General features: G+C 69.8%; 50 protein-coding genes (2 of these 50 cut by a window edge). 23 read left to right on the top strand and 27 right to left on the bottom strand.

All coding sequences use genetic code 11. The features are described from left to right. A protein-coding gene (locus tag TSO352_RS14925; protein ID WP_109108082.1) for a LysR family transcriptional regulator crosses the window boundary here: on the top strand, positions 1–630 show its 3' portion. It extends 240 nt beyond the left edge of the window; the window shows 630 of its 870 coding nt (coding positions 241–870); the start codon falls outside the window, past its left edge; the stop codon is at positions 628–630. A gap of 7 nt (positions 631–637) precedes the next feature. On the opposite strand, the gene TSO352_RS14920 is transcribed toward TSO352_RS14925, so the two are convergent. Both TSO352_RS14920 and TSO352_RS14915 read right to left on the bottom strand, forming a co-directional pair. Next, a complete protein-coding gene (locus tag TSO352_RS14920) occupies positions 638–2,317 on the bottom strand; it encodes a cache domain-containing protein (RefSeq protein WP_109108081.1) in 1,680 nt (559 codons plus the stop codon). 181 nt (positions 2,318–2,498) lie between these two features. Continuing rightward, complete coding sequence (locus tag TSO352_RS14915; RefSeq protein WP_109108080.1) at positions 2,499–3,104, bottom strand: gamma-glutamylcyclotransferase; 606 nt, start codon at positions 3,102–3,104, stop codon at positions 2,499–2,501. 195 nt (positions 3,105–3,299) lie between these two features. Between TSO352_RS14915 and TSO352_RS14910 the strand changes: the two genes are divergently transcribed. Both TSO352_RS14910 and TSO352_RS14905 read left to right on the top strand, forming a co-directional pair. Further along, entirely contained in the window at positions 3,300–4,286 is a 987-nt protein-coding gene (locus TSO352_RS14910; protein WP_247872110.1) for a DUF2125 domain-containing protein, read from the top strand. A 165-nt stretch (positions 4,287–4,451) separates the two neighbouring features. Next, entirely contained in the window at positions 4,452–5,219 is a 768-nt protein-coding gene (locus TSO352_RS14905; protein WP_109108078.1) for a class II glutamine amidotransferase, read from the top strand. Positions 5,220–5,345: 126 nt separating this feature from the next. Here TSO352_RS14905 and TSO352_RS14900 read toward each other — a convergent pair whose 3' ends face one another. From TSO352_RS14900 to TSO352_RS14885, 4 genes are all read right to left on the bottom strand, one after another. After that, the gene (locus TSO352_RS14900; protein WP_109108077.1) at positions 5,346–6,563 is read right to left on the bottom strand and encodes an ATP-binding protein; all 1,218 of its coding nucleotides are present in this window, start codon (positions 6,561–6,563) and stop codon (positions 5,346–5,348) included. A gap of 88 nt (positions 6,564–6,651) precedes the next feature. Beyond that, positions 6,652–7,101, bottom strand: coding sequence for a DNA polymerase III subunit chi (locus tag TSO352_RS14895; RefSeq protein ID WP_109108076.1), 450 nt, complete (start codon positions 7,099–7,101; stop codon positions 6,652–6,654). A 72-nt stretch (positions 7,102–7,173) separates the two neighbouring features. Further along, on the bottom strand, positions 7,174–8,682 hold the full coding sequence (locus tag TSO352_RS14890) for a leucyl aminopeptidase (protein ID WP_109108075.1): 1,509 nt from the start codon (positions 8,680–8,682) through the stop codon (positions 7,174–7,176). A gap of 288 nt (positions 8,683–8,970) precedes the next feature. Beyond that, a complete protein-coding gene (locus TSO352_RS14885) occupies positions 8,971–10,371 on the bottom strand; it encodes an RsmB/NOP family class I SAM-dependent RNA methyltransferase (RefSeq protein ID WP_109108074.1) in 1,401 nt (466 codons plus the stop codon). A gap of 446 nt (positions 10,372–10,817) precedes the next feature. On the opposite strand from TSO352_RS14885, the gene TSO352_RS14880 reads away from it, so the two are divergent. The 3 genes from TSO352_RS14880 to TSO352_RS14870 are packed head-to-tail and all read left to right on the top strand — an operon-like array spanning position 10,818 to position 13,302. Continuing rightward, positions 10,818–11,930 carry a murein transglycosylase A gene (locus TSO352_RS14880; protein WP_247872109.1) on the top strand — a complete coding sequence of 371 codons (1,113 nt, stop codon included), beginning with the start codon at positions 10,818–10,820 and terminating at the stop codon, positions 11,928–11,930. 4 nt (positions 11,931–11,934) lie between these two features. Then, entirely contained in the window at positions 11,935–12,486 is a 552-nt protein-coding gene (locus tag TSO352_RS14875; RefSeq protein WP_109108072.1) for a GNAT family N-acetyltransferase, read from the top strand. A 51-nt stretch (positions 12,487–12,537) separates the two neighbouring features. After that, positions 12,538–13,302: an RNA methyltransferase gene (locus TSO352_RS14870; protein WP_109108071.1), complete on the top strand. Its 765-nt coding sequence runs from the start codon at positions 12,538–12,540 to the stop codon at positions 13,300–13,302. A 160-nt stretch (positions 13,303–13,462) separates the two neighbouring features. On the opposite strand, the gene TSO352_RS14865 is transcribed toward TSO352_RS14870, so the two are convergent. Beyond that, complete coding sequence (locus TSO352_RS14865) at positions 13,463–16,021, bottom strand: HWE histidine kinase domain-containing protein (protein ID WP_109108070.1); 2,559 nt, start codon at positions 16,019–16,021, stop codon at positions 13,463–13,465. 384 nt (positions 16,022–16,405) lie between these two features. On the opposite strand from TSO352_RS14865, the gene TSO352_RS14860 reads away from it, so the two are divergent. Together TSO352_RS14860 and TSO352_RS14855 are read left to right on the top strand one after the other, a co-directional pair. Beyond that, positions 16,406–17,005: an NUDIX domain-containing protein gene (locus tag TSO352_RS14860; RefSeq protein WP_109108069.1), complete on the top strand. Its 600-nt coding sequence runs from the start codon at positions 16,406–16,408 to the stop codon at positions 17,003–17,005. 47 nt (positions 17,006–17,052) lie between these two features. Further along, positions 17,053–17,946, top strand: a complete 894-nt coding sequence (locus TSO352_RS14855; protein ID WP_109108068.1) for a LysR family transcriptional regulator — start codon at positions 17,053–17,055, stop codon at positions 17,944–17,946. 3 nt (positions 17,947–17,949) lie between these two features. Here TSO352_RS14855 and recN read toward each other — a convergent pair whose 3' ends face one another. The 11 genes from recN to TSO352_RS14800 all read right to left on the bottom strand — a co-directional run bounded on the left by recN (position 17,950) and on the right by TSO352_RS14800 (position 31,913). Further along, positions 17,950–19,626 (bottom strand): DNA repair protein RecN, encoded by a 1,677-nt coding sequence (gene recN / locus TSO352_RS14850; RefSeq protein ID WP_109108067.1) that lies wholly within the window; start codon positions 19,624–19,626, stop codon positions 17,950–17,952. A gap of 8 nt (positions 19,627–19,634) precedes the next feature. Continuing rightward, a complete protein-coding gene (locus TSO352_RS14845; protein ID WP_109108066.1) occupies positions 19,635–20,450 on the bottom strand; it encodes an outer membrane protein assembly factor BamD in 816 nt (271 codons plus the stop codon). Positions 20,451–20,586: 136 nt separating this feature from the next. Continuing rightward, the gene (locus TSO352_RS14840; protein WP_109108065.1) at positions 20,587–21,318 is read right to left on the bottom strand and encodes a protein phosphatase CheZ; all 732 of its coding nucleotides are present in this window, start codon (positions 21,316–21,318) and stop codon (positions 20,587–20,589) included. A gap of 175 nt (positions 21,319–21,493) precedes the next feature. Beyond that, positions 21,494–22,531: a protein phosphatase CheZ gene (locus TSO352_RS14835; RefSeq protein WP_109108064.1), complete on the bottom strand. Its 1,038-nt coding sequence runs from the start codon at positions 22,529–22,531 to the stop codon at positions 21,494–21,496. Between the two features lie 102 nt (positions 22,532–22,633). Next, positions 22,634–22,999, bottom strand: a complete 366-nt coding sequence (locus TSO352_RS14830) for a chemotaxis response regulator CheY (RefSeq protein ID WP_109108063.1) — start codon at positions 22,997–22,999, stop codon at positions 22,634–22,636. Positions 23,000–23,263: 264 nt separating this feature from the next. Further along, complete coding sequence (locus TSO352_RS14825; protein WP_109108062.1) at positions 23,264–25,318, bottom strand: aminopeptidase P family protein; 2,055 nt, start codon at positions 25,316–25,318, stop codon at positions 23,264–23,266. Positions 25,319–25,434: 116 nt separating this feature from the next. After that, entirely contained in the window at positions 25,435–25,905 is a 471-nt protein-coding gene (locus TSO352_RS14820) for a TerB family tellurite resistance protein (RefSeq protein ID WP_109108061.1), read from the bottom strand. 65 nt (positions 25,906–25,970) lie between these two features. Continuing rightward, positions 25,971–26,861 carry a 50S ribosomal protein L11 methyltransferase gene (locus TSO352_RS14815; protein WP_109108060.1) on the bottom strand — a complete coding sequence of 297 codons (891 nt, stop codon included), beginning with the start codon at positions 26,859–26,861 and terminating at the stop codon, positions 25,971–25,973. A 158-nt stretch (positions 26,862–27,019) separates the two neighbouring features. Then, on the bottom strand, positions 27,020–28,093 hold the full coding sequence (locus TSO352_RS14810) for a hypothetical protein (protein ID WP_109108059.1): 1,074 nt from the start codon (positions 28,091–28,093) through the stop codon (positions 27,020–27,022). Positions 28,094–28,212: 119 nt separating this feature from the next. Beyond that, a complete protein-coding gene (locus tag TSO352_RS14805; RefSeq protein WP_109108058.1) occupies positions 28,213–29,430 on the bottom strand; it encodes a hypothetical protein in 1,218 nt (405 codons plus the stop codon). 110 nt (positions 29,431–29,540) lie between these two features. After that, entirely contained in the window at positions 29,541–31,913 is a 2,373-nt protein-coding gene (locus tag TSO352_RS14800) for a UvrD-helicase domain-containing protein (RefSeq protein WP_109108057.1), read from the bottom strand. Between the two features lie 645 nt (positions 31,914–32,558). Here TSO352_RS14800 and TSO352_RS14795 point away from each other — a divergent pair. Then, complete coding sequence (locus tag TSO352_RS14795) at positions 32,559–33,248, top strand: response regulator transcription factor (RefSeq protein WP_109108056.1); 690 nt, start codon at positions 32,559–32,561, stop codon at positions 33,246–33,248. A 110-nt stretch (positions 33,249–33,358) separates the two neighbouring features. Here TSO352_RS14795 and TSO352_RS14790 read toward each other — a convergent pair whose 3' ends face one another. Next, positions 33,359–34,738 (bottom strand): ATP-binding protein, encoded by a 1,380-nt coding sequence (locus TSO352_RS14790; RefSeq protein ID WP_109108055.1) that lies wholly within the window; start codon positions 34,736–34,738, stop codon positions 33,359–33,361. Then, the gene (locus tag TSO352_RS14785; protein ID WP_109108054.1) at positions 34,735–35,436 is read right to left on the bottom strand and encodes a response regulator; all 702 of its coding nucleotides are present in this window, start codon (positions 35,434–35,436) and stop codon (positions 34,735–34,737) included. The genes TSO352_RS14790 and TSO352_RS14785 overlap by 4 nt, the downstream gene beginning before the upstream one ends. A gap of 191 nt (positions 35,437–35,627) precedes the next feature. On the opposite strand from TSO352_RS14785, the gene TSO352_RS14780 reads away from it, so the two are divergent. Then, positions 35,628–35,954, top strand: coding sequence for a hypothetical protein (locus tag TSO352_RS14780; RefSeq protein ID WP_109108053.1), 327 nt, complete (start codon positions 35,628–35,630; stop codon positions 35,952–35,954). A 4-nt stretch (positions 35,955–35,958) separates the two neighbouring features. On the opposite strand, the gene TSO352_RS14775 is transcribed toward TSO352_RS14780, so the two are convergent. Continuing rightward, complete coding sequence (locus TSO352_RS14775; RefSeq protein WP_109108052.1) at positions 35,959–36,471, bottom strand: MarR family transcriptional regulator; 513 nt, start codon at positions 36,469–36,471, stop codon at positions 35,959–35,961. A 322-nt stretch (positions 36,472–36,793) separates the two neighbouring features. After that, positions 36,794–37,750 carry an iron exporter MbfA gene (gene mbfA / locus TSO352_RS14770; protein WP_109108051.1) on the bottom strand — a complete coding sequence of 319 codons (957 nt, stop codon included), beginning with the start codon at positions 37,748–37,750 and terminating at the stop codon, positions 36,794–36,796. Positions 37,751–38,094: 344 nt separating this feature from the next. Between mbfA and tpiA the strand changes: the two genes are divergently transcribed. The 6 genes from tpiA (at position 38,095) to kdsA (ending at position 45,011) form a co-directional block, all read left to right on the top strand. Then, entirely contained in the window at positions 38,095–38,850 is a 756-nt protein-coding gene (gene tpiA, locus TSO352_RS14765; protein ID WP_109108050.1) for a triose-phosphate isomerase, read from the top strand. A gap of 108 nt (positions 38,851–38,958) precedes the next feature. Further along, positions 38,959–39,300, top strand: a complete 342-nt coding sequence (gene secG / locus TSO352_RS14760) for a preprotein translocase subunit SecG (RefSeq protein ID WP_109108049.1) — start codon at positions 38,959–38,961, stop codon at positions 39,298–39,300. A 200-nt stretch (positions 39,301–39,500) separates the two neighbouring features. Further along, on the top strand, positions 39,501–41,132 hold the full coding sequence (locus TSO352_RS14755; RefSeq protein WP_109108048.1) for a CTP synthase: 1,632 nt from the start codon (positions 39,501–39,503) through the stop codon (positions 41,130–41,132). A 287-nt stretch (positions 41,133–41,419) separates the two neighbouring features. Beyond that, positions 41,420–43,249 carry an autotransporter domain-containing protein gene (locus TSO352_RS14750; RefSeq protein ID WP_109108047.1) on the top strand — a complete coding sequence of 610 codons (1,830 nt, stop codon included), beginning with the start codon at positions 41,420–41,422 and terminating at the stop codon, positions 43,247–43,249. A gap of 72 nt (positions 43,250–43,321) precedes the next feature. Further along, positions 43,322–44,017 (top strand): dienelactone hydrolase family protein, encoded by a 696-nt coding sequence (locus tag TSO352_RS14745; RefSeq protein WP_109108046.1) that lies wholly within the window; start codon positions 43,322–43,324, stop codon positions 44,015–44,017. Positions 44,018–44,183: 166 nt separating this feature from the next. Beyond that, complete coding sequence (gene kdsA, locus TSO352_RS14740; RefSeq protein WP_109108045.1) at positions 44,184–45,011, top strand: 3-deoxy-8-phosphooctulonate synthase; 828 nt, start codon at positions 44,184–44,186, stop codon at positions 45,009–45,011. A 221-nt stretch (positions 45,012–45,232) separates the two neighbouring features. Here the strand turns inward: kdsA and TSO352_RS14735 are convergent, their stop codons facing one another. The 3 genes from TSO352_RS14735 to map are packed head-to-tail and all read right to left on the bottom strand — an operon-like array spanning position 45,233 to position 47,108. Beyond that, entirely contained in the window at positions 45,233–45,688 is a 456-nt protein-coding gene (locus TSO352_RS14735; RefSeq protein ID WP_109108044.1) for a cupin domain-containing protein, read from the bottom strand. Then, positions 45,685–46,281: an NUDIX hydrolase gene (locus TSO352_RS14730; protein WP_109108043.1), complete on the bottom strand. Its 597-nt coding sequence runs from the start codon at positions 46,279–46,281 to the stop codon at positions 45,685–45,687. Before TSO352_RS14730 ends, TSO352_RS14735 begins: the two co-directional genes overlap by 4 nt. Further along, positions 46,278–47,108 carry a type I methionyl aminopeptidase gene (gene map, locus TSO352_RS14725; protein WP_109108042.1) on the bottom strand — a complete coding sequence of 277 codons (831 nt, stop codon included), beginning with the start codon at positions 47,106–47,108 and terminating at the stop codon, positions 46,278–46,280. Before map ends, TSO352_RS14730 begins: the two co-directional genes overlap by 4 nt. A 168-nt stretch (positions 47,109–47,276) precedes the next feature. On the opposite strand from map, the gene radA reads away from it, so the two are divergent. From radA to TSO352_RS14705, 4 genes are all read left to right on the top strand, one after another. Then, complete coding sequence (gene radA / locus TSO352_RS14720; RefSeq protein WP_109108041.1) at positions 47,277–48,722, top strand: DNA repair protein RadA; 1,446 nt, start codon at positions 47,277–47,279, stop codon at positions 48,720–48,722. 26 nt (positions 48,723–48,748) lie between these two features. Further along, positions 48,749–49,435, top strand: coding sequence for a CvpA family protein (locus TSO352_RS14715; protein WP_109108040.1), 687 nt, complete (start codon positions 48,749–48,751; stop codon positions 49,433–49,435). A 93-nt stretch (positions 49,436–49,528) separates the two neighbouring features. After that, positions 49,529–50,977 carry an amidophosphoribosyltransferase gene (purF, locus tag TSO352_RS14710; protein WP_109108039.1) on the top strand — a complete coding sequence of 483 codons (1,449 nt, stop codon included), beginning with the start codon at positions 49,529–49,531 and terminating at the stop codon, positions 50,975–50,977. 79 nt (positions 50,978–51,056) lie between these two features. Then, positions 51,057–51,764 (top strand): SDR family NAD(P)-dependent oxidoreductase, encoded by a 708-nt coding sequence (locus TSO352_RS14705; protein ID WP_109108038.1) that lies wholly within the window; start codon positions 51,057–51,059, stop codon positions 51,762–51,764. Positions 51,765–51,867: 103 nt separating this feature from the next. Here the strand turns inward: TSO352_RS14705 and TSO352_RS14700 are convergent, their stop codons facing one another. Next, positions 51,868–54,714: a [protein-PII] uridylyltransferase gene (locus TSO352_RS14700; RefSeq protein WP_109108037.1), complete on the bottom strand. Its 2,847-nt coding sequence runs from the start codon at positions 54,712–54,714 to the stop codon at positions 51,868–51,870. A gap of 246 nt (positions 54,715–54,960) precedes the next feature. Between TSO352_RS14700 and TSO352_RS14695 the strand changes: the two genes are divergently transcribed. Both TSO352_RS14695 and TSO352_RS14690 read left to right on the top strand, forming a co-directional pair. Next, a complete protein-coding gene (locus TSO352_RS14695; RefSeq protein ID WP_247872108.1) occupies positions 54,961–55,338 on the top strand; it encodes a hypothetical protein in 378 nt (125 codons plus the stop codon). Positions 55,339–55,537: 199 nt separating this feature from the next. After that, positions 55,538–55,867, top strand: a complete 330-nt coding sequence (locus tag TSO352_RS14690; protein WP_109108036.1) for a hypothetical protein — start codon at positions 55,538–55,540, stop codon at positions 55,865–55,867. Positions 55,868–55,877: 10 nt separating this feature from the next. Here TSO352_RS14690 and TSO352_RS14685 read toward each other — a convergent pair whose 3' ends face one another. After that, entirely contained in the window at positions 55,878–56,384 is a 507-nt protein-coding gene (locus TSO352_RS14685) for a hypothetical protein (protein WP_109108339.1), read from the bottom strand. Between the two features lie 297 nt (positions 56,385–56,681). On the opposite strand from TSO352_RS14685, the gene mutS reads away from it, so the two are divergent. Then, a protein-coding gene (gene mutS, locus TSO352_RS14680) for a DNA mismatch repair protein MutS (RefSeq protein ID WP_109108338.1) crosses the window boundary here: on the top strand, positions 56,682–56,964 show its start. It continues 2,420 nt past the right edge of the window; 283 of the gene's 2,703 nt are visible here — the first part of the coding sequence; it begins with the start codon at positions 56,682–56,684; its stop codon lies beyond the right edge, outside the window.

Here is a 56,964-nt window from a genome sequence, read left to right as displayed (position 1 = left end):
CACGCCCGCGGCCAGCCGGGGGAGCCGGCCGGCACGGTGCGGCTGTCGGCGCCGCCGGCCCTCGCCAGCCATTTCCTGGCGCCCCGGCTGGCCCGCCTGCGCCGCAGCATGCCGAAACTGGTGGTCGAGCTGATCGGCGACATCCGCGCCGTCAGCCTGACCCGGCGCGAGGCCGACCTCGCCCTGCGCCTGAGCCGGCCGGAGGATGACGGGCTGATCGCCCGCCGGATCGGGGCAATGGGCTACGGCCTCTACGCCGCGCGGGACTATCTGGACGGCCACGCGCCGGCGGACTGGGAGTTCATCGGCTATGACGAGAGCCTGGGCCATGTGCCGCAACAGCATTGGCTGCGGCAGGTGGCCGGCGACCGGCCCGTCGCCTTCCGTGCCAACGACCTGATGAGCCTGCACGCGGCGGCGCGGGCCGGTATCGGCATCGCGGCGATCCCCCATTTCCTCGGCCGGTCCGATCCCGCTTTGACCATGGTGCCGGCGGAGGCGACCCCGCCGCGACCACGGGACCTGTGGCTGCTGGTCCACCCCGACCTGCGGCGGTCGGCGCGGGTGCGGGCGGTGATGGACGCGCTGGTGGCGATCATCACCGCCGAACGGCCGCTGCTGGAGGACTGACCCCGCCTTAGGCGGCGCGGATGCTGGCCAGGAAGCCGTCGACCTCGCCGCGCAGGCGGTCGGCCACGCTGGACAGCCGGCCGGCCTCGTCCAGCATCTCCTCGGCCTTGCCGCCGGCGTCGGCGGAGGCCTTGTTGGCGCCAGCCACGTTGGTCGAGACCGCTTGCGCGCCCTGCGCCGCCTGATGGACGTTGGCGGAGATGTCGCGGGTCGCCGCCCCCTGCTGTTCCACCGCGGCGGCGATGGCGCTGGAGATGCTGGTCATCTGCCCGATGACGCTGCCGATGTCGCGGATCGCCACCACCGCCACGTTGGTGGCCTGCTGGATTTCGGCGATCTTGCTCTGGATGTCCTCGGTGGCGCGGGCGGTCTGGTTGGCCAACCCCTTGACCTCGCTGGCAACGACGGCGAACCCCTTGCCATGCTCGCCCGCCCTTGCGGCCTCGATGGTGGCGTTCAGCGCCAGCAGGTTGGTCTGGCCGGCGATGGAGTTGATGAGGTTCACCACCTCGCCCACCTCGTTGGCGGCGCGGACCAGCCCGTTCATCACCTCGTTGGTCTTCGCCGCCTCGTCCACCGCCTGGTTGGCGACGTCGTTGGAGGCGCTGACCTGCCGGCCGATCTCGCCGATCGAGCTGGACAGCTCCTCGGTGGCGCCGGCGACGGTGTTGACGCTGACCGCGGCCTCTTCCGCGGCCTGGGCGGCGGCGGAGCTGCGGTCGGTCGCGGTGGCGGCGCTCGCCGTCAGCGACTGGGCGGTCTGCCGCATCGTCCCCGCCGAGGTCGTCACCAGACGGACCACCTCGCCGATCGACCGTTCGAACCCATCGGCCAGCGTGGACAGCAGCGCCACCCGCTCCGCCTCGGCCTTCGCCTGCATCTCCTCCTGGGCTTGGTGCAGCCGGCGGTTCTCGACGCCGCGTTCCTTGAAGACGCCGACGGTTTTGGCCATCTGGCCAATCTCGTCACCCCGGTCGGTGTCGGTGACCGCCACCTCCAGGTCGTCGTCGGCCAGCCGGCGCATCACCACGGTCAGGCGCGACAGCGGCTGGGTGATCGACCGGGCGATCCACAGGGCCAGCAGCAGCGCCGCCAGCCCGAGCCCGGCGCCGATCAGCCCGGCCTCGATCGCGTGGCGGCGGAAATTGGCGTCGATGTTGTCGATGTAGACACCGGAACCGACCACCCATTTCCAGCCCGGCGCCAACTGCGCATAGGCGACCTTCGGGCTGGGTTCGGTCTGGCCGGGCTTCGGCCAGGAATAGCGGACATAGCCGCCGCCCTTCTGCGCCGCTTCGGTCAGCAGGCGGGCATAGTAGACGCCGTTGGGGTCCTTGGCCCCGCCCATGTTCCTGCCTTCGAACTGGGGCTGTCCGCCATGGACTTCCAGCCGGCCTTCCAGATCGGTGACGAACACATACTCCTCGCCGGAATAGCGCATGGCCCGCACGACGATCCGCGCCGCCGCCTGGGCCTGTTCCACAGTCATCTCTCCCTTGGAGGCGCGGGCTTCGAAGTCCTTGATGATGCCAACCGCGGATTCGACAACGGATTGGACGCGTTCCTGGCTTCCTTCCTCCTGCGTGTCACGCAGGGCCGACAGCAGAATCGCGCCGACACCGACGATGGCGCACAGCATCACGATGGAGATAATGACGAATTTTATTTTTATACTGATGTTTTGCATTTGGAGAGCCCCCTCGGTACGTCGAGAAAACCCTAGGGGCCAAACCGATCAGAGTCAAAACCGGTGCATCACCTATATCTAATGTAATAGCGCAAAACGGCGGATTTTAAGGAACAAACATGGAGTTCAAAAATTGTCGCAATCCGTTTCAAATAAAACGCTTTGAAAGCTCAAATCTAGGTCATTCGGCATAGAGACAAACCAAATCATACAACTTCGTCAACCGTTCGTCGCAAATCCCCAGCTCCTGAAGGTGTGAAACGGTGTTCGCCAGGTAATCGATGTTGGGGCCGCGCTGGCCGCGGCAGCCGGCGATGCGACAAACGACCGCAGCCTGATCCAGCCCGCGGCAGTATTGCGGGTGGTCGCGATCGACGACGAAGCAGCAGGCCCGCACCGAATCCAGCCCCTCCGCCGACCGCCCCTCGCGCAGGCGGACGCGCAGCAGCTTGGGCTCGTAGACCCGGCTGTCCATTTCGCGGTCCCACAGGTAATCCAGGGCGGACGGCACGTCGGCCGACGCCACGCGGAACACGATGCCCCGGCAGGAGCCGCCACGGTCGAGCCCCAGCACCAGCCCCGGCCGGTCGGGCGTGCCGCGGTAGCGATGGGAGGCGACGCAGAAGCTGCGGTGATAGCCGGCCAGCGTCGCGGCGTGCCGTTCGACAAACGGGAAGCCGGGGTTCCACATCAGCGAGCCGTAGGCGAACACCCACAGGTCGGTACCGGGAACGACGGTCAGGTCGGCGGACCAGACGGGAGGCGGAGCCTGAAAATCGGGGGCCATGGACCCAATGGACTGGTGTTCGGACGGCCCAAACCTAGCATGAGGCCTCCCACCCCGCTATAACGGCACGGACACGGAACGGACATGCCACCGATGCGACCCTCCCCCACCACTTCCGCGCCCCCCTCCCCGCGCCCCGGCCCGGACGGCCCAGGGCCGCGCCGCCGGCTCACCGGGCGCCGGATCGGCCTGCTCATGGCCCTGCTGGTGCTGCTGCCGGTCGCGGCCTACACGGTCTGGTGGTGGCAGGCGGCCCGGGCGGTGGAAAACGGGCTGAACGTCTGGATCGCCGACCAGCGCGCCAACGGCGCGGTGGTGGATCATGGCGGGCTGGCGGTCGGCGGCTTCCCCCTCACCCTGCGCGCGGTGCTGGAACGGCCACACATGGCGACGCGCGGCGCCGAATGGCAGGGCACCCGGCTGGTGGCGGAGGCGCCGCCCTGGAACCCCACCACCGTCGCCCTTGCCTTCCAGGGCGAACAGCGCCTGTCGGTGGTCCAGGCCGGGCAACCGCCGGTCGATCTCGTCGCCCCCGACGGTGGCCGTGGCGAGGCGGTGTGGCGGCTGTCGGGCACGCTGGAGCGGCTGGCCCTGCGCTTCACCGGCCTGACCGCCCAGGTCGCCGGGGTGCCGATGCCGGTCGCCGCGCTCGATGTCGGCGCCACGCAGCCGGGCCAGCCGCCGGATGGCCACGGCACCGCCGGCCTGACGGTGACGCTGAGCGCCGACGGCCTGACCCTGCCCGACGGCGCGCCGGTGGCGCTGGGCCGCGAGGTGCGGCGGGCCGAACTGACCCTGCGCGTCATGGGCGCGCCGCCGCGTCCGGAGCCGGCCAGCCTGTCGGCCTGGAGCCGCGACGGCGGAACGGTGGAGGTCGACCGGCTGGCGCTGGATTGGGGACCGCTGGGCGCGGTGCTGTCCGGCACGCTGGCGCTCGACGCGCAGCTTCAGCCGCAGGCGGCGCTGACCGCCGAGGTGCGCGGCGCGCCGGCGGTGCTCGACGCCGTGAAGCCGCTGATGCGCCCGAACGAGGCGGCGATCGCCCGCACCGTGCTGACCATGCTGGCCCGTCCGACCGGCCCGAACGGCGAGCCGGTGGTCACCGCCCCGGTGACGGTGCAGGACCGCGCCCTGTTCGTCGGCCCGCTGCGGGTCGCCGCCATGCCCCGCGTGGTCTGGTAAGCCCGTGGTCCGGTGACAAGAATCGGCCGGCGGACGGCCGAAAGGGCGGAAATGCAACACCGGGCGGCCGGCGTGACGGTTTGGTGACCGCTCCCCCTTGTTTCACCGGCGGCTTCTGGTCAAATTGACGCAGTCCTTGTCGCGGCTGCCACGGTGCGTCGTTCGATGTGTCGGTTTCTTGCCTATTGCGGCGAGCCGGTGTTCCTGGAAACGCTGGTCTGCACGCCCTGCCATTCCCTGATCGAACAGTCGATGCACGCCGCCGAGGCGAAGACGGAAACCAACGGCGACGGCTTCGGCGTCGGCTGGTACAGCGAGCGGACCGAACCGGGACGCTACTGCGAGATCCGCCCGGCCTGGTCGGACGAGAACCTGCAATCGATCTGCAGCCATGTCCGCTCGCACCTGTTCTTCGCCCACGTCCGGGCGGCGACCGGCACCGCGGTCAGCCGGGCCAACTGCCACCCCTTCAAGGCCGGGCGCTTCCTGTTCATGCACAACGGCCAGGTCGGCGACTGGCCCCGCCTGCGCCGCAAGGTCGAGGCGATGATCCCCGACGAGCTGTACGGCACCCGCACCGGCACCACCGACAGCGAGGCGATCTTCCTGGCGGCGCTGGGCCAGGGGCTGGAGCGCGATTCGGTCGGCGCCTTCCAGCGCGTGCTGCACACCATCCACGACGAGATGCGGGCGCAGGGCATCGCCGCGCCGCTGCGCTTCACCGCAACCTGGACCGACGGCGACCGGGTGTGGGCGGTGCGCTGGGCGTCGGACAACAAGCCGCCCAGCCTCTATTGGCGGCGCGGCGAGAACGGCCTGATCGTGGTGTCGGAACCGGTCGACGCCCAGCGCGACCAGTGGCGCCCGGTGCCCCCCGGCGGCGGTCTGATGGCGCGGATCGGCGCGGCGCCGGAGACCTTCACGTTTCACTGAAGTGATCAATCGCCCTCAATCGGCGGGCGCGGCCCTCCGGCCGCTTGCCTTCGCAGGCATGAGCCTGCGGGGCCGCCGTCGCGCCCCTTGCCGTCGAGCGTAAGTCGGAACTTACCCTCGGCGGCCTCACCCCTCCAGCAACCGCTCCTTCGGCAGCAGGATCGTCACCGCGGTCCCGCGGCCGGGCGCGCTGTCCAGTTCGACCCCGCCGCCGTGCAGTTCGGCGAAGCGGCGGACGATCGGCAGGCCCAGCCCGACGCCTTCGTGCTGGCGGATCAGCGAGCGTTCGGCCTGGGTGAAGGGGTTGAAAATGCGGCCGATCAGCTCGGACGGGATGCCGGGGCCGTCGTCGCGCACGCAGAGACCGACGAAGTTGTCGCGATCCTCCACCGCCAGCGTGACACGACCATCGGGCTGGGTGAACTTCACCGCGTTGTCCAGCAGGTTCAGCACCATCTCGCGCAGGCGGCGGCGGTCGACGCGCATGCGGAAGGTCGGACAGGGGTGGACCGTCACCGCCAGCCGCTTCGCCACCGCCTTCGGCGCCAGAAGGTCGGCGCAGGCGGTCAGAAGCTGCGGGATCTGCACGTCGCTTTCCTGCAGCTCGATCGCGCCGGTGGAGCCGCGGGTGTAGTCCAGGATGTTGTTGACCATGGTCAGCAGCGACTTGCCGCTGTCCTCGATCAGCTTGACGTATTCCAGGTAATCGGGGTGGCCCAGCTTGCCCATCCCCTCCCCCGCCAGCACGTCGGCGAAACCGATGATCGAGTTCAGCGGCGTGCGCAGCTCGTGGCTCATCACCGCCAGGAAGTCCAGCTTGGCGCGGTCGGCCTTGCACACCGCCTCCAGCGCCTCGGACAGCTCGGCGGTGCGCTCCGACACCCGCCCTTCCAGCTCGCGGTTCTGCTCGGCGGCGCGGCGGTAGAGCATGCGGATCTCCACCATGTTGCGAACACGGTGCAGCAGCTCCCAGGCGATGAAGGGCTTGGTCAGGAAGTCGTTGGCGCCCAGTTCCAGCGACTTGCGCCGGGTGTCCTGGTCGGTCTGGGCGGTCAGCACCAGGACCGGCACGTAATCGTCGCCGAAGACCGGCTTCAGCCGCTCCATCAACTCGAACCCGCTCATGTGCGGCATGCGGATGTCGATCAGCAGCAGGTCGAATCTCTGGGATTCGCACAGCCCCGGCACCTTGCGCGGGTCGGTTTCACCCAGCACGCGGGTGTAGCCGTCGTGGCTCAGGATCTCGCGCAGGAGATCGACGTTGGACGGGTTGTCGTCCACGATCAGGATGCCGGCATCCTTGACCTGCCGGGCAAAGGCCGGGTCGATCTGGCTCCTGTTCATCGGGGCGCGTTCACCTTCGAACCGACCGTACGGGTCAACAGCTTTGCCCTTGGCCGGCGCGAATGCAAACGAAATGCGTGCGGCACGGTCAGGCCCGCTTCTCCCAGCCGCCACGCTCGTTCTGCTGCCAGTAGGTCAGCGCGTGGCCGGCGGCCTTGCAGGTCTTCCAGCGCTGGCGGGCGGCCATCACCGCCTCGTCGTCGTTGCCGTCGAACAGGTCGCAGACCAGATCGAAGCCCTCCATCCGGTCGCTGACGCAGCCGTCCACCGTCACCAGCACGGTGGCGCCGTTGGGGTTCTCGTCGCTGTCGGTCAGCCAGACCGGCTGGCGCTCGGCGAACCCGTCGCGCGCCGCCCCGTGCGGCAGGAAGGAGCCGGGGTCGTAGGTCCACAGATGCTGGTTCAGCGCGTCCACCCGCTCCGGCGACCCGGCCAGCACGACCGCCCGCCAGTTCCGCTCCAGAACCTTCTCCAGGATCTTGGGCAGCGCCTGTTCCATCGTGCGGCGTTGCAGGTGATAGAAGCGGACTTCGGTCATGGCCGTCGCATCGCAAAATTCCCGGGTTCCCCTCCCCCCAGGGGGGAGAGGGGGATTATCGCCGGTTTTGCCTCAGCCCTCGTGGTATTCGGCCACGAAGCGGTCGAGCAGGCGCACGCCGAAGGCGGTGGCGCCCTTCGGCACCGTGGCGGCGTCCTTCTTCGACCACGCCACGCCGGCGATGTCGATGTGGGCCCAGGGCAGGTCGTTGACGAAGCGCTTCAGGAACTGCGCGCCGACGATGCTGCCGGCACCGCCGCCCGACCCGACATTCTTCATGTCGGCGGCCGGGGTCTCGATCTCCTTGTCGTAGGCGTCGCCGAGCGGCAGGCGCCACACCGGCTGCCCGACCTTCAGGCCGGCGGCCGTCAGGTTCATGGCGAGGTCGTCGTCGTTGCAGAACAGGCCGGCGTGCTCATGCCCCAGCGCGGTGATGATGGCGCCGGTCAGGGTGGCGAGGTCGATCATCAGCTTGGGCTTGTAGACGTCCTGCGCGTACCACAGGCAGTCGGCCAGCACCAGGCGCCCTTCGGCGTCGGTGTTGATGACCTCGATGGTCTGGCCCGACAGCGAGGTGACGATGTCGCCCGGCCGCTGCGCGGTGCCCGACGGCATGTTCTCCACCAGACCGACGACGCCGACGGCGTTGACCTTCGCCTTGCGGGCGGCCAGCGCGTACATGGTGCCGATCACGGTGGCGGAGCCGCCCATGTCCCACTTCATGTCCTCCATGCCGGCCGCACCCTTGATCGAGATGCCGCCGCTGTCGAAGGTCACGCCCTTGCCGATGAAGGCGACCGGCCGCTTGTCGTCGGCGTCCGGGTTGCCGTTCCAGCGCATCACGACGACGCGCGGCTCGCAGGCGCTGCCCTGCGCCACGCCCAGCAGCGCGCCCATGCCGATCTTGCGCAGCTTCTTCTGGTCGAGGATCTCGACCTCGACGCCGAACTGCTCCAGCTCCCGGGTCTTCTCGGCCAGGGTTTCCGGGTAGATGACGTTCGCCGGCTCCGACACCAGGTCGCGGGTGAAGCGGATCGCGTCGGCCAGCGTGTCGAGCTTCTTGAAGGCGGCCTTGGCGGCGCCGTCGTCCTCGACCAGCAGCGTCAGCTTGCGCAGGCTGGGCTTCGGCTCCTTCTTGTCGGCCTTTTTGTCGTTGGTGCGGTACTTGTCGAACTTGTAGGCGCGGAGCTGCGCACCAAAGGCGATCTCCACCGCGGCGGCGGCCCCGGCGAGCTTGGCGCCCTCCGGCAGTTCGACCAGCAGCGCGGCCTCCTCGGTGGCCTTGTCGAGCGTCACGGCGACGGCGCCGCCGGCCGCCTGGAGGATCAGGTCGGTGACGTCCTCCGCCTTGCCGACGCCGACCAGCAGGATGCGGTCCAGATCGGTCCCGGCCGGGGCGAGCAGGGTCAGCGTCTCGTCCTTCTTGCCGTTGAAGCGGGCGGCGGCCATGGCGCGGGCCAGCGACCCGCCGGTCTTCTGATCAAGCTCGCGCCCGATCGGGCCGAGGCTGCGGTCGGCGGCAACGGTCACGGCGAGAACGCCCGAGCTGGGCAGGGACGGCTTGGCGAAGGAGAACTTCATCGGGTCCTCTTGGGGAGTCCACGGGAGGGATCGGGCGGATGCGCCCGGAACGAATTCAGCGCGGGAAGCCTACTCCACCGATCGGGAGCGCGCCACCCCGGCTGTCGAAGTTGGGGGTGTGGGGCGTGGGAAGGTGTCGGCTGCCGGATGCCCCCTCCCTAACCCTCCCCCTCTTCGAGGGAGAGGGGACTGCCGCCGCCATCCCGTACAAGCGCTTTCTCCCTCCCCCGCCCAGCGGGGGAGGGTCGGGGTGGGGGCATCGTCAGCCGACGCCTCCCCATCCCACACTCAGGCGTCGATCGCCTTGCTCAGTTCCACCGCGTCGACCTCGTCCTGCTCCGCGTCGACCTCGACCTCGCTGCCGACCGCCGACACGCTCTCTTCGGCGCGGCGTTCCAGCACGGCGGCGAAGAAGCCGTCGGTGTCGTGGCGGGCCGGGGTCAGGCGCAGGTAGGGGCCGTCGGACGGCGGGGCGCCGGCCTCTTCCTCCGCCCAGACCTCGGCGACCGGCTTGACGATGAAGTCGGTGTGGGTCTGCAGGAAGGCCTCGATCTGGGCCTCGTTCTCGTCGTGCAGCATGGAGCAGGTGGCGTAGACCAGCCGCCCGCCCGGCTTCACCAGACGCGCGGCGCTGTCCAGGATGTTGGCCTGCAGCGGCAGCAACTGGTCAAGGCCGGGGCCGAGCTGGCGCCAGCGGGCGTCGGGGTTGCGGCGCCAGGTCCCGGTGCCGGAGCACGGCGCGTCGACCAGCACGCGGTCGAACTTGCGCTTGTGACGCTTCACCCACGGATCGCGCTCGCTGGTCAGCGGGTGGGCCTCGATGTTGTGCAGGCCGGCGCGGCGGAAGCGCTCGGCGGCGCGCTTCAGGCGCTTGTCCAGCACGTCGCAGGCGACGACGCGACCCTTGTTCTTCATCAGCGCGGCGATCGCCAGCGTCTTGCCGCCGGCGCCGGCGCAGAAATCCACCACCTGATGGCCCGGCTTCGGCGCCACCGCCAGCGCCACCAGTTGCGAGCCCTCGTCCTGGATTTCGACCAGCCCGTCCTTGAAGGCGTCGACGGTGCCGAGCGGCGGCCGGCCCTTCACCCGCAGGCCGAGCGGCGACCAGCGCGTCACCTCGGCGGTGATCTCCGCCTTGGCCAGCGCCTTGATGGCGCTCTGCTGGTTGGCCTTCAGCGGGTTGATGCGCAGGTCGAGCGGGGCCGCCTCCAGCAGCTTTTCCATCTCCACCGCGAAACGGTCGCCGAGCGACAGGCGCATCGGCCGCTCGGCCCAGTCCGGGCATTCCACCCGCACCGTCTCCGGCATCTCCGGATGCTCCAGCGTGTGGCTGTCCATCGCCGTGACCATGGCGAGTTCGTCGTCGGTCAGCCGGGCGGGGGCGAACTTGCCGCCGCTGAACATCTCCAGCACGACACCGGCGTTCCGGCGCTCCTCCAGCAGCATGTAGGCGAGCATGCGGGCGCGCGGGGTGGGACGCTCGTAGCCGGCCCGTTCGATCCACCAGCCGAGCCGCGCGTGACGCCGCAGGATCGCGTAGGCGGTCTGCGCGATGTTGGTGCGGTCCTTCGACCCGATGTAGCGGCGGTTGCGGAAATAGGCGCTCATCACCGCGTCGGCGGGGCGAGGGGTCTCGTCGATCTCGGTCAGCAGATCGATGACCGCCTGGAGGCGGGCGGCGGGTGTCATGGCGGCAGGTCCCTTTGGGAATTCGATAGCGGCGACTTGGGAAGTCAATGGCGGCGAACAGGAAACGGTTCGGCACGTTCCACAACACCGTCGATACCGCGTTTGCCCGCCGCTGTCACGCTTCGCCCGCCGCGGAGCCGCCCTGCACGCCGTCCCGACCCTCGACCGCCGTCCCGCCGCCCCGTGACATCAGCGCGCGGGACTACCCCGAATGCGCCGACGGGGATTGACGACTCGGGGTAACACCCGGCACAAACGATCGAGGGATGTGACCTTGTCGTGACCACGCCGCCGCCTGGAACAGGATGGCGGCGGACCGGGCGGTGAGGGCTCCAACGGAAAGCCTGATCTTGGGAACGGGGTGCGCGATGGCGGCTGCGGCTGGGAACATGTGTGCGCGGAGCGTCGGCCATGCGGCGGGCCGGGTGGCGGGACGGGCGGGACGCTTGGCCCTGGTCGCCGGCCTGCTGGCGACGCTGGCGGCCTGCGCCGGCACCGCGCCGCCGGTCACCGGCCAGCGGCCGCTGGCCCAGCGCCCGACCTGGGACCAGGTGTCGCCCGACTTCCGCCAGTTGGCCGGCTGGATCGACGACGACCATTCCCAGGCGGTCCCGGCGGTGCAGCGCACCTGCGGCTGGGTGAAGAACCAGCCGCCGGGCAAGCCGCTGGGGGCGCTGAAGGCCGCCGGCACCACCGACGACTGGCGCGCCATCTGCGCCGCCGCCCGTGACCTGCCCGCCGGCGATTCCGAGGCGGCGCGCCGCTTCTTCGAGACCCACTTCACCCCGCGCGACGTCAGCCGGGGCGAGAACGGGCTGTTCACCGGCTATTATGAGACCGAGGTGCACGGCAGCTGGACGCCGACCGAGCGCTACAACGTGCCGCTCTACCGCGTGCCGCCGCGCGGCAAGAACGGCCTGCCGACCCGCGCCCGCATCGAGGCCGGCGCCCTGAAGGGCAAGGGGCTGGAACTGATGTGGGTGGACGACCCGGTCGACGCCTTCTTCCTGGAGATCCAGGGGTCGGGCCGGGCGGTGATGGCCGACGGCTCGGTCGTCGGCATCCATTACGACGGCCAGAACGGTCACAGCTATTACCCGATCGGCCGCCATATTATCGACATCGGCGACGCCACGCCGGAGCAGATGTCGCTGCAGCTGATCCGGCGCTGGCTGAAGGAGCATCCGGCCGAGGCCCAGCGGGTGATGAACCTCAACCCTTCCTACGTCTTCTTCAAGGTCAAGCCCGAGGTCGGCGCCCGTGGCGCCCGCAACATGGAGCTGACCCCCGGCCGTAGCCTGGCCGTCGACGCCGAGCACATCCCGCTCGGCGTGCCGCTGTGGCTGGAGGTGCGCGACGCGCCGGTGCCGGGCGGCGCGATCAACCGGCTGGTGGTGGCGCAGGACACCGGCGGCGCCATCAAGGGGCCGGTGCGCGGCGACCTGTTCTGGGGCCACGGCCCCCAGGCGGAGGAAGGGGCCGGCGTCATGAAGGCGCGCGGCCACTACACCATGCTGGCGCCGCGCAACCCGTCGGTCGAGACCGCGCTGCGGAAGTGACGGCATGGGGAGCGACTCCATCCATCCGGCCATCCGGCTGGAACGCCTGACCGCCCTGCCCGACCGCCGGGCGGCGTTGGCGGCACTGGAGGAGATCTTCTTCGCCTCCACCACCCGGACGGAGTTCGCGTCCGACGCCGAGCGCGCCGCCTTCCTCGACACCTGGACCGGCTGGTTCGTCACCCAAGCGCCGGACGATGTCTGGATGGCGCTGGCCGGGGATGACGACCGACGGATCGTCGGCTATCTCACCGGCTGCAAGGACAGCGCCGGTGCCGTCGATCTCGCCCGGCGCATCCCGAAATACGACGTGTTCGCCGACCATTTCGCCGCCTACCCCGCCCATTTCCACATCAACGTCCGGCCGGGCTGGCGCGACCACGGGCTGGGCCGCCGGCTGATCGACCGCTTCGTCGAAGACTGCGCCGCCGACCGGCTGCCCGGCGTGCATCTGGTCACCGCGGTCTTTGCCCGCAACGTCGATTTCTACCAGCGCGCCGGCTTCACCAACGCCTGCCAGCGCGGCCCGCTGCTGTTCCTGGGGCGCTGTCTTTGAACGATCGGCTGTGCTAGGCAGGATCGTCGCAACGCCTGGAAGCCTGCTGCCATGTCCCGCCCGCCCCTGCTGATCGAAAGCCCGCAGAACCCGCAGTTCAAGCTGTGGGAATCGGCGCTCGACGGCCGCGGGCTGAAGAAGAACGGCAAGTTCCTGCTCGCCGGGCTGAAGACGGTGCCGGAGGCGCTGCGCCACCACCCCGACCGGTTCGAGCGGCTGCTGTTCACCGACCCGGCCCAGGTCGCCGGCTGGCCCCTGCCGCCGGGGGTGGAGCCGGTGCAGTTGGCACCCGCCCTGTTCCGCACGCTCGACGTGTCGGGCACCGGCTTCCCGCTGCTGGTCGGCGCCGTGCCGACGATGCCGAGGATCGACCTGTCGCAGCCGCCCCACGGGCTGGAGCTGCTGTGCGCGCTGGGTGATCCCAGCAACCTGGGCGCCCTGCTGCGCAGCGCCGCCGCCTTCGGCGCGTCGCGCGTCGTGCTGCTGGAGGGGGCGGCCCATCCCTTCCACCCGAAATGCCTGCGCGCCGCCTCCAACGCCCAGTTCGCCCTGACCCTGCTGCGCGGCCCGCGCTGGGCCGAGGTGAACGCCGCCGCCGGCCCGCTCTTTGCGCTGGATGGCGGCGGCGCCGATCTGACCCGCTTCGACTGGCCGGCCGACCTGCGGCTGATCCTGGGCGAGGAAGGCCAGGGCGTCCCGGCCGATTGCCCGGCGACGCGGCTGTCGGTGCCGACCACCGGAGCGGTGGAGTCGCTGAACGCCACCGTGGCGGTCAGCGTGGCGCTGTACGCGCGGTTCGCGGCGGCGAGGCGGTAGGCTTCGGGTGCCCCCTCCCCATCCCTCCCCCTCTTCGAGGGAGAGGGGGCAGGATTTTTGCGGAGGTTATGCAAAGGGCGGCGGCAGTCCCCTCTCCCGCCCAGCGGGGGAGGGTCAGGGAGGGGGCATCGCCAGCCGACACCCACCCACCCCTCGCCCCCTACCCCATCACCGACGCCAGCACCCGCACCACCTGATCCGACCCGTAGGGCTTCTTCAGCACCGGCACGTCGGCGAAGCGTTCCGGCACCGCGGCGGCTTCGCCGTAGCCGGTGGCGAAGACGAAGGGGATGCCCAGTTCGCGCAGGCGGTCGGCGACCGCGACCGACGTCTCGCTGCCCAGATTGACGTCCAGCACGCCAACCACCGGCGGGTCCTCGTCGATCAGGCGCAGGGCGTGGCGGACACCGGAGGCGGTGTTGACGCGGCTGGCGCCGAACTGGGTCAGCACGTCCTCCGTCGCCATCGCGATGATCATGTTGTCCTCCAGCAGCAGCACCGCCCCGTCGATGGAGAAGTCGTCCGCCGGCATCGCCCCCCGGTCCGGCCCGCCGCCGGGCAGCGCCGAGGCGATGGTGACGTAGCGGGCCGGGATCATGAAGCGGGCCTGCACGCCGGACGGGGCGTAGGTGACCTCCGCCTCGCCCTGCAGATCGTGCGGCACCGAACGTTCGATCACCGTGGTGCCGAAGCCGGTGCGGTTCGGCGCCTGCACCGGCGGGCCGCCATTCTCCCGCCAGCCGAGATGCAGCCGGCCGCCGCCGTCGACCGACCAGCGCGCCTCGACCCAGCCGGCGCCGTCGCTGAGCGCGCCGTACTTGGCCGAGTTCGTCGTCAGCTCATGGACCACCAGCGCGAAGACGGAGAAGGCCTGCGGCGCCAGCAGCACCTCCGGCCCGGACAGCCGCACCCGCTCGCGCTTGTCCGACAAATAGGCGCCGATCTCCGCCGCGATCAGCGCGCGCAACGAGGCCGGCCCCCAATTGTCGGCGGTGATCTGGTCGTGGGCGCGGGCCAGCGCCTCGATCCGGCCGGCGACGATGCCGGCGAACTGCTGCACCGTCTCCGCCCCGCTCTCGCTCTGGCGCACCAGGGCGCGGACGAGGCTGAGAATGTTGCGGACCCGGTGGTTCAGCTCGGCGATCAGCAGCTCCTGCCGCTCGCCCGCCGCCTTGCGGCTGTGGCTGGCGACGTCGGCCAGGCGCAACACCACCTCCAGCAGCGTGACCCGCAGCGATTCGGCGACGCGCAGGTCGATGTCGGTCCAGGGCTGCGACCGGCCGACGACGGTCTGGGTCCAGGCCTCGAAGCTCTTGCGCGGGGTGAGGCGCGGCGGGACGGCGCCGGGTTCCGCCGGCTGAGCGGACTTCTGCGGGTCGCCGGCCCAGGTGACGGTGTGCACCACCTCCCCGCGGAAGAAGACCAGATAGTCGCGCGGCGAGCGCGACACCGGGATCGCCAGCAGGCCGCAGGCGCGCTCGGTGAAACCGCGGGCCGGCGGGTGCGCCGCGCCCAGTTCGTCGGTGGCGTAGACCTGGCTGGGCGGCGTCCGATGCAGGAAGCGCATGACGCCCAGCGTCTCCTCCCGCGTCGGCGTCCGGCCCTCCAGATGCATCTGCCCGTCGATGCAGCAGGCGAAGCCGTCGCACTGGATCAGCGTCCGCAGTTCGGCGGCGACGGCGGTCAGGCTGTCGAGCGGCGATTCGCTGCCCGCCAGCATCGACATGATACGGACATGGGCGCGGCGGGCCTGCGCCTCGTGCTGGCTGTCGCGCTCGCGCTCCCGCCCCTCCAGCAGCAGCGAGACCATCTGGCCGAACAGCTCGGCGGTGGTCCGCCGTTCGAAGGACAGCGCGCGGGCCTGCCGGTGGTGGCAGGCGAACAGCCCCCACAGCTTGCCGTGGCGTAGGATCGACACCGACAGCGAGGCGTGGACTCCCATGTTGCGCAGATACTCGACATGGATCGCCGACACGCTGCGCAGCAGGCAGAGCGACAGGTCGAGCGGCCGGCCGGTGGGATCGAGCGGCGGCACCAGCGGCACCGGCGCCGCGTCGACGTCGCCAATGCAGCGCAGCCAGCTCCGCTCGTACAGGCGCCGGGCCTGCTGGGGAATGTCGGAGGCGGGATAGCGCAGGCCGAGGAAGCTGCCGATGCCGTGCACCGCCGATTCCGCGATGACCTCGCCCGAGCCGTCGGGGGCGAAGCGATAGACCATCACCCGGTCGAAGCCGGTCAGCGCCCGCATCTGCCGCGCTGCCTCGCGGCAGAAACCGTCGAGGCCGGGGGCGCTCTGCACGCGGGCGATCATCGAGCGCAGCAGCGACCCGGAATCGGGCGGCCCCTCCCCCTCGCTCGGCTCCGCCTCGATGACGATGGTCGAGCCGGAGAGGTGGACGGCGACGTCGCAGACCGGGGCGCGACCGGACAGCCGGACACCGAAGGCGCGCTCCACCCCGCCGTTGATGTGGGCGACCTGCAACCGCCCGCGAATCGTGTGCAGCGCCTCGCCGTCGATCAGCCGGGCCAGCGGCGTGCCGAGCAGCGCGTCGGGTTCCACCCCCAGCCAGCGGCCGATGTTGGCGGAAACGTGCAGGATGATCCAGTCGGCCGAGACGGCGATCAGGAAGCCGGTCGGCTGGATCAGCCCCAACTGGTGGATGGGTTCACGGTCGCAATCGGTGAGATCGGCAGACCCCGCTGGAACCGGGCCGCTCATCGAGCAGAGACTTCGGACAAACGCGACCTCAAGCGGAAGCTAGACCAGTGGCGCTTGTCACGCCCTGCCAAGGGATGAGGACAACAATCTAGGCAGAGGGATGGAGCGCCGCAACGCTCCAAAATGGCTATTCCTATGCACCAATTACGGCATAGCGACTTAACATAGGATAAGATTTACCGCACCCGGTGCATCACTTGCTCTGTTGTCGGTCATCCCTGCGGGAGGGGCGGCGAGCCTCACGCCGCCATCCCACCACCGACGCCAAGCCCCCGGGCCCTCACCCCAAAGAATCCGCAGCGGCACCGTTCATCCCTGGCGGGCTGCGCGACGGCCGGCGACGGGACAGGATGCCGGCCGTCCCATCCACCACCGGGTTCCGCCATGACGACCGCGCCCACGATCCAAGACGACCGCATCCGCATCCGCGAGGTCACGCTGCTGTCCGACGACTGGTATGTGCTGAAGAAGACGACCTTCGACTACCGCCGTCGCGACGGCCGCTGGCAGACCTTGAGCCGCGAGACCTACGATCGCGGCAACGGCGCGGCCCTGCTGCTCTATGACCCGACGCGCGGCACCGTCCTGCTGACCCGGCAATTCCGCTTTCCGGCCCACGTCAACGGCCACCCGGAACCGCTGCTGGAGGTCTGCGCCGGCCTGCTCGACGACCGCAGTCCGGAGGACGCGATCCGCGCCGAGGCGGAGGAGGAGCTGGGCGTTGCCGTTCAGGCACCGCGCCGGGTGTTCGACGCCTTCATGAGCCCCGGTTCGGTGACCGAGCGGCTGACCTTCTTCATCGCCGAGTACCGGGCCACCGACCGCAGCGACGGCGGCGGCGTCGCCGAGGAGGGCGAGGACATCGAGGTGGTCGAGTTGACCTTCGCCGATGCCCTTGCGAGGATCGACGACGGGGCGATCCTGGACGGCAAGACCATCATGCTGCTGCAGCACGCTGCCCTTCACGGCCTGCTGCCGCGGTGACGGCATCCGCCCGCCCGGCCGGAACAGGCGATGCGGACGGGGACTGGATGATCGACGACGGGGATCTCGACTGGGAGGACATCCGCGCCTTCCTGGCCACGGCGCGCTGCGGCAGCCTGACCGGCGCAGCGCAACGCCTGCGGCTGAGCCCGCCGACCCTCGGCCGCCGGCTGAAGCGGCTGGAGGACAGGCTGGGCGGTCCGCTGTTCGACCGGCTGCCCAACCGGCTGGAGTTGACCGCCCTCGGCCGCTCGGTGCTGGACAGCGCCGCCGCCATGGGTGACGCCGCCGCGGCCTTCGCCCGCCAGGCCGACCGCTTGGCCACGACGGCGCAGCCGGTGCGGGTGACGGCGACCACCTCGGTCTCCGCCTTCCTCACCCTTCACCTGCCCACCCTTCTCGCCGACACAGGAGCGGACCTGACCATCCTCAGCACCCGCAACGCCCTGAACCTGGCGCAGCGGGAGGCCGACATCGCGTTGCGCATGGACCGGGTGCCGGCCGAAGGCGATCTGGTCACCCGGCGGCTGGCGCGCTTCGGCTTCACGCTCTACGCGGTGCGGGACCTGCGCGCCGACTGGTCCGGCCGCTGGGACGGTGCTCCGGTGGTCGGCCTGCCGGAGACCCGACGGCGGCCGTCGCAGTCGGGATGGGTCGACGACATGGCACGGGAGCGCGGCGCCCGCGTCGTGGCGCGGCTCAGCGAGCTGCCGATGCGGCTCGACGCCGTCCGCCGCGGGCTGGGCACGACGCTGCTGCCCTGCGTGCTGGGCGACGCCGAGTCGACGCTGGTCCGCGTCGTCGACCCGCCGGCCGCCCTGACGGAGGATGTCCATCTGCTGGTCCACCGCGACCGGCGCGACGCGCCGGCCGTCGCCGCGGTGGTGGAGGCGCTGGTGCGGCTGTTCCGCCGCCACGCCGACGCGCTGGCGGGGAACTGAGCCTCAGCCCCGCCCGGCGATCAGGCTTTCCGCCGCGGCGCGGGCCTCGGCGGTGACGGTGGCACCGGACAGCATGCGGGCGATCTCCTCGCGCCGCTCGTCGCCGTCCAGCTCGGCGACGCCGGTGGTGACCTGCTCGCCCTTCTGCGACTTCTGCACCTTCAGATGCACCGTGCCCCGCGCCGCGACCTGCGGGCTGTGGGTGACGACCAGCACCTGCAAGCCGTGGCCGAGCGTTTCCAGCCGCTCGCCGACCGCCGCGGCGACGGCGCCGCCGATGCCGGTGTCGACCTCGTCGAAGACCAGCGTGCCGACGGTGGAGGTCTGGGCCAGCACCACCTTCAGCGCCAGCATGAAGCGCGCCAGCTCGCCGCCCGACGCGATCTTGTTCAGGGCGCCCGGCGGCGAGCCGGGGTTGGTCGCGACCTGGAAGGCGACGCGGTCGATGCCGGACGCGTTCCATTCCGACTCGTCGAGCGGTTCGACCAGCGTGCGGAACTTGGCCTTTTCCATCTTCAACGGCGCCAGTTCGGCAGCGACCGCGACGTCGAGCCGGCCGGCGGCCTCCCGGCGGGCGTCGCTCAGCGTCTTGGCGGCGGTGTGGAAGCTGGCGCGGGCCGCCTCCGCCTCCTTGGCCAGCTTGGCCAGCAGGTCGCCCTGGTCCTCGATCAGCAGCAGGCGGCCGGCCATGTCGTCGCGCAGGGCGGCCAGCGCATCGACCTCGACGCCGTGCTTGCGGGCGGCGGCGCGCAGGGCGAACAGCCGTTCCTCGAGCTTTTCCAGCGCGCGCGGGTCCATGTCGACCCCGCTGGAGGCGGACTGCAGTGCGGCGATCGCCTCCCCCGCCTCGGTCGCGGCGCGGTCGAGCGCGGCGATGACCGGGTCCAGCGTGCCGCCGGCCTTGTCGGCGATGCGGCTCAGCGTGCGGATCGCCGAGGACAGCGCCCGCTCGACACCGCGGTCGCCCGACAGCTCGGCGTAGGCGGCGTTCATGCCGTCGACCAGCTTTTCCCGATGCATCAGCACGGCGCGGTTTTCGGCCAGCTCCGCTTCCTCGCCCGGCTTGGGAGAGAGCGCGTCCAGCTCGGCCACCGCGTGGCGGAGGTATTCCTCCTCCGAGCGGGCACGGGCGATGTCGGCGGCGGCGGAATGGCGGGCGTCCTCGACCTGCCGCCACGCCCGATGCGCGGCGGCGACCTGCGCCGCCTGGCCGGCGAGACCGGCGTAGGCATCCAGCACGCTGCGGTGGGTCTGCGGGTTCAGCAGGCCATGGGTGTCGAACTGGCCATGCACCTCGACCAGCTCGGCGCCCAGCGTCTTCAGCAGGCCGACGCCGACCGGCTGGTCGTTGACCCAGGCGCGGCTGCGGCCGTCGGCGTTGACGGTGCGGCGGATCACCAGCGCCCCGTCACCCGAATCGGCGTCCAGCCCCTGCTCCTTCAGGATGGCGAAGGCGGGGTGGTCGCCCGACAGCTCGAACTCGGCGGTGACCGCCGCCTGGTCGGCGCCGTGGCGCACCAGACCCGAATCGGCGCGCGCGCCGAGCGCCAGCCCGAGCGCGTCGAGCAGGATCGACTTGCCCGCGCCGGTCTCGCCGGTCAGGGCGCACAGGCCCTTGCGGAAGGACAGGCTCAGCCGCTCGATCAGGACAACGTCCCGGATCGTCAGCGACACGAGCATGGAGCGTCCTAGAACAGGGAGTTCCAGGCTCGATTGAGCCACGACTTCTCGTTTCGCTCGGGACGCAGATTGGCGTCCACCAGCAGTGCGTAGCTGTCCGTGTACCATTCGCTGCCGGGGAAGTTGTGGCCGAGCACGGCCGCGGCGGCCTTCGCCTCGTCGGTCACGCCCAGCGCCAGATAACACTCCACCAGCCGGTGCAGCGCCTCAGGCACATGGGACGTGGTCTGATAGTTTTCAACGACGGCGCGGAAGCGGTTGATCGCCGCGGTGTATTGATGCTGACGCAGGTAGAAGCGCCCGACCTCCATCTCCTTGCCGGCAAGGTGATCGTTGGTCAGGTCGATCTTCAGCTTGGCGTCGCGGGCATACTGGCCATCGGGGAAGCGGCGCACCACGTCCGACAGGGCATCGAGCGCCTGCCGGGTCATGCGCTGGTCGCGGCGCACGTCGGTGATCTGCTCGTAATAGCACAGGGCCCGCAGGTAATAGGCGTAGTCGACATCCGGGCTGCCCGGATGAAGCTGGATGAAGCGGTCGAGCGCCAGGATGGCGTCGTCGTACTTCAGATCCTGGTAATGGGCGTAGGCGGCAAGGAGCTGCGCCTTGCTGGCCGATTCCGCATAAGGATGCTGCCGCTCGACCTCGTCGTAGAGCTTGGCGGCCTTCTTATAGGATTCGTCCCGCATCGCCGCGTCGGCTTCCGACAGAAGCTGATCGGCCGGACGCTCGACATACGCGTCCTCCTTGGTGGAGGAGCAGGCGGACAGTGCGGCGGACAGAAGGATGGCCGTCAGCGGCAGGCGGTACGGGCGTGGAAGCATCGTCGTCTTGAGCGCTTTCGAAGTTGCCCCTGTATAGCACGCAGGGGTGAGGGCGCCGCAAGCGGTAACGCGGGTGGGCGGCAGAGCCCGGGGAAACACCCCCGCCTGGTCCGGGCAAGGGGTGACCGGCAGCGGCTCAGCCGAACAGGGCGTCGATGTCGGCCTGGCTGATGTTGCCGCTGTCGGGGGTCGCTTCGGCCGGGCCGTGCAGGTCGAGGTCCTCGTCCTTCTTGGTGACCGACGGCGGCAGCGGCATCGCCTCGAACTCGCGCTTGTTCCACAGCCCCATCATCGCGTCGACGCGCTCTTCGATGAAGGACATGGCGCGGACGACCTTGGTGATGCGCTGGCCGGTCAGATCCTGGAAGTTGCAGGCCTCGTAGATGCGGACGATGACGTCGACCATGTCGTTGACGCGGTCGTTGTGATAGCCCTCCGGCAGGGAGGACTTCAGCTCCGACACCACCTCTTCCAGCTCTTCGGCGCAGGCCATGATGGTGTTGGTCGCCGCCTCCGTCGCGGCGACGACGGCGCTCAGCTCCTGGCTGGCCTGCTGGAACTTGTCGTCGCCGGCCAGCGGGTGGCGGATCGCCGCCATTTCCACCTTGGTCGCCTTGATCCGGCCCGAGATGTCGGCGATCTCCACCTGGATCTGGTCGATCTGCGCCGCGTCCATGGTCAGGAAGCGGTCCAGCTTGGCGCCCAGGTCGCCGATGGCGCGGATCACGTCGCTGTTGTCGGCCTGCACCACCTGCACCGGCGCCGGCAGCGCGGGCGCCGCCCCGTCCTCGACCAGCGCCTTGAACGGGTGCCCGGATTTGCGGGCCTTCTGAAGCTCGGCCATGAAGGGCTTGGTCATCTGCTTCATTCTCGGTCCCGCCTCTCGGAAACGGCCGCCTTGGCCTTGGTGGTGGAGTGTGGCTGATGTTCGGTCGGCGTGTCGGTGTCTGGGCCGGCCCTTGCCCGTCCGGCGGGCAGCCGGAGGGAAGGATCGGGATGGAAGGGGGCGGGGACCCGCGGGTGCCGGTTGCCGTCGGCGCCCGTTACCCGAACAGGGCGTCGATGGCTGCCTGGTCGAGCGGTGTCGGCGGCTCGGCCGCCGCGGGCGGCGGCGGCGGTGCGGCGGGCTTCGGCGGGGCCTTGGCCTTGACCGGAGCCCCCGGCGGTTTCGGCACCGGCTTCTTGGCCGGCGCGGGCGCGGGTGCCGCGGCGGGTGCCGGGCTGTCGAACAGGCTGTCGATGTCGGCCTGACTCGCCTGCACCGGAGCCGCGGCGGCCGGAGGAGCGGCGGCCGGGGCCGGGCTGTCGAACAGGCTGTCGATGTCAGCCTGGCTGGACTGGACCGGGGCCGGAGCCGGGGCGGGCGCCGGGCTGTCGAACATGCTGTCGACGTCGGCCTGGCTGACGCCGTGGCCGTCGAGCTGCGGGCCGTTGAGCAGATGGGCGTCGGGGCGCTTGTCGGTCTGCTCCTCCGCCACCACCATGCCGGCCAGACCGTCCTCGCCCCAGATGTTGATCATGGCGATGACGCGCTGTTCGATGTAGCGGAGCGCGTTGACCACCTTGCTGGTGCGCTGGCCGGTCAGGTCTTGGAACGAGCAGGCGGTGAAGATGTTGTTCACCTCCCCGTCGATCTCGTTGCACATCGCCGGGTCGGCGCCGCTGGCGCGCAGCTTGCCCGCCAGATCCATCAGCCGTTCGGCGGCGTTCAGGATCTCGAACGAGGCGCGCTCCGTCGAGATGACGATGGCGTCCAGTTCGTTGGTGGCGGACAGGATCTTGTCGCTCGACCCGTCGGGCGGACGCAACGCCGCCACCTCGCGCCGGGCCTGTTCGATGGAGGCGGCCATTTCCATCAGTTCGCGGCGCAGGACCCCGACATGCTTGCCGGCCTCCACCGCTTCGTTCTGCCGGCTCCAGGAGTCGCGAAACTCCTGCAGCATGGCGCGCACCTCTTCCGTGGCGGCCCCGAGGGACCGCCGGTGGAGCCGCCGCAGGAACGCCCTCCCCTTCGCCGACCGGGCGATGGCGTCCTCGATCTGCTCGAACTCCTCATCGGACAGCTGTGGAAGCTGCTCCAAACCGGTCCACTCCCCAAACTGGATGCGCCAGCCGCCCTACGCTCCGGACGCGGAACGGCCTGACCGCCTTACGCCCGGATCGATCACCGATGCGCCCGACGATCAGCCGCCGATGACGGCCTGGATCTTCTGCTTCAGCGTGTCGGCGTTGAAGGGCTTGACGATGTAGTTGTTCACGCCGGCCTGCTTGGCCGCGATCACGTTCTCGGTCTTGCTTTCCGCGGTCACCATGATGAAGGGCGTGCCCGCCAGCTTCGCATCCGCACGGATTTCCTTGAGGAGCTGGAGGCCGGTCATCGGCTCCATGTTCCAGTCGGAGATGATGAGGCCGAACTTGCTCTCGCGCAGCTTCGCCAGCGCCGAGACGCCGTCGCCGGCTTCGTCGATGTCGGTGTAGCCGATCTGGGTCAACAGGTTCCGCACGATGCGCCGCATGGTGGCGTAATCATCGACGACGAGGATCTTCATCTAGACGTCTCCGCAATAATCCATTGCCGGTATCGCTCCGGCGTTTACGCCCACCCGGCGCGGGGCTGCGCCGTAATTCGGGAAGTGATGCCGACTTTAGTGCCCTAACCGCCGCCAAAAGTCATCCCCTTGGCACACACTGAAGCAGGCTGGTAAAGAACGTGTTACCACGCGCGTCAGCATCTTAGCGATTCCACAGGGCACCGACAGGGGTAGCAACCCTGACCCCCGCCGCCCGGTCGAAAAGTCCGTCCCGCCCCCCGGTCAGAGCGCCGCCGTCGCACCGGCCAGCCACGCGGCGGTGGCCTGGTCCAGCAGCGGGAGCAGCGACTCGCGCACGCGGGCGTGATAGGCGTCGATCCAGGCGACCTCCGCCCCGGTCAGCAGCGCGCGGTCGATCAGCGTCCGGTCGATCGGCACCAGGGTCAGCGGCTCGAACCCCAGCATCGGCCGTTCGGCCCCACCCAGATCGCCCTCCGCCTCCAGCGGGCGGACGACGATCAGGTTCTCGATGCGGATGCCGTAGGCGCCGGTCTTGTAGTAGCCGGGCTCGTTGGACAGGATCATGCCCGGCTGCAACGCCACCGTGTTGCCGACCTTGGAGATGCGCTGCGGCCCCTCATGCACCGACAGGAAGCTGCCGACGCCGTGGCCGGTGCCGTGGTCGTAGTCCAACCCGGCCTGCCACAGCGGCAGCCGCGCCAGGACGTCGAGCTGCGACCCGGTCGTGCCGCGCGGGAAACGGGCGGTCGACAGCGCGATGTGGCCCTTCAGCACGCGGGTGAAGCGGTCGCGCATCTCCGGCGTCGGCTCGCCGACGGCCAGCGTGCGGGTGACGTCGGTGGTGCCGTCCAGATACTGGGCGCCGCTGTCCAGCAGGAACAGGCTGCCCGGCTCCAGCCTGCGGTCGGTGTCCGGGCTGACGCGGTAATGGACGATGGCGCCGTTCGGCCCGGCGCCGGCGATGGTGTCGAAGCTGACGCCGCGGAACCGCTCGTTCTCGCGGCGGAAGGCCAACAGCCGCTCCACCACCCGCAGCTCGGTCAGGTCGCCCTTGGGCGCCGCCCCGGCGAACCAGCGCAGGAACCGGACGATGGCGGCGCCGTCGCGGGTGTGGGCGGCGCGGGTGCCGGCCAGTTCCGCCTCGTTCTTGCAGGCCTTGGGCAGGGCGCAGGGGTCGCCCTCGCGCTCGACCCTCGCGCCGGCCAGATGCAGCCGGTCGACGATCCAGGCCGAGGTGCAGGACGGGTCGGCCAGCACGCGGGCGGAGCCGCGCGCCACCGCGTCCAGCGCCGCGCCGAACTCGGCCAGCGCCCGCACCCGCACCTGGTTGCCCAGATGGGCGCCGGTCTGCGGCGCCAGCTTGCGCGGGTCGAGGAACAGGTCGACCGAGGCGTCGGCGCCAAGGATGGCGAAGGACAGCGGCAGCGGCGTGCAGGGCACGTCGGCGCCGCGGATGTTCAGCAGCCAGGCGATGCTGTCGGGCTGAGTCAGCACCGCCGCGGCGATGCCGTTGCGCGCCAGGTCGTCGGCCAGCCGGGCCCGCTTGTCGGCGGAGCTTTCGCCGGCGAGGGCGTCGTCCTGCGGCACCACCGGGGTCAGCGGGGCCGGCGGCTGGTCGTGCCACACCGAATCGAGCGGGTTGTCCTCGCACGCCACCAGCAGGATGCCGGCGCGCTCCAGCGCGGCGCGGGTCTTCTCCACCCAGCCGATGGTGTGCAGCCACGGATCGTACCCGAACCGCCCGCCGTCCGGCAGCGCCGCGGCGATCCAGTCGGCCAGCGGATCCTCGACCAGATGCTTGTACTCGTACAGGTCGGCCGGCACCTCGCCGCGGACCTGGAGGGTGTAGCGGCCGTCGACGAAGATCGCGGCGCGGGCGGCGGTCACCACCGCATGGCCGGCCGAGCCGGTGAAGCCGGTCAGCCAGCCCAGCCGCTGGGCGCGCGGCGGCACATACTCGCCCTGATGCTCGTCGCCGCGCGGAACGATGAAGCCGTCGAGGTCGCGGCGCTTCAGGGCGGCGCGCAGCGCGGCCAGCCGCTCCGCCGGGCTCGGGCAGGCCGAATGGGGGCGGGCCGAATGGGGGTGGGCCGGTTCCGCCGCGGCGGCCATCTCCGCCTTCAGCGCCTGAAGCTGGCTGGCCAGCGCGTCGGGCAAGGGGTCGCCGACCAGCACCAGCCAGGCCGCCGGATCCTCGCCCTCGGGGGCGGCCAGCACGCCGGCGACCAGCGCGCGGATGTCGGCGGGGAAACGGACGATCCCGGCCTGGGTCAACAGGGTCGCAAGGGCGTCGTCGCCACGGTACGCGCTGGGCACGGAGCGGGTTCCTCAAGAGGGTGAAGCCAACACCCCCAGGCTAGGCACCGCGCCGTCCCGGCGCAAGCCGTCGCGCGGCGCCTACGCCGGAAGGTGTGCCGGCGGGGCGGGTGGGGTCAGATCGGCAACCCGGCGTCGTCGGGCAGGCCCAGACGTTGCAGCACCCGCTTGCGCGCCTCGCCCCGCTCGACGTCGGAGACGTGGAGCAGGCCGCCGATCCGCCGCAGCAGGCTGGCTTCCAGGTCGTTCAGGACGCCGTCGGCGTAGGCGACCTCCCACAGCATCTCGATGATCCCGAGGCGCTGGTCCGGCGCGCAGCGCTCCAGGATGACGCTGACGTAGCGGTGGTAGGGCGAGGCGCCCTCCGTGTCGAACACGGCGGCGGACAGCAGGTCCTGCGCCTCCTCCTCGCTCAGCGCGAAGTGGCGGCGGGTGACGGCCAGGATGCGCTCGCGCTCCTCGCCCGAGATGGTGTTGTCGGTGCGCGCGGCCTCGACCATCAGGGCGGCGGCCGCCGCCTGCACGGCGTCCTCGCCCGGTTCGGCGCCGTTGTCGCCCGTGAACAAGGACCGGATGCGGTTCAGCATGGTGACTCCCCAGGAACGTGTCGGAACAGTGTCCCTAGGGGAAGTCGATTGCCGGTCCGTTGGTTTCAACGCTTCACCACAAGAGTGGTCCATTCCCCGACCGGGATGCGGGCGACCAGCCGCAGGCCCTGGTTGCGGTGGGCCTGGATGACGTGGCGTTCCTGCCGGTTCAGCAGCCCGGCCAGCACGGCGTAGCCGCCCTTCTTCAGATGGCGGCGCAGCAGCGGCGCCATGCGCGACAGCGGGCGAGCCAGGATGTTGGCGGTGATCAGCGTGTAGGGCTTGTGCCGCGAGACGATGCGGGTGTGGTAGCCGTCACCGCCCTGGGCGCGGATGCGGCCCTTCAGCCCGTTCAGCGCGGTGTTGATCCGGGTGACGCGCACCGCCTCCGGATCGATGTCGACCGCGGTCACCGGCACGCGCCAGCGCTTGGCCACCGCCAGCGCCAGGATGCCGGAGCCGCAGCCCATGTCGAGCGCGCCGCCCTTGCCGCCGCGCGGCAGCTTCAGGTGGCGCGACAGCCGGTCGAGCGCCTGGAGGCAGCCGTTGGTCGAGCCATGCTCCCCGGTGCCGAAGGCGGTGGCGGCGTCGACCAGCAGCGCGATGCTGCCGGCCGGCACCGTGCCCTCATGGTGGGAGCCGTGGACGAAGAAGCGCCCGGCGCGGATCGGCGGGAAGCCCTGGTAGCTGTGCGACACCCAGTCGATCGCCGGCAGGTTTTCCACCGCCAGCACCGGCTCGTCGATGCCCAGCGCCTTGGCCAGCACCGCGACGCGCGACTGGATGCGGGGCTCGTCGGGCTGGCCGTACAGCGTCGCCTCGACCAGCCAGTCGCCGCCCTCCTCCAGTTCGAAGGTGGACACCGCATCGGCATGGTCGCCCACCGCCTCGGCAAAGGCCGGGACATGGGCTTCGGGAACGACCAGCGCGATGCGCCAGAGCGGGGTTTGCGACATGGCAGGGGCTTTCCGACGACGACAGACGACCGCAGCGTTTTAGAGCGGTTCCCGATCCGAAGAAATCGGAATCCGCACCAAGGGGGGCCGCCCACCTCCGCGACCCGTCCCGACGGCGCCGGAACCGGCGTCCGCCCACCCGCCGTCCCCCGGTCCGGTCAGTTGCCGGGAACGATCATCGGATGAACGACGAACAGCTCGCGGGCCGCCGGATCGACGTCGACCTTCACCCAATGGGCGTTCGGGCTGCCGAAGGTTTCGACGCGGGTGACGTTGGCGATCAGGTTGGCCTGGTTGACCAGCGGCTTGTCCACCTTGAAGAAGTGGGTGTCGCCATGGACGATCAGGATCTGGCCGTCATAGCCCCTGGCCTCGGCGACCAGCGCGTCGATGAAGCGGTCGTAGCCGTCGTAGCCCGGCGTCTTGCGCTCGTCGACGCCCTCGGTTTCCGGCAGGTCGAAGCCGAGGTCGGCCTGGAAGGTCAGCACCACGCCCGGCGCCCCGATCGCCTTGGCCTTGGCCAGGGCCTCCTTCATCCAGGCGATGTTGGCGGCGTCGCGCTCTTCATACTCCGCGTTGTCGGCGGCGCATTGCTCGGCCTTGCGGGCGCTCTTCCTGGTGCAATCCTTCTCGTCGAACACCTTGTTGTTGTTGCTGCCGGGGATGTTCAGCCCGACGAAGACGATCCCGTTGTGGATCAGGCGGGTGTTTTCCGAAAACGCCTCGCCGGGCTTGCCCTGCTGTTCCAGCGTCAGCTTGGCTTGGCCATAGCTCTGGTTGGTGGCGAACAGGGTTTTGCGGACGTGGGCAAGCCGCTCCAGATTGTCGTAGCCGCCGTTGTTCAGGCGGTGGCAATCGGTCCATTCATTGTCGCCGGGGACGTAGATCATCGGGCGCTTGAGCTGATCGAACAGCGCCACCGCGTCGGCGTAGCTGCCGTCGGTGCATTCGGAGCTGCCGTCCTTGGTGTCGCCGTCGAACATCGAGAAGGCGATGTCGGCCTCGTTCATGTTGTCGATCAGCCGCTTCATCTTCGGTCCGTCGCCGTTCTTGGCGTAGGGCAAATCGCCCCACAGGCCGAAGGAGAAGGGCGTCACCACCGGCGCCGCGGGTTGGCCGGCGGTGGATTGGGCCGCCGCGGACCGCGCGCCCGCGGTGACGAGCAGGGCGGCGGCCACCAGAGCCAGAGCGGTCCGGCGGGCGGGCAAAACGGCGAAAACGAAACGGTGCATGATGGTTTCCAAGTCGGCACGGAGGGGGTTTCTCCCTGTTTAGGGAGGTGCCCGAAGCCAGTCATGTGAATTTCCCATGACCGGCTTCGCCCACGATGGCCGCCGCCCGCTCCCGGCCGTCACCGCCCGCCCAGGCGGTCGGCGATGTCGTGCATGCCCTGGGCGCGCAGGACGGACTGGCGGTGGCGCAGCAGGCGGCGGTCCAGCGCCTTTTCCATCGCGGCACCCCCCAGCAGCGCGCCGTCCGCCCCCTTCAGCCGGTCGGCGAGGCCGTGGGCCAGCACCGCTTCGGCCTTGGCGTCGCGGCGGTCGAGCGGCTGTTCGCCGGCGATGGCGTGGCGCAGCCGTTCCAAAAGGACGGCGCGGCTCTGCGGCGCCCGGCCGCGCAGGGCCAGCAGGCACACCCGGCGCAGCGACCCCGCCACGGGAGCCGCCATGGACGTCGGCGCCGGATCGGGATCGCGGTCGAACAGGGCGTCGATCAGCGCGCACAGCCCGGCGTGAAGGCTTGGCTGCGCGCCCAGCAGCTCCTTCATCGTGTCGGCGGAGCCCATGATGTCGGCGATGACGCCGTCGAGCAGCGCCAGATGGCGGGGCTCCATGCCCTCCCCATCCCCATCGATCATCGCCAGCAGCAGGTCGAGCTTGCCGGCCAGCGTGCCGCCACCTTCCAGATGCTGGCACAGCAGGGTCAGGAACAGCGTGTCGTGCCCGGCGTCCCCCACCGCGGCCTCGATGCTGCGGCTGGTGCCGGGGAGATCGCTGCTGTCGAAGCGCGGCAGCCGGCGCCGTTCGGCCAAGGTGTCGCGGGCGGCACCGGTGACCGCCTCCACCAGCAGGCGCAGCTCGCGGGCGCGGGGGCCGGGGGCCACGCCGTGGATGTCGGCGTGATGGCGGGCGACGGCGTGGATGGCGGCGCCGAGCAGCGCGCCCTGTTCGTCCAGCTTGCGGAACAGCGGCCAGGAATGCAGCAGCTCGGTCGGGGTGATGCGCTGGGCATCGAGATAGGGGCGGAGCAGCCGGCCGATCACCACCCGGCTGTCGAAGCCGCGCAGGTCGTCCGGGGTGCGGCACAGCGGCGCACCCTCGGCCGTACCGCCCAGCGTCAGGCCCAGGCGCGGCGGCTTGGGGGCGGTCTTGTGCAGGATCACCGTTTCCAGCGACAGGCCGGCGACGGTGCGGAACCTGATCACCTTGACCTCGTCCACCCCCGACGCGGCAAGCTGCGAGCGGGCGGCGGACAGCGCCGCCTCCTGGTCGGTGTAGGCGCCTTCGATGCGCCAACGGCCCTCGCGGCGGCTCTGCACCTCGTAACTGACGCTGCCCGTCCCGAACACGGCGATGGCCTCCGGTGCTGTTGCGACCGCTCCAACCCTGCGCCGCGGCGGCGCACCGGGCTGTGACGGCCGTCACAGCCCCGGCGTGCTGCCCGTTGCGGGCGAGCGGCTCACCCCGCCTTGTCGGCGGGAACGACGAAGCTGTCCATCACCTTCTTGGTGCCGGAATGCTCGAAGTCGATCTCCAGCTTGTCCTCCGCCACCGCGACGACCGTGCCGTAGCCGAACTTCTGGTGGAACACCCGCGCCCCCTTGGCGAAGGGCGCGTCGGGGCGCGGGCGTGGCGCCACGGCGTAAGCCCCCTGGTCCAGCGTGATGGTCTTGGGCGCCGGCGCCTGCCGGGTGGAGCCGCGGAACTGGAAGCCGCCCCCCATCCCGCCGCCATAACCGCCGGCCCCGCCGACCCCGTACCCCCCCGCCCCGCCGCGGGCGCCGCTGCCGGCGAACAGGCCGCTCGCCGCCTCGGTCTCGACATTGTCCTGCGGCAGTTCCTCGACGAAGCGCGAGGGGATGGCGCTGGCCCAGGTGCCGTAGAGCCGCCGGTTGGCGGCGTGGCTGACATAGGCCCGCTTGCGCGCCCGGGTCAGCCCGACATAGGCCAGCCGCCGCTCCTCCTCCAGCCCGGCGATGCCGGTTTCGTCGAGCGCGCGCTGGTTGGGGAAGACGCCCTCCTCCCAGCCCGGCAGGAAGACATGGTCGAACTCCAGCCCCTTGGCGCCGTGCAGGGTCATCACCGTCACCTGCTCGATCCCGGCGGCCTCGGCGTTCTCCATCACCAGCGCGACATGCTCCAGGAAGCCCGGCATGTTCTCGAAATCCGCCATGGCGGTGACGAGTTCCTTCAGGTTCTCCAGCCGGCCGGGGGCTTCGGGCGTCTTGTCCTCCTGCCACATGCGGGTGTAGCCCGACTCGTCGAGGATCATGCGGGCGAGGTCGGTGTGCGGCACCGTCGCCATCAGCGTCCGCCAGCGGAAGAAGTCCTGCAGCAGCCCGCGCAGGGTGGCGCGCAGCTTCGGCTTCAGCTCGTCCGTCTCGGTCAGCGCCCAGCCGGCCTCGGTCAGCGACACCCCGCGCGCCCGCGCCGCGGTGTAGAGGCATTGCAGCGCCGCCGGACCGACCGCCCGCTTGGGCACGTTGACGATGCGCTCGAAGGCGAGGTCGTCGTCGGGCGAGTTCACCACGCGGAAATAGGCCAGCGCGTCGCGGATTTCCTGCCGCTCGTAGAAGCGCGGGCCGCCCAGCACCTTGTAGGGCAGGCCCAGCGTGATGAAGCGCTCCTCGAACTCGCGGGTCTGGAAGCCGGCGCGGACCAGGACCGCGATCTGCGACAGCGGGGTGCCCTTGCGCTGGAGCGTCTCGATCTCCTCGCCGATCCAGCGCGCCTCCTCCTCGCCGTCCCACACCGCCTTGACCCGGATCGGCTCGCCGCCGTCGGCCTCGGTCCACAGCGTCTTGCCCAGCCGCCCCTGGTTGTTGGCGATCAGCCCCGACGCCGCCGCCAGGATGTGCCCGGTCGATCGGTAGTTCTGCTCAAGCTTGATAATAGTAGCGCCGGGGAAGTCGGTTTCAAACCGCAGGATGTTGCCGATCTCGGCTCCACGCCAGGCGTAGATCGATTGATCCTCATCGCCGACACAACAGATGTTCTTGTGCGCCTGCGACAATATCCTGAGCCACAGATACTGCGCGACGTTGGTGTCCTGGTATTCGTCGACCAGCAGGTATTTGAACTTGCGGTGATACTCGGCCAGCACGTCGGGGTGGCCCTGGAAGATCGACAGATTGTGCAGCAGCAGGTCGCCGAAGTCGCAGGCGTTCAGCGTGCGCAGCCGTTCCTGGTAGGCGCGGTAGATCGCCACGACGCGGCCGCCGGCCACGTCGCCGCCATCGGTGTCGGCCAGGCGGTCGGGGGTCAGGCCGCGGTCCTTCCAGCGCTCGATGGCGCTCAGCACCTGCCGCGCCGGCCACTTCTTCGAATCGATGTTCGCCGCTTCCAGCAACTGCTTGATGAGGCGGACCTGGTCGTCGGTGTCGAGGATGGTGAAGTTCGACTTCAACCCGACCAGTTCGGCGTGGCGGCGCAGGATGCGGGCGGCCAGCGCGTGGAAGGTGCCGAGCCACCAGCCCTCCGGCTCGATCCCGACCAGATGGGCGACGCGCTCGCGCATTTCGCGGGCGGCCTTGTTGGTGAAGGTCACCGCCAGGATCTGGAAGGCGGCGGCGCGGCGCGTCATCAGCAGATGGGCCAGCCGGGTCGTCAGCACCCGCGTCTTGCCGGTGCCGGCGCCGGCCAGCACCAGGACGGGTCCGTCCAACGCCTCCACCGCCGCCCGCTGGGTCGGGTTGAGGCCGTCCAGATAGGCGAAGCGCTGCGCCGAAGCCGGCGCGCCGGAGGGAAAGGCGGCGGAGGGGTCCGCATGGCTCAGCGGATCATTGATCAGCGGATCGTGGCTCAACGGATCGTCGTCGTAGGCGTCTGACATGGGCTCTTCCGGAATCGGGCGTCTGGTGCTGGTGCCTGGCGTCCGTCGCGACCTTCGGGTCCGGACGTCCGAAATCGGCACAAGCGTGGGCAGGCTTTCTTGCGGTCGGAACGTATATAGCACAAACCGCCCCGCCCCGAACCCCGCAGACGGCCCGCCCGCGCCCGGCCGATGGCGGCGCGATCGCCGCGGCGGGGGTCCCACCGCGGGCCAAAGCGTAGGCCGAAGGTCCGGCGGCCGGGCCATACGCCTCAACCGATCGGTCGGGGCATAATGCTGCGCGATCTACTCCGGCAGATGGATAAGTCTACCACAGCCTTTGTTCAGAGTCGGGACAGCACAGAGGTCATCCGTTAACAAAAAGCTCTTTTCTGTCACAGATCGTTATTCCGGCCGACCAGCGGAAAGGCCACCATACCGGCATCTCGTCTTATCCGGGCTTAGGGCATATGCCCATTGCTCGACAAAAAATTTACCTAAGCGAAATTTTGCGCGGCGCAAATCGGGGGTATCTATGGATCACAACGAGGCACCCCCGCACCCTGACGGGGAAGGGACCGGACGCAAGCGCGGTCGGTCGGGGATGCCCCGGATGCGCCACACGGGCGCTCTTTCATTGGAACGGAACAAAGGCGGGCTGAGACCATGGATGCCATCAACGTTTTCCTCATCGACGCCAACAAGCTTTTCCGTGAGGGCATGAAGCGCCTGTTCGAGGGCACGTCCTTCAACGTCGTCGGCGAGGCGAGCAGCCTGCGCGAAGGTCTGGCCTCGCTGAAGGCCGGCACCGTGACCGACATGGTCCTGGTCGACCCGCCGAGCGGCGTCGACGAGGAGATCGAGGCGATGCGCACGCTGCGTGACGAGCATCCTTCGGTCAAGATGGTCATCCTGACCAACGATCTGTGCACCCGCCGCCTGTCGGGCGCGCTGGGCGCCGGCGCCGGCGGCTACCTGCTGAAGGACATCGCCTGCGAGGCGCTGATGCAGTCGCTGAAGCTGGTGATGATGGGCGAGAAGGTGTTCCCGACCCATCTGGCCGAGCTGCTGGTCAGCGGCCGCACCGACGACATGGGCACCGAGCTGCCGACCCGCCGCAAGGGCCTGTCGCAGCGCGAGGTGCAGATCCTGCGCTGCCTGCTGAACGGCAACAGCAACAAGATGATCGCCAACCACCTGAACATCACCGAGGCGACGGTGAAGGTCCACCTGAAGAGCCTGCTGCGCAAGATCAACGCCTCCAACCGCACCCAGGCGGCGATCTGGGCGCTCAACAACGGCATCGGCGGCGAACTCGCCGGCGCCAACGTGGTCGCGGCGGCGGCGAACCAGTAAGGGGGCCGCGCGCCCGTCCTCTCCCACGATGTGGGGGAGGGGCAACCGTCGCATGACATGAAAAAGCCCGCCCGACGATGGCGGGCTTTTTCATGCCGTCGGACCGACCCTCACTCCGGCAGGCGGATCACCACCCGCAGGCCGCCATAGGGGCTGTCGTCCAGCGTGATGTCGCCGCCGTGGCCGCGCGCAACGTCGCGGGCGATGGTCAGGCCGAGGCCGGAGCCGCCGGTGTCGAGGTTGCGCGAGCTGTCGACCCGGAAGAAGGGCTTGAAGACGTCCTCGCGCAGCTTGGCGGGGATGCCGGGGCCGTCGTCGTCGATGACGATCTCGATCACGCCGTTCCGCCGCTCGGCCTGGACCCAGGCGGTGCCGGCGTGACGGCCGGCGTTGACCAGCAGGTTGGCGATGCAGCGCCGCATCGCGTTGGGGCGGGCCAACATGGTCAGGCCGGCCGGCGCGGTCAGCGTCACCTCGGTGCCGTCGCGGCGGGCGCCGGCCGCGACCTCGTTCAGCAGGCGGGTCAGGTCGGTCGGCTGCACCGCCTCCGTCCCCTCGCCGCGGGCGAAGGCGAGATAGCCCTCGATCATCATCTCCATCTCGGCGACGTCGGCCTTCAGCTCCTCCACCTCGGGGTCGAGGTCGGGGGCGTCGATCATGTCGAGCGCCAGCTTCATCCGGGTCAGCGGCGTCCGCAAATCGTGGCTGACGCCGGCCAGCATCTCGGTCCGCTGGGTGATCTGGCGCTGGATGCGCTCGCGCATCAGCAGGAAGGCGGAGGCGGCCTGCCGCACCTCCGTCGCCCCCTCCATCTTGAAGTTGGAGACGTCGCGGCCCTTGCCCAGCGCGTCGGCGGCGATGGCCAGCCGCTTGATCGGCCGGATCTGGTTGCGCATGAACAGGATCGCCACCGCGAACAGCACGATCGCCGATCCCACCATCCACAGGATGAAGATGTAGCTGGTCGGCGAGAACAGCCGGCGTTCCGGCGACATCACCGACAGCACGCCGTTCGGCATCTGCACCCGGATCTCGTACCATTCATGGGCGACGCGGGTGTTGATGGCGAAGGGGCGGGCCACCCGTTCCTCCAGCGCCTTGGCCAGCGTGCGTTCCAGCAGGCCGCTCGGCGCCCGCTTCTTGTCGGGCAGGACCTGGTCCGGTTCCAGCGTGACGATCAGGTCGGTGGTGCGGGCGGTGGTGGCCAGCGCCCAGTCGCGGCCGTCGGGCGACGGGTCGCGCTCCAGCATGGCGATCGAGGTGGCGATGTCGCCGGCCACCGCGAAGGCCAGCCGGTTGGTCACCGTGTCCCAGTGGCGGTCGTAGAAGATCCAGGTCGCCACCGCCTGGGCCAGGATCACCGGCGTGACGATGATCAGCAGCGACCGGCCGAACAGCGTGCGCGGCAGGAACCGCTTCAGCCACGGCGTGCGGCGGCGCCGGTCGCCGCGGCGGGTGGTCACCGCGTCGGGGCCGGTGGCGGCGGTCACGGATCGGGCCTCAGCACATAGCCCTCGCCGCGCACGGTGTGGAGGTAGCGCGGTTCGCGCGGGTCGCTCTCGATCTTGCGGCGCAGCCGGGTCACCTGGACGTCGATGGTGCGGGCGTTGCCGGCGACCTTGCTGCGCTCCGTCAGCTCCTCGCGGGTGAAGGTCATGCCGGGGGAGGCGGCGAGGATGCGCAGCAGGCTCGCTTCCGCCGTGGTCAGGCGGATCACCTCGTCGCCGGCGCGCAGCTCGTCGCGGTCGGGCAGGTAGGTCAGCGGGCCGAGCCGCACCGGCGCGGCGGGCGGGGCGGCCGGTTCCGGCGGGCGGGCGGCCTGCCGGCGCAGGATGGAGTTGATTCGCAGCAGCAGCTCGCGCGGCTGGAACGGCTTGGCCAGGTAATCGTCGGCCCCGGCCTCCAGCCCGGCGATGCGGTCGTCCGGCTCGTCGCGGGCGGTCAGCAGCAGGATCGGCAGGTCGCGCTCGCGCCGCAGCGATTCGGTCAGCTCCAGCCCCGACTCGCCCGGCATCATGATGTCGAGCACCAGCAGGTCGAAGGCCAGCCCGCCGAGCTGCGCCCGCGCGTCGGCGGCGTCGCGCGCCGTGCTGACCAGGAAACCATTGCTGGCGAGGTATTTGCGGAGCAGTTCGCGCAGGCGGGTGTCGTCGTCGACGACCAGGATGTGGGGCTGATCTTCGGTCATGGTTCGACTATAACGCGGCTCCCCGCAATCGACATAGCCGTCCTGTGCGGGGGGCACCAAGGTCTCCACAGGTGTGGAGCATGGGGGGTGCATGGCGGGCAGGCGTGTAAGGGCTTGGCCGTTTCGGCCGTTTTCCGTGTTAAGCTTCCAGACGTCCTCACTGAGGGCCGAGCGAAACAGGAGCGATCACTATGGCCGATGACAACAGGTCCCACGACCGCCAGGACCTGGACGCGATGACCCGCGCGTTTCTGGCGAAGGGCGGAGCGATTGTTCATTGCCCGCCGGGCGCCTCGGAAAACGTGGTGTACCGCAAAGGCAGCTTCCGTCGCCGTGCTCCCGCGGACGGCAAGGCTGCCGCTCCGACGAACGGAACCGAGCCCACCGCCGAAACCCTCCAGGCAAGCGCCACCGACGGCGACACCAACACGGCGGACACCGCCGCCGTTCCGGCCAACACCGACACCGCCACCGACGAAGCGGCGGAATCCACAGGGTCCGAATCGACCACCGGCTGAGCGGTCAGCGTTTGACGGCGAGACGGGCGGGGGGGACCGGCGGCGCGAACTTCGTCCGGTCCTCCTCGTCCAGCATTCCCATCATCACCTTGCGGAAACCCTCCACCGCCTCCGCCCCGGCCATGCGGTAGGCGCGGGCGATGCGCTGGCGCTGGGTTTCCGACAGCTGGCGTTCCAGCTCCACACCCTTTTCCGTCAACTCCAGCAGGCGCTGGCGCCGGTCGCGGGCGCCGGTCTGCTGGTCGATGAAGCCCTGGCGCACCAGCTCGCCCAGCACGCGCGACAGGCTCTGCTTGGTGATCTTCAGGATCGCCAGCAGTTCCGACACGGTGATCTTCGGGTAGCGGCCGACGAAGTAGATGACGCGGTGGTGCGCCCGGCCGAAGCCGATCTCTCCCAGGATTTCATCCGGTTCGGCCGTGAATTCGCGGTAGGCGTAGAACAGCAGTTCCATGCCGGTGCGGAGTTCCTCCTCGCGGAGGAAGAGCTGGTTCACGCCCGCTTTAAGGTCAGCCATGATGACGCGGTTGGTTCGATTTGTTCTAATTAGGTCAGGAACTCAGACATAAACAATCGTGCGCCGCGTTACAAGAACAAGCTCGTACCGGATCGTCGCTTTCGCCGATGATCCGGTGAGGGAGGCGGACCAGGGCTATCGCATATGGCAGATTTGATCCTATGCAAGGAAACCCCCGTCGTTCCCGCGAAGGCGGGAATCCAGCCATTTCAGCAACGCTCCACAAAAGCTTCCTGGTTCCCCGCCTCCGCGGGGATGACCGAATCCATGTATGAGAATTTGGCGTCCGTAAGCGATTGCCCTTGGTCTCGGACCACCACCGTCAGGCGCTGCCGATCAGGATGCCGGTGGCGAACACCAGCAGCCCGCCGACGACGATCTGGAAGGCGGCGGACAGCAGCGGCGTGTCCATGTAGCGGTTGCGGATCCAGGCGATGACGGCGAGTTCCACCATGACCACGGCGATGGCGATGGCGGTCGCCGTCCAGAAATGCGGGATCAGGTAGGGCAGGGCGTGGCCCAGCCCGCCCAGCGTCGTCATGGCGCCGCAGACCGCCCCGCGCAGCCACGGGCTGCCGCGCCCGGTCAGCGAGCCGTTGTCGGACAGCGCCTCGGCGAAGCCCATCGAGATGCCGGCGCCGATCGAGGCGGCCAGCCCGACCAGGAAGGTCTCGTGGCTGGTCTGGGTGGCGAAGGCGGCGGCGAACAGCGGCGCCAGGGTCGACACCGAGCCGTCCATCAGCCCGGCCAGCCCGGGCTGGATGATCTGCAGCACGAACAGGCGCCGTTCGGCCTCATGCTCCTGCTCGCGCACGGTGGGGGAGACCAGGGTCGCCTCCAGCCGCTCGGCCTTGGCCTCGTGCCGCCGCTCCTCCTCGGCGAGGTCACCCAGCAGTTGGCGGATCGAGGCGTCCTGCGAGCGCTGGGCGGCGCGGGCGTAGAAGCGCTTGGTCTCCGCCTCCATCAGCTCGGCCTGCCGGCGCACGGTGTCGAGTCCCAGCGGGCGGGTCAGCCAGACCGGTTTGCGCTCCACGAAGCCCTTCACGTCCTGGCGGCGGATCAGCGGGATGTGGTCGCCGAACTTGGCGCGGAACAGGTCGAGCAGCCGGTGGCGGTGACCGTTCTCCTCCGACGACATGGCGCGGAACAGCTGGGCGGTGTCGGGGTAGTTGTCGGACAGGCCGTGGGCGAACTCGTCATAGATCCGGCTGTCCTCCTCCTCCAGCGCGATGGCGAGCGCCAGCAGCTCCTTTTCCGACAGGTCCGAGAAGTTCTTCATGAGGGCAGCCTTGCGGGGATCGGGGACGAGGTCGCGGGGATGGCGGCGGAACCGCCGTCCATAATCCTATCCCGGCCGGGGACATCGTCAAATCGGCGCTTCGGCTGAACCGGTCCAATCGCCTCCGGCAACGGTCGCCCTCTCCCGGGGCGGGAGAGGGAACGAGGCCCCATCATCCCGCCCCCCCAGGGGGTGCTGCATGATGTCCCGTCCGGCTCTTGTCCGGTCGGGTGGGTGGATATTCCGCGGCGGGCTTGCTATGGGCTAGGGCACGAGAGGCCGCAAAGAACGTCCCGCCAAGCCCGGCCAAGGCAAAGCCGGACAAGACAAAGAAGGAAACGACCATGACCGAACGCCGGAAACTGATCGCTGGAAACTGGAAGATGAACGGGCTGAAGGCCGACGGGCTGGATCTCGCCTCCGACCTCGCCGGGCGGCTGAAGGGCGCCGGGCCGGTGGTGTTCGACATGCTGGTCTGCCCGCCGTTCCCGCTGCTGTTCCCGGTGGGCGAGGCGATCGCCGACAGCCCGCTGGCGCTGGGCGCCCAGGATTGCGCGCCGAAGACCTCGGGCGCCCACACCGGCGACGTGGCGCCGACGATGCTGACCGACGCCGGCTGCCGCTATGTCATCCTCGGCCATTCGGAACGCCGCGCCGACCACGGCGAGAGCGACTCGGTGGTCAACGCCAAGGCGGTCGCCGCCCACCGGGCCGGCCTGATCGCCATCATCTGCGTCGGCGAGACCGAGGCGCAACGCGACGCCGGCCAAGCCGACGCGGTGGTGGCCGGCCAGCTCGCCGGTTCGATTCCCGCCGGGGCCAGCGCCGCCAACACGGTGATCGCCTACGAACCGGTCTGGGCCATCGGCACCGGCAAGACCGCGACGCCGGACGACGTCAAGGCGATGCACGCCCACATCCGCGCCCAGCTTGAGGGCAGGATCGCCGACGCGAACAAGGTGCGCATCCTCTATGGCGGTTCGGTCAAGCCGTCGAACGCGGCGGAGCTGATGGCGGTCGACAACGTCGACGGCGCGCTGGTCGGCGGCGCGGCGCTGAAGGCCGACGATTTCTGGGCGATCGGCACCAGTTGCCGCTAGCATATCGCGCGGTGCCGCGGTACAAACAGTGGGCGCGCGCCACGGGCCCTTAAGACGGCCTGTGGCGCGCTATTCGATTTTTGGGATGGGTTGTGGGGTGAGCATCGCATGGAATCGGTGATTCTGGTCATTCACCTGCTGATCGCCGTCGGGCTGGTCGGTGTGATCCTGATCCAGCGGTCGGAAGGCGGCGGGCTCGGCATCGGCGGCGGCACGATGGGCGGCATGATGAGCACCCGCGGCACGGCCAACCTGCTGACCCGGACCACCGGCATCCTGGCCGGCTGCTTCTTCGCCACCAGCATCGTGCTGGCGATCCTGGCCGGCGGGCATTCCCGTCCGGCGTCGATCATCGACACCCTGCCGGCGGCTCCGGCCGGATCGGCCGCTCCGGCGGCGCCGACCGCCCCGGCGGCTCCGGCCCAACCCGCGCCACCGGTTTCCCAGTAAACGGGACGTCGTCACGCACGGGTGCATACAGCAGAGGCGGCCTCCCCGAAGCCGCCTCTTTCTTTTGAGGGCCGACCACCGCGACACGATGTTTCGGCGGCGACCCTTTCGGGGGACATGAAGACTCCGTCCCCTCTGGGGACCGGTGGAATCCGTCCCCTACGGGGACATGGAACAGCTCTCAAGCTCTTCGGACGGACATGACTCGCTACATCTTCATCACCGGTGGCGTCGTTTCTTCGCTGGGCAAAGGTCTGGCGTCGGCGGCTCTTGGGGCACTTCTTCAGGCGCGCGGCTACAAGGTCCGCCTGCGCAAGCTGGACCCCTACCTGAACGTCGACCCCGGCACGATGAGCCCGTACCAGCACGGCGAGGTCTTCGTGACCGACGACGGGGCGGAGACGGACCTCGACCTCGGCCATTACGAGCGCTTCACCGGCGTTCCGGCCCGCCGTGGCGACAACATCACCACGGGCCGCATCTATTCGACCGTGATCGCCAAGGAACGGCGTGGCGATTACCTGGGCGGCACCGTCCAGGTCATCCCGCACATCACCGACGAGATCAAGGAGTTCATCCGGGCCGACGCCACCGATGAGGATTTCATCCTGATCGAGATCGGCGGCACGGTGGGCGACATCGAGTCGCTGCCCTTCCTGGAGGCGATCCGCCAGTTCGGCAACGAGGTCGGGCAGGAGAATGTCCTCTACATCCACCTGACCCTGCTGCCCTACATCCCGACCGCCGGCGAGCTGAAGACCAAGCCGACCCAGCATTCGGTGAAGGAACTGCTGAGCGTCGGCATCCAGGCCAACATCCTGCTGTGCCGCGCCGACCGCCCGATCCCGGAGAACGAGCGCAAGAAGATCGCGCTGTTCTGCAACATCCGTCCAGAGCGGGTGATCGCGGCGCTCGACGTCGACTCGATCTACCAGGTGCCGATCAGCTACCACGAGGAAGGCTTCGACACCCAGGTCCTGAGCTATTTCGGCCTGTCGGCCGACAAGGAGCCGGACCTGTCGCGCTGGACCCGCATCATGGAGCGGGTGCGCAAGCCGCAGGGCGAGGTCACCATCGCGGTGGTCGGCAAGTACATCAGCCTGCTCGACAGCTACAAGTCGCTGGCCGAGGCGCTGACCCACGGCGGCATCGCCAACAACGTCAAGGTCAACCTCGACTGGATCGATTCGGAGATCTTCGAGGACGACGAGGCGGCGGTGAAACGGCTGGAGAACGTCCACGGCATCCTGGTGCCGGGCGGCTTCGGCTCGCGCGGGACGGAAGGCAAGATCCGGGCGGCGCAGTTCGCGCGCGAACGCAAGGTGCCCTATTTCGGCATCTGCTTCGGCATGCAGATGGCGGTGATCGAAGCCGCCCGCAACATGGCGAAGATCGAGGACGCCGGCTCGACCGAGCTGGGCAAGCCGGGCAACCCGGTGGTCGGCCTGATGACCGAATGGATGCGCGGCAACACGCTGGAGCGTCGCGCCGAGGTCGGCGACCTGGGCGGCACCATGCGGCTGGGCACCTATCCGGCCAAGCTGCTGGACGGCAGCAAGGTCGCCGAGGTCTACGGCACCACCGACATCTCCGAACGGCACCGCCACCGCTACGAGGTGAACGTCTACTACAAGGAGCGGCTGGAGCGCTGCGGCATGCTGTTCAGCGGCCTGTCGCCGGACGGCGAACTGCCGGAGATCGTCGAGATCCCCGACCATCCCTGGTTCATCGGCGTGCAGTTCCACCCGGAACTGAAGTCGAAGCCGTTCGAACCGCACCCGCTGTTCACCTCCTTCATCAAGGCGGCGATCGACCAGAGCCGGTTGGTCTGAGGGGCGCGTACTGCACTTGCCCCCTCCCTAACCCTCCCCCTCTTCGAGGGAGAGGGAACTGCCGCCGCTTCGCATAAGGCACCCTCTCCCGCGTGAGCGGGGGAGGGTTAGGGTGGGGGCAAAACTGTCCCGCCCCTTGTACCGTCCTCCAAACGCCCCGCCCCAAAAGGCGGGGCGTTTTCATGCCCGCCACCTTCCCCATACGTCACCTTCCTTGCGCGCCCGCCATCCCTGTGTAACGATCCGCAAAAAGTCTGCGCAACAAACAATCGGATCGGGGAAACACCATGAGACGAGCCAGGATTGCCGCCCTTGCCATCGGCCTGACCGCCCTTGCCGCAAGCCCGGCCGGGGCCGCCGACTATTCCTCCACCATCTTCTTCGGCGACAGCCTGACCGACAGCGGCGCCTTCCGGTCGCTGCTGCCGGCCGGCGGCAAGTTCACCACCAACCCCGGCCCGGTGTGGGCGGAGAATCTCGCCGGGGCGCTCGGCACCTCCGCGACGACGGCGGCGCGCGGCGGCACCGACTACGCGGTCGGCGGCGCGCGGGTCAACACCGGGGTCGGCGTGCCGGCGACCGGCCCGACGGCGCTGGCGCCCAGCGTGGCGACGCAGATCTCCGGCTACCTTGCCGCGACCGGCGGGCGGGCCGACCCGAACGCGCTCTACACCGTGTGGGGCGGCGCCAACGACATCTTCGCCGCGCTCAACACCCCTGCCACCGCCCAGGCGACGGTGACCCAGGCGGCGAGCGATCTGGTGACGCAGGTGGCGCGGCTGCGCGCGGCCGGCGCAAAGACCATCCTGGTGCCGACGGTGCCGGACATCGGCTCGACCCCGTTCGGGCTGGCGCAGGGGACGGCCGCCGCGGCGCAGATCACCCAGCTGGTCAGCGGCTACAACCAGCTGGTCACGCTGGGGCTGGCGAACGCCGGCGTCTCGGTCATCCCGATCGACACCTATGCGCTGCTGCGCGCCGCGGTGGCGAACCCGGCGGCCTACGGCTTCACCAACGTGACCGGCACCGCCTGCACCACCAGCAGCTCGCTGCTCTGCACCTCCTCCACCCTGGTGGCGTCGAACGCGGCGGAGACCTATCTGTTCGCCGACGGCGTCCACCCGACGACGGCCGGCCACCGCGCGGTGTCGGACTTCGTGCTGAACGCGCTGACCGCGCCGGGCAACGTGGCGCAGCTCGCCGAATCGCCGCTGCGCACCCGCGACCAACTGACCGCGACGATCCTCGCCCAGGCGGCGACCAGCCTGTGGACGCGCCAGCCCGGCACGTCCGGCGCCTGGGTCAGCGGCGGCGTCGGCCGGCTGACCAGCGAGCGCACCGGCGATCCCGGCGCCGGCGGGCAGGAGGGGGCGCGCGGCACCCCGCTGTCGGTCAGCGTCGGCATCGACAAGCGCTTCACCGAGAACCTGCTGCTCGGCGTCGCCGGCACGGCGTCGCACTATCGCGGCAGCTTCTCCACCGGCGGCGACTACAAGCAGCGCGAGTATGTGCTGAGCGGCTACGGCGTCTACCGGCTGGGCGGCGCCTTCCTGAACGGCGTCGGTTCCTTCGGCTTTGCCGACTACGACCTGCGGCGCGGCGTGACCATCAACGGCACCGCCCATTCGACCGGCGGCAGCACCGAGGGCATCAACGCCTCGCTCGGCGTCGAGGGCGGCTATGACTTCACCATGGGCGGGCTGACCCACGGGCCGGTGCTCGGCCTGCGCTACCAGCATGTCGAGGTCGAGGGCTTCAGCGAGGACAGCAGCCTGTTCGGCTTCACCTTCCATTCGCAGACCCGCAACTCGCTGGTCGGCAGCGTCGGCTATCAGGCGGCCTATGATTTCGGCAGCGTCCTGCCCTACGCCAAGGTCACGCTGAACCGCGAGTTCAAGGACGACCAGCGCAGCATCGGGGTGGAGAGCCGCAGCGTCTCGACACTGGCCTACAACGTGGCGGTGGCGAAGCCCGACCGCAGCTACGTCGACCTGACGGCGGGCGCGTCCTTCAAGCTGGCCGACGCGGTGACCGGCACGCTGGGGCTCAACGCCCGCGTCGGCGAGGAGAACCGGCGCGACTACGGCGGCTTCGTCGGGCTCAGCCTCGGCTTCTGAGCGATGGCGGGGTGACGGGTGGCGATCCCGCCCCATATCAGGGGCGGATTCGTCAATGGGAGGAAGGACGCCATGTCCGAGGTGATGATCGACGCCGCCGACGGCGGCCGCTTTTCCGCCTACGTCGCCAAGCCGGCGGTGAAGCCGGGCGGTGGACTGGTGGTGATCCAGGAGATCTTCGGCGTCAACGCCGTGATGCGCGAGCTGTGCGACTGGTACGCGTCGCAGGGCTTCCTGGCGGTCTGCCCCGACCTGTTCTGGCGGCAGCAGCCGGGCGTGCAACTGACCGACAAGAGCCAGGAGGAGTGGAACCAGGCCTTCGCCCTGATGAACGGCCTGGACCAGGACCAGGCGGTCGAGGACCTCAAGGCGACGCTGGCCTGGCTGCGGGCGCAGGACGATTGCACCGGCAAGGCCGGCAGCGTCGGCTATTGCCTGGGCGGCCGGCTGGCCTTCCTGATGGCGACGCGATCGGACGCCGAGGCGAATGTCGGCTATTACGGCGTCGGCCTGGACGGGCTGCTGGGCGAGGCCGGCGCCATCACGGCGCCGCTGCTGCTGCACATCGCCGAGAACGACAAATTCTCCAGCCCCGACAAGCGCGAGGCGCTGCTGGCCGGCGTGGCGGGCAACCGCTGGGTGACGGCCAAGGTCTACCCCGGCATGGACCACGCCTTCGCCCGCCCCGGCGGCGAGCATTACGACGAGGACGCCGCCGACGAGGCCAACCGCCTGACCGTGGAGTTCTTCCGCACGCATCTGGGGTGAGGGGCAGGGTGACGCCCCCACCTAGCCTCCCCCGCCCAGCGGGGGAGGGTTAGGGTGGGGGGCATTCGGCAGGCGCCTAAGTGGCCTGCAGTTCCCCACGCCCCCCGCCATTGACCATCTCTCCGTTTAGTGGGATGCAAGGGCCATCTTTGTTCGGAGCACTCCCATGACCACGCCGCGCACCGTCCAGGTCGGCAACCTGTCGATCGCCAACGACCGCCCCTTCGTCCTGATCGCCGGCCCCTGCCAGATGGAAAGCCGCGACCATGCGCTGGACACCGCGTCGGCGCTGGTGGAGATGACGGCGGCGCTCGGCATCGGGCTGATCTACAAGTCGAGCTTCGACAAGGCGAACCGCACCTCGATCACCACGGCGCGCGGCCTGGGCATGGACAAGGCGCTGCCGATCTTCGCCGAAATCCGCGAGCGGTTCGGCTGCCCGGTCATCACCGACGTCCATGAATCGACGCAGTGCGCCCCGGTCGCCGAGGCGGTGGACGTGCTGCAGATCCCCGCCTTCCTCTGCCGCCAGACCGACCTGCTGATCGCCGCCGCCGAGACCGGCCGGGCGGTGAACGTCAAGAAGGGCCAGTTCCTGGCGCCGTGGGACATGAAGAACGTCGCCGCCAAGCTGGTCGCCTCCGGCAACGAGCGGGTGCTGCTGTGCGAGCGCGGCGCCAGCTTCGGCTACAACACGCTGGTGTCGGACATGCGGTCGCTGCCGATCATGGCGGAGACCGGCTTCCCGGTGGTGTTCGACGCCACCCACTCGGTCCAGCAGCCGGGCGGGCAGGGCACCACCTCGGGCGGCCAGCGCGAGTTCGTACCGGTGCTGGCCCGCGCCGCCATCGCGGTCGGCGTCGCCGCCGTGTTCATGGAAGCCCACGAGAACCCGGACTGCGCCCCCAGCGACGGCCCCAACATGGTCCCGCTGTCGCAGATGCCGGCGCTGCTCGCCAAGCTCCAGGCCTTCGACCGTCTGGCGAAGAGCTGATCGGTTCGGGGGGGGGGAGGAGCATCCCATCTGGTTCCCTCTCCCGCCCCGGGAGAGGGAAGGGGCCCATGCGGAGCATGGGAAGGGTGAGGGGTGATCCAAGGATCGGAGCGCTCGCATCTTGCGTCACCCCTCACCCTCCCCACTTCGTGGGTCCCCTCCCTCTCCCGGGGCGGGAGAGGGCGTTTATCCCCAAATGCGATGACCCAAGGGGGAAACGCTCAGCCCACCGGCGGCTCCCACCCCGGCGGCGCCATGCGGAAGCCGGCGAAGTCGAAGGCCGGCGCCACCGTGCAGCTGACCAGCGACCAGCCGCCCAGGCTGCGCGCCGCCTGCCACGCCCCGACCGGCACCACCGCCTGCGGACGCTCGCCGCCGACGAGGTCGAGGCCCAGCCGGTGCCGCTCCACGCATGCGCCGCCGCGCTCGTCATAGACCGACAGCTCCAGCGGCGCGCCGCCGTGCCACAGCCAGATCTCGACGGCGTCCACCGTGTGCCAGTGCGACCGCTCGCCTTCGCGCAGCAGGAAGTAGATCGCCGTCACCGCACCCCGGCCGCCCGCCGCGTCGGCCGGCGCCCGGTAGGTCTCGACGTAGCAGCCGCCTTCCGGATGCGGTTTCAGGCCGAGCAGCTCGATCAGCCGCTCGGCGGTCAGGTCTGGGTCGTGGCGGGTCATGACGCCGGCCGCGCCCGCGCCGCCATGCCCAGCCCTTCGCGCAGCTCGGGCACCAGCATGGCGCCGAGCATCGCGATCACCGGCAGGAAGGCGTATTCGCCACGGGCGGCGGCGTCGATCAGGTCGCGGACGCTGTGCAGCTCGATCCGCATCTCCTCCAGGTCGCCGTCGTCGGGTTCGGCCACTTGGCGGGCTCCCCGGGCGTGGAACATGTGGCAGGCGCAGCCGCGGTGGTTCGCCTGCACCACGAACTCGCCCAGCGCCGTCCAGTCGTCGGCGGCGTAGCCGGTTTCCTCCAGCAGCTCGCGCTTGGCGGCGCTCAGCGGGTCCTCGCCCGGCGACAGCGCGCCGGCCGGGAAGGTCAGGCTGACGCGGCGGGCGCCGTGCTTGTAGCTGCGCAGCATCACCACGCGCCCGTCCTCGGTTTCGACGAACATCAGGGCGTAGTCGGGCTGCTCCACCTGATAGAAGCTGTCCACCGTCCGGCCGTCGGGCAGCCGCACCGTCTCCGCCTTCACCTTCAGGAAGGGGCTGGCGTCCAGCAGCTCGCGGCTGTCCAGCACCGCCCAGGGCTTCAGCGCGTCGTCGCTCATGCGGCGTCTCCGTAGGGCGGCTGGGTGAAGCCGGCGGGCGACAGGGTGAAGATCTCGCAGCCGTCCTCGGTGATGCCGATCTGGTGCTCGAACTGGGCCGACAGCGAGCGGTCGCGGGTGACGGTGGTCCAGCCGTCGGCCAGGATCTTCACCTCGTGCCGGCCGGCGTTGATCATCGGCTCCACCGTGAAGACCATGCCGGGGCGCAGTTCCACCCCGGTGCCGGGCTTGCCGAAATGGTCGACGTGCGGCGCGTCGTGGAAGACCTGCCCGATGCCGTGCCCGCCGAAATCGCGCACGACCGAGCAGCGCGCCGCCTCCGCCATCGTCTGGATGGCGTGGCCGATGTCGCCCAGGTGGTTGCCCGGCTTGGCCTGGGCGATGCCGGCCATCATGCAGCGGTAGGTCAGGTCGACCAGCTTGCGCGCCTTCACCCCGATCTTCTCGCCGACGAAATACATGCGGCTGCTGTCGCCGTACCAGCCGTCCAGGATCACGGTGACGTCGATGTTGACGATGTCGCCCTCGACCAGCTTCTTGTCGTCGCTGGGGATGCCGTGGTTGACGACGTGGTTGGGCGAGATGCAGCTCGAGGCCGGATAGCCGTGGTAGCCCAGGGTCGCCGGGATGCCGCCGCGGTCGCGCTGGAACTGCTCGATCAGCGAGTCCAGCCGTCCGGTGCTGACGCCCGGCACCACGAAGGGGGTGATGTAGTCCAGCGTCTCGGCCGCCAGCCGGCAGGCCTTCCGCAGCGCCGCGAAGCCTTCCGGGCCGTGCAGGACGATTCGCTTGCCTTCCTTGTCCGTCACAAAATCCTCAACATCCATAGATACCCCCTCTCCCGGGGCGGGAGAGGGGTTCGTCGCCGACCGCGCAACAAGCTACCACGCCGCGGGTCTGAAAAAAGCCCCCGCATGCCACCCCTACGGCCATAGGATTCGTCGGACCGGCTTGCTATATGTGGCCGGCCCTATCCCCATCGGACTACCAGACCTTTGGCGAAGCCCACCACCCGTTATGTCTGCCAAGCCTGTGGCGCCGCCTTCCCCAAATGGGCGGGCCGGTGCGACGCCTGCGGCGAATGGAACAGCCTCGTCGAAGAGGCGGCGCCGGACAGCGCGCCCAAGGGGCTGGGCGCCGCCCGCGGCCGGCGGATCGAGTTCTTCGGCCTCCAAGGCACCAGCGAGGCGCCGCCGCGGCGGATGACCGGCATCGCCGAATTCGACCGCGTGTGCGGCGGCGGGCTGGTGCCCGGCTCGGCGATCCTGATCGGCGGCGACCCCGGCATCGGCAAGTCGACCCTGCTGCTGCAGGCGATGGCGCGGCTGGCGCAGGACCACCGCTGCGCCTACGTCTCGGGCGAGGAGGCGGTGGACCAGGTGCGGCTGCGCGCCCAGCGGCTGGGCTGCGCCTCGGCGCCGGTCGACCTCGCCTCGGCGACCAGCGTGCGCGACATCGTCGCCTCGCTGGACGACGCCAAGGGGCCGGAGGTCATCGTCATCGATTCGATCCAGACCATGTACATGGACAATCTGGACAGCGCCCCCGGCACCGTCGCCCAGGTCCGCGCCAGCGCGCAGGAGCTGATCCGCATCGCCAAGCGGCGCGGCGTCGTGCTGCTGCTGGTCGGCCATGTCACCAAGGAAGGCATGATCGCCGGTCCCCGCGTGCTGGAGCACATGGTCGACACCGTGCTGTATTTCGAGGGGGAGCGCGGGCACCAGTTCCGCATCCTGCGCGCGGTGAAGAACCGCTTCGGCCCGACCGACGAGATCGGCGTGTTCGAGATGGGCGATGCCGGGCTGGGCGAGGTCGCCAACCCGTCGGCTCTGTTCCTGGCGGAACGGCGCGGCGACGTGTCGGGCGCCGCCGTCTTCGCCGGGATGGAGGGCACCCGCCCGGTGCTGGTCGAGGTGCAGGCGCTGGTGGCGCCGTCGCCGCTCGGCACGCCGCGGCGCGCGGTGGTCGGCTGGGATTCGGCGCGGCTCGCCATGGTGCTGGCGGTGCTGGAGGCGCGCTGCGGCGTGCAGATCGGCGCCAACGACGTCTATCTGAACGTCGCCGGCGGCCTGCGCATCACCGAGCCGGCGGCCGATCTGGCGGTCGCCGCCGCGCTCGTCTCGTCGCTGACCGGCGAGCCGGTGCCGGCCGACGCCGTGGTGTTCGGCGAGATCGGCCTGTCGGGCGAGGTGCGCGCGGTCGGCCAGAGCGACACGCGGCTGAAGGAAGCCGCCAAACTGGGCTTCTCCTCGGCGATCTTTCCGGCTAGACGGACGGGCGCGCGCGGCAGCCGCCACGACAACGGCCTGAAGACGGTGGAGCTTCACCAGCTCGGCGAGCTGATGCCGCTGTTCCAGTCGGGGTCGGGCTCCGGTTCGGGTTCCGGGTATGGCGGCGGCGGGCGGTCGTCCCGCAAGCCGCGCGACGACGAATACATTTAACGGTCGACAGCAACCAGCGCAGGGCCATGGACAATCTTCCCGTCAATCCGGTCGACATCGCCGTCATCGCTGTCCTGCTGCTGGCGGCTTTGCTCGCCTTCACCCGCGGCATGGTGGCCGAGGTGCTGTCGGTCGCCGCCTGGGCCGGCGCCGCGGTGGTGACGCTCTACGCGCTGCCCCATGTGCTTCCCTACGTCCAGACCTACATCAAGTTCGAGATGCTGGCCTACGCCGCCGCCTCGGTCGGGCTGTTCGTCGTGGCGCTGATCGCGCTGACGCTGCTCGGGCGCAGCCTGTCGCGCGGGGTGCAGGCGTCGGGGCTGTCGGCGCTCGACCGCTCGCTCGGCTTCGTCTTCGGGCTGGTCAAGGGGGCGGTGCTGGTGTCGGTCGCCTACCTGTTCTTCCTGTGGCTGGTTCCGAACCAGGCCGAACAGCCGGTCTGGCTGCAGCAGGCGAAGACCCGCCCCTTCCTGGCCGCCGGGGCGGAGACGCTCTACGGCTTCGTGCCGGAGAATCTGCGCAAGGAAGGGCTCGGCCAGATGGATATGGCGCGCGACCGCGCCCGGCAGGCGATGGAGGCCAAGCAGGCGCTCGACCGTTTGTCGACGCCGGTGCCCAGCCCCGCGAAGACCGGGGGTGCACCCCCGTCGGATACCGGTTATAAGGACCGCGACCGCGCGGACCTCGAACGGCTTATGCAGAATGCCCGATGAGGTGATCCGCGCGATCATCGTTTCGGTTGTGCGTTTCCCGTTGTGTGTGCTGACGCCCGCTGACGGCGTCTCTTGGACGAAGGACCTCTGCAGATGCTGACGACGCATCCGTTCGACGACGACAAGCTGCGCGAGGAGTGCGGCGTGTTCGGCATCTACGGCAACCCGCAGGCGGGCGCCATCACCGCGCTGGGCCTGCACGCCCTGCAGCACCGCGGGCAGGAAGCGGCGGGCATCGTCAGCTTCGACGGCGGCCGGTTCCACCTCCAGCACACGCTGGGTCTGGTCGGCGACCATTTCAGCTCCGAGGCGATCATCGCCAAGCTGAAGGGCCCGTCGGCGATCGGCCATGTCCGCTACGCCACCACCGGCGACACCTCGATCCGCAACGTCCAGCCGCTCTACGCCGATTTCGAGTTCGGCGGCTTCGCGCTGGCGCACAACGGCAACCTGACCAACGCGCAGTCGCTGCGCCGCCAGCTGGTCCGCCGCGGCTGCCTGTTCCAGTCCTCCACCGACACCGAGGTCATCGTCCACCTGATGGCGACCGCCCGCGGCGGCTCGCCGGTCGACCGCCTGATCGAGGCGGTGCGGCAGGTCGAGGGCGCCTTCTCGCTGGTGGCGCTGACCTCCAAGGAGGTCATCGGCGTGCGCGACGCGCTCGGCGTGCGGCCGCTGGTGCTGGGCAAGCTCGGCGACACCTACCTGCTGGCCAGCGAGACCTGCGCCTTCGACATCGTCGGCGCCGACTATGTCCGCGACGTCGAGCCGGGCGAGATGATCGTCATCGACGGCGACGGCGTGCACAGCCTGCGGCCGTTCCAGCCGCACGGCCGCCGCCTGTGCATCTTCGAATACATCTACTTCGCCCGGCCGGACAGCGTGATGGAGGGCACCTCCGTCTACCAGGCCCGCCAGCGCATCGGCCGCGAGCTGGCGCGCGAGGCCGGCGTGCCGGCCGACGTCATCGTCCCGGTGCCGGACAGCGGCGTGCCGGCGGCGCTGGGCTACGCCCAGGAGGCCGGGGTGCCGTTCGACCTCGGCATCATCCGCAACCATTATGTCGGCCGCACCTTCATCGAGCCGACCGACCAGATCCGCCATCTCGGCGTGAAGCTGAAGCACAACGCCAACCGGGCGATGATCGAGGGCAAGCGCGTCGTGCTGGTCGATGACAGCATCGTGCGCGGCACCACCTCAAAGAAGATCGTCGAGATGGTCCGCGCCGCCGGCGCCGCCGAGGTGCACATGCGCATCTCCAGCCCGCCGACCTCGCACCCCTGCTTCTACGGCATCGACACGCCGGAGCAGGGCAAGCTGCTGGCCCACCGCATGACGGTGGAGCAGATGCGCGAGTTCATCCAGGCCGACAGCCTCGCCTTCATCTCGCTGGATGGCCTGTACCGGGCGATGGGCGAGAAGAAGCGCGATCCGGCGACGATCAGCTATTGCGACGCCTGCTTCACCGGCGATTACCCGATCCCGCTGACCGACCTGCACGACGCCGCGCCGGTCGACGCGAACGTCGCCGTCCGCGCGTAACGCAAATCCCTCTCCCATCCCGGGAGGGGGATGTTCGCATCACGCCGCCGCTCTCCACCTCGATCCCGAGTTTCCGCCCATGTCCCGTCTGTCCGGCCGCATCGCTCTCGTCACCGGCGCCTCGCGCGGCATCGGCGCCGCCGTCGCCAAGCGGTTCGCCGCCGAAGGCGCCCACCTGATCCTGGTCGCCCGCACCGTCGGCGGGCTGGAGGAGACGGACGACGCCATCCAGAAGCTGTCCGGCCAGTCGGCCACCCTGGTGCCGATGGACCTGCGCGATTACGACAAGATCGACCAGCTCGGCGGCGCCCTCTACGAGCGGTTCGGCAAGGTCGACGTCGTCGTCGGCAACGCCGGCGCGCTGGAGGCGCTGGGCCCGGTCGCCCAGTACGACCCGAAGCTGTGGTCGCGGGTGATGGACCTCAACGTCACCGCCAACTACCGGCTGATCCGCTCGATGGACCCGCTGCTGCGGGCGTCGGGCACCGGCCGGGCGATCTACGTGACCTCCGCCGCCGCCAAGGCGCCGCACCATTACTGGATGCCCTACGGCGCCAGCAAGGCGGCGCTGGAGATGATCGTCAAGACCTACGCGCTGGAGGTCGCCGGCTCCACCGTCCGCGTCAACATGATCGACCCCGGCGTGGTGGCGACCAAGCTGCGCACCCAGGCCTTCCCCGGCGAGAACCCCGCCAGCGTCGCCCAGCCCGACCAGGTCACCGACCGCTTCGTCGAGCTGGCCGAGGCGTCCTGCACCCGGCACGGCGAGATCGTCCAGGCGCAGTGATGTCGGGTGCATGACCGGCCAATCCGGTCGAGACGGATAGGGGGAGGATGCGGATCGCCGCCGCATCCTCCCTTTCCGATTCCGGCCTTTGGTGCCGGCCCCCCTACGCCCCTGCCACCTTGGTCCGCGTCCGCTTCACCGTGGTCGGCGGCGGGGCGTCGCCGCTGGGGTCGTCCAGGGCGTGGAGCAGGCGTTCCTTGATCTTCGCCAGCTTGCCCTCATGGGTGACCTTCAGGCCGAAGACGTCCTTCACATAGAAGACGTCGATCGCCTTCTCGCCGAAGGTCGACACCTTGGCCGAGCTGATCTGCAGCGTCAGGTTCGACAGCGCCCGGGTCAGGTCGTACAGCAGCCCCGGCCGGTCGCGCCCGTTCACCTCGATCACCGTGTGGGTGGTGGAGGCGTTGTTGTCGATCAGCACGCGCGGCGGCACGTGGAAGACGCGGGTGCGGCTGGCCTGGGTGTTGCGCCGGGCCGACAGGTCGTTCAGCGGCTTCAACTGGCCCGACAGCACCTTCTCGATCATCACCGACAGCTTGGCCAGCTTGTCGCTGCTCTCGAACGCCCCGCCGCCGGCGGCGTCCTGCACCGAGAAGACGTCGAGCGCCATGCCGTTGGTCATGGTGAAGATGCGGGCGTCGACGATGTCGGCCCCGGTCGCCGCCAGCGCCCCGGCCAGCCGCGAGAACAGGCCGCTGTGGTCGGTGGCGTAGATCGTTACCTCGGTCACCGCCCGGCCGCGGTCGACGCGGGTGTCGATGGTCAGCGGGCGCTGGTTGCGCTCGGCGTCGCGGACGATGCGGGCCTGATGGGCCAGCGTGTCGGTGTCGAAGGCCAGCCAATAGGCCGGGTAGCCCAACCCCTTGTGATGCTCGAACGCCGCGTCGTCGAAATCGGACAGCTCGGCCCGCAGCGCCGCCTGGGCGGCCTGGATGCGCCGGCCGCGGCCTTCGACCATCATGCCGCCCGACATCACCTCTTCGGACCGGTTGTACAGCTCGCGCAGCAGCGTGGCCTTCCAGTTGTTCCAGCGCTGCGGCCCGACGGCGCGGATGTCGGCGACGGTCAGCACCAGCAGCAGCCGCAACCGCTCCGGCGACTGGACCAGCGCCACGAAGTCGCGGACGGTCTTGTCGTCCTCCAGGTCGCGCTTGAAGGCGGTGTGCGACATGGCGAGGTGCCAGCGCACCAGCCACGCCACCGTCTCCGTCTCTTCCGCGGTCAGCCCCAGCCGCGGGCACAGCTTTTCCGCCACCCGGGCGCCCAGCACCGAATGGTCGCCGCCGCGGCCCTTGGCGATGTCGTGCAGCAGCACGGCGACGTACAGCGCCCGCTTCGACACCACCTTGTGGATCACCTCGGTCGACAGCGGCAGCTCGTCGACATGCTCGCGCGACGCGATCTTGTGCAGGATGCCCAGCGCGAACAGCGTGTGCTCGTCCACCGTGTAGACATGGTACATGTCGTACTGCATCTGCGCCACCACCCGGCCGAAGTCGGGGATGAAGCGGGCCATCACCCCGGCCTCGTTCATCCGGCGCAGGGTGATTTCCGGGTCCTTGGGGCCGGTCAGGATGTCCAGGAACAGCCGGTTGGCCTCCGGGTCGGCGCGCAGCTTCGGCCCGATCGCCGACAGCGACCGGGTGATGGCGCGCAACGCCGCCGGGTGGACGTCGATGTCGTGGATCTGGGCGGTGTGGAACAGCCGGATCATGTCGATCGGCTGTTCCTTGAACTGCTTGTCGCTGCGGGCGTTCAGCCGCTCGCCGTCGACGACGAAACCGTCAACGTCCTTGCGCCGGGCGACCGAGGCCAGCCGCAGCAGGTTGAACTTGGGCGGCCGCTTCGATTCCGCCTCCAGCGCCGCGCAGAAGATGCGCGTCAGGTCGCCGACGTCCTTGGCGACCAGGAAGTAATGCTTCATGAAGCGCTCGACACCCTTGGTGCCGGCGTGGTCGGTGTAGCCCATCGCCGCGCCGATCGAGGTCTGCACGTCGAAGGTCAGGCGGTCTTCCAGCCGGCCGGTCTGGTAATGTAGGTGGCAGCGCGCCGTCCACAGGAAGTTCTGCGCCTTGGCGAAGCGCTGCGCCTCCTCCGGCATCAGCACATGCTTGCCGACCAGCTCGTCGACGCCCTCGACGCGGTACAGGTACTTGGCGATCCAGAACAGCGTCTGCAGGTCGCGCAGGCCACCCTTGCCGTCCTTCAGGTTGGGTTCCAGCACATAGCGGCTGTCGCCCATCTTCAGGTGGCGGTTGTCGCGCTCGGCCAGCTTGGCCTCGACGAACTCGGGGCCGGTGCCGGCGACGACCTCCTTGTCGTAGCGCTTGCGCAGCTCGTTGAACAGCTTGCCGGGGCCCCAGAGATAGCGCGACTCCAGGATGGCGGTGCGGATGGTGACGTCGGCCTTCGACTGGCGGATGCACTCGTCGACGCTGCGCACCGCGTGGCCGACCTTCAGCCCCAGATCCCACAGGATGTAGAGCATATACTCCACGACCTGCTCCACCCGCGGCGTCCGCTTGTAGGGCAGCAGGAACAGCAGATCGATGTCGGAGAAGGGCGCCAGCTCGCCGCGGCCGTAGCCGCCGGTCGCCGCCACGTCGAACACCTCGCCGGAGGTCGGGTTGGCGGTCGGGAAGATGTGGCGCACCGTGAAGTCGGCCAGCGTGCCGACCAGCCGGTCGGCCAGATAGCAGTTCTCGCGCACGCACTGCTCGCCCGACCCGCCGGCCTCGAAGCGCTGCCGCACCTCCGCCCGGCCCTCGGCCAGCGCCTTGCGCAGGCAGGCCAGCAGGGCGGCGCGCAGCTTGTCGCCGACGCCGAGTTCGGCGACCAGATCCTCAAGCTCCCCCGACAATTTGCGGCGGGAGATGATGGCGCGCTTGTTGGGGATCGCGGGCGACGGGGCGTCGGGCGGCACCGGCGCTTTGGTACGGGCGGACAGCATCGGTCGGGAAGAACCTCGGCGTTCGGGCGGTCCGGACGGGCCGCACCATTCGCACTATAGCGTTAAAGCCTTCAGGTAGCACGCCCGCACTGGAAAACCAGTCCAGCCACCCGCCGGGACACAAACCGCGCGCGCACCCACAACAAAGTTGCCGCCGCGAGTGACGGCCGTCACAGCGCACCCGCCGTTGCAAGCGCCAGAGTGGTGCCACCCGGAAGACGGGCATTTTGGAACGGGAGACGGGACATGTCGGGCCGGACCACAGCGGGACGGGTAGGCGGACGATCCACCGGGCGCAAATCCGGGGCGGGGCAGGGTGTCCGGGCGCGGCGCGAGCTTGCGGCGCTGAACGACGCGCTGGCCCTGGCGGAGCGCGGTCTTGGCCACCAGTCGGCGGCGACGCTGATGGCCCGCCTGTTGCGTGTCGCGGCGATGCACCCGAAGGCGGTCGACGACACGCTGATGTGGCAGGTGACCGACCTCGTCGCCGGCGCCGACGTCGCCGAAAGCGTCAAGCTGACGCTGATCCGCATGGGCTGGGCCTCGATCGTCCAGGCCCAGTACCGCGATTACGGCCTGCGTCTGGTCGATGGCGGCCGCGGGGCCCAGGCGCGCGCGGCCTGAGGGCCGGGCTTGGGGCCGGGCTTCCAGCGGCAGGATCGACCCGGCAGCTTTTTCCAGCCGGCAGGGTGGAACCCACGGCGTTTTGGGTCAAGCCGTTGATCGATCGGCGGTTTCATCTCTGCACGAGGCTTGCATCGCGGTTCGTCGCGTCGGCCGGTCCGCGGTCGGGCGTCGGACCCATCGGTCGAAAGAAACCGCGATGCAGATCACCGGCTATCCCGCCAGCCTCTACGGCCAGACATCGACGGCCCAGACGCTAAGCCGCCGGAACGACACCGCCACCGGGGAATCGGCCAGCGCGACCGGCACGACCAGCGCGACCGACGCCTACCTCGCCGAGGCGAAGAAGACGCCGGCGCAGCGGTTGCGCGACGATTGGCTCGCCCGTCACAAGCTGACGGAAGACGAGCTGAACAGCATGCCATCCGAAAAGCGTGACGCGATCAACAAGGAGATCGCCGAGGAGTTGAAGCGCAAGCTGACCGGCCAGGACGCCCGCCGCGGCGCGACGGTCGACCTGACCGCCTGAGCGCTTGGCCCTACGCCTCGCGCGTCGTGACGTGGACGTTGCCGCCGCCTTCGCGTTCCAGGATCGCGGCGGCGCGCCGCTCCTCCTCCGGCGAATCGACCAGCACCCACAGGATGACGCCGCCGGCCTCCAGGGCGCGGGTGAACTCGTCGGGCTTGGGGTGGCTGGTCAGCTCGTCCAGATAGTCCTTGATCGCCACGCCGCCGACGCTGGCGGCGACCAGCGCCGCGATGGCCGCCTCGATCGGGCCGCCGACGATGGCGATCAGTCCGGCGGTGGTCAGGGGGAAGGCGTATTTCAGCTCGCCCACCAACCCGGTCAGCGCCTCGTCCCGCGGCTTGGCCGTCGGGTCCGCCGCTTCCAGCGAGGTGTGGCTGGCCAGGACCGACAGGTCGGCGCGGTCGAAGCCGGCCTCCAGCAGGGCCCCGACCGCCCGGTCGAAGCCGGCGCGGGTGGAGAAGAGGGCAACGACCTCCCGCACCTCGGCGGGCGCGCTGTATTCGGTCGTCTGCGTCATGGTGGCCGTCTCCCAAATGATGGTCGGAGCTTCACGTCCGATTTGCAGGCCGCGGCCGGCGAAGCCCGCCGCAGCCATCCCACCATTGTAACGACCGGTGGAGAGCGGCCGTCAACCTCAACCGCCGCATGGCCGGAATCCGGGGCACGCGTCCGATTGTCCCATGGCGGGCCTGTCGATGGCCGACCGGTCGCCGGCGATGACCCGGCCATCCCGCCTATCCCGCCGCTGCATATCCCGTGATAGGGTGCGCCCCATCGCAACGTCCGCCACCACCTCATGGTTCCCGTGCCCGACATGGCCTCCACCACCGTCCCCACCGCGTCCGACATCGTGATCCCCGCCGACGCCACGCCGATGATGGCGCAGTATCTGGAGATCAAGCGGGCGCATCCGGACTGCCTGCTGTTCTACCGGATGGGCGATTTCTACGAGATGTTCTTCGACGACGCGGTGAATGCCGCGGCGGCGCTCGACATCGCGCTGACCAAGCGCGGCCAGCACATGGGCGAGGACATCCCGATGTGCGGCGTGCCGGTGCACAGCCACGAGAATTACCTGCAGCGCCTGATCCGCCAGG

The sequence above is a fragment of the Azospirillum sp. TSO35-2 genome, from assembly GCF_003116095.1.
Lineage (GTDB): Bacteria > Pseudomonadota > Alphaproteobacteria > Azospirillales > Azospirillaceae > Azospirillum.
Note: the sequence above shows the minus strand (reverse complement) of the source record. Positions and strands in the feature narration are given on the sequence as shown.

Excerpts from the sequence above, each read along its gene's own strand:
- TSO352_RS14920 (WP_109108081.1), bottom strand. The coding sequence starts at position 2,317 with ATGCAAAACATCAGTATAAAAATAAAATTCGTCATTATCTCCATCGTG.
- TSO352_RS14915 (WP_109108080.1), bottom strand. The coding sequence starts at position 3,104 with ATGGCCCCCGATTTTCAGGCTCCGCCTCCCGTCTGGTCCGCCGACCTG.
- TSO352_RS14910 (WP_247872110.1), top strand. The coding sequence starts at position 3,300 with ATGGCCCTGCTGGTGCTGCTGCCGGTCGCGGCCTACACGGTCTGGTGG.
- TSO352_RS14905 (WP_109108078.1), top strand. The coding sequence starts at position 4,452 with ATGTGTCGGTTTCTTGCCTATTGCGGCGAGCCGGTGTTCCTGGAAACG.
- TSO352_RS14900 (WP_109108077.1), bottom strand. The coding sequence starts at position 6,563 with ATGAACAGGAGCCAGATCGACCCGGCCTTTGCCCGGCAGGTCAAGGAT.
- TSO352_RS14895 (WP_109108076.1), bottom strand. The coding sequence starts at position 7,101 with ATGACCGAAGTCCGCTTCTATCACCTGCAACGCCGCACGATGGAACAG.
- TSO352_RS14890 (WP_109108075.1), bottom strand. The coding sequence starts at position 8,682 with ATGAAGTTCTCCTTCGCCAAGCCGTCCCTGCCCAGCTCGGGCGTTCTC.
- TSO352_RS14885 (WP_109108074.1), bottom strand. The coding sequence starts at position 10,371 with ATGACACCCGCCGCCCGCCTCCAGGCGGTCATCGATCTGCTGACCGAG.
- TSO352_RS14875 (WP_109108072.1), top strand. The coding sequence starts at position 11,935 with ATGGGGAGCGACTCCATCCATCCGGCCATCCGGCTGGAACGCCTGACC.
- TSO352_RS14870 (WP_109108071.1), top strand. The coding sequence starts at position 12,538 with ATGTCCCGCCCGCCCCTGCTGATCGAAAGCCCGCAGAACCCGCAGTTC.
- TSO352_RS14865 (WP_109108070.1), bottom strand. The coding sequence starts at position 16,021 with ATGAGCGGCCCGGTTCCAGCGGGGTCTGCCGATCTCACCGATTGCGAC.
- TSO352_RS14860 (WP_109108069.1), top strand. The coding sequence starts at position 16,406 with ATGACGACCGCGCCCACGATCCAAGACGACCGCATCCGCATCCGCGAG.
- TSO352_RS14855 (WP_109108068.1), top strand. The coding sequence starts at position 17,053 with ATGATCGACGACGGGGATCTCGACTGGGAGGACATCCGCGCCTTCCTG.
- recN (WP_109108067.1), bottom strand. The coding sequence starts at position 19,626 with ATGCTCGTGTCGCTGACGATCCGGGACGTTGTCCTGATCGAGCGGCTG.
- TSO352_RS14845 (WP_109108066.1), bottom strand. The coding sequence starts at position 20,450 with ATGCTTCCACGCCCGTACCGCCTGCCGCTGACGGCCATCCTTCTGTCC.
- TSO352_RS14840 (WP_109108065.1), bottom strand. The coding sequence starts at position 21,318 with ATGAAGCAGATGACCAAGCCCTTCATGGCCGAGCTTCAGAAGGCCCGC.
- TSO352_RS14830 (WP_109108063.1), bottom strand. The coding sequence starts at position 22,999 with ATGAAGATCCTCGTCGTCGATGATTACGCCACCATGCGGCGCATCGTG.
- TSO352_RS14820 (WP_109108061.1), bottom strand. The coding sequence starts at position 25,905 with ATGCTGAACCGCATCCGGTCCTTGTTCACGGGCGACAACGGCGCCGAA.
- TSO352_RS14815 (WP_109108060.1), bottom strand. The coding sequence starts at position 26,861 with ATGTCGCAAACCCCGCTCTGGCGCATCGCGCTGGTCGTTCCCGAAGCC.
- TSO352_RS14810 (WP_109108059.1), bottom strand. The coding sequence starts at position 28,093 with ATGCACCGTTTCGTTTTCGCCGTTTTGCCCGCCCGCCGGACCGCTCTG.
- TSO352_RS14800 (WP_109108057.1), bottom strand. The coding sequence starts at position 31,913 with ATGTCAGACGCCTACGACGACGATCCGTTGAGCCACGATCCGCTGATC.
- TSO352_RS14795 (WP_109108056.1), top strand. The coding sequence starts at position 32,559 with ATGGATGCCATCAACGTTTTCCTCATCGACGCCAACAAGCTTTTCCGT.
- TSO352_RS14785 (WP_109108054.1), bottom strand. The coding sequence starts at position 35,436 with ATGACCGAAGATCAGCCCCACATCCTGGTCGTCGACGACGACACCCGC.
- TSO352_RS14780 (WP_109108053.1), top strand. The coding sequence starts at position 35,628 with ATGGCCGATGACAACAGGTCCCACGACCGCCAGGACCTGGACGCGATG.
- TSO352_RS14775 (WP_109108052.1), bottom strand. The coding sequence starts at position 36,471 with ATGGCTGACCTTAAAGCGGGCGTGAACCAGCTCTTCCTCCGCGAGGAG.
- mbfA (WP_109108051.1), bottom strand. The coding sequence starts at position 37,750 with ATGAAGAACTTCTCGGACCTGTCGGAAAAGGAGCTGCTGGCGCTCGCC.
- tpiA (WP_109108050.1), top strand. The coding sequence starts at position 38,095 with ATGACCGAACGCCGGAAACTGATCGCTGGAAACTGGAAGATGAACGGG.
- secG (WP_109108049.1), top strand. The coding sequence starts at position 38,959 with ATGGAATCGGTGATTCTGGTCATTCACCTGCTGATCGCCGTCGGGCTG.
- TSO352_RS14755 (WP_109108048.1), top strand. The coding sequence starts at position 39,501 with ATGACTCGCTACATCTTCATCACCGGTGGCGTCGTTTCTTCGCTGGGC.
- TSO352_RS14750 (WP_109108047.1), top strand. The coding sequence starts at position 41,420 with ATGAGACGAGCCAGGATTGCCGCCCTTGCCATCGGCCTGACCGCCCTT.
- TSO352_RS14745 (WP_109108046.1), top strand. The coding sequence starts at position 43,322 with ATGTCCGAGGTGATGATCGACGCCGCCGACGGCGGCCGCTTTTCCGCC.
- kdsA (WP_109108045.1), top strand. The coding sequence starts at position 44,184 with ATGACCACGCCGCGCACCGTCCAGGTCGGCAACCTGTCGATCGCCAAC.
- TSO352_RS14735 (WP_109108044.1), bottom strand. The coding sequence starts at position 45,688 with ATGACCCGCCACGACCCAGACCTGACCGCCGAGCGGCTGATCGAGCTG.
- TSO352_RS14730 (WP_109108043.1), bottom strand. The coding sequence starts at position 46,281 with ATGAGCGACGACGCGCTGAAGCCCTGGGCGGTGCTGGACAGCCGCGAG.
- map (WP_109108042.1), bottom strand. The coding sequence starts at position 47,108 with ATGGATGTTGAGGATTTTGTGACGGACAAGGAAGGCAAGCGAATCGTC.
- TSO352_RS14715 (WP_109108040.1), top strand. The coding sequence starts at position 48,749 with ATGGACAATCTTCCCGTCAATCCGGTCGACATCGCCGTCATCGCTGTC.
- purF (WP_109108039.1), top strand. The coding sequence starts at position 49,529 with ATGCTGACGACGCATCCGTTCGACGACGACAAGCTGCGCGAGGAGTGC.
- TSO352_RS14705 (WP_109108038.1), top strand. The coding sequence starts at position 51,057 with ATGTCCCGTCTGTCCGGCCGCATCGCTCTCGTCACCGGCGCCTCGCGC.
- TSO352_RS14700 (WP_109108037.1), bottom strand. The coding sequence starts at position 54,714 with ATGCTGTCCGCCCGTACCAAAGCGCCGGTGCCGCCCGACGCCCCGTCG.
- TSO352_RS14695 (WP_247872108.1), top strand. The coding sequence starts at position 54,961 with ATGTCGGGCCGGACCACAGCGGGACGGGTAGGCGGACGATCCACCGGG.
- TSO352_RS14690 (WP_109108036.1), top strand. The coding sequence starts at position 55,538 with ATGCAGATCACCGGCTATCCCGCCAGCCTCTACGGCCAGACATCGACG.
- TSO352_RS14685 (WP_109108339.1), bottom strand. The coding sequence starts at position 56,384 with ATGACGCAGACGACCGAATACAGCGCGCCCGCCGAGGTGCGGGAGGTC.